Source organism: Blautia caecimuris (assembly GCF_024622975.1).
GTDB classification, from domain to species: domain Bacteria; phylum Bacillota; class Clostridia; order Lachnospirales; family Lachnospiraceae; genus Blautia_A; species Blautia_A caecimuris.
Window position 1 is genome coordinate 115,343 of record NZ_JANJZT010000005.1, and the last position, 57,671, is coordinate 173,013.

The following is a 57,671-nucleotide window of genomic DNA, read 5'->3' on the forward strand; positions in this document are numbered from 1 at the left end:
CACGAATTTTTTCCATGGTCATGTAATACTTTGTTCCACACCTGAAAAATTCGCAGATGTTTACCAGATTTCCATCGGAAGCTTCATTCAGCGTGCTGTATAAGGAGACAGATCTGTTTTCGTACTTCTCACAGATTTTTCTTTTGCGCGCTGTCATTTCAGGTCCAAAAAGACTTTCATCTACCGGATAGACCGGCGCCAGAAACTCCTTGATAAAATAATCGCATCCGTTCTTTTTGGCAAATGCCCATTTTGAAAAACCACTGTTGTCGGTCTTTAAATCGCCGTCTATGACATATCCGTTAATTACTTTCATTTTTAATTTTCCTGATAAGCTTCATATTCCAGCTTATATTCCTTCCATTCACTTAACAGTCTCTCTTTTCCACTGTCTTCACAGGAATATTTCTGCTCTAATTCCTGTAATCTTGCAGAAAAGTAATGTTTCATATGGACAAAACTGCCGAATCCTGCCGCATATATACACATGGTATAGTCATCTCCGGATATTCTTTTTAACAGCTGATCCATCTCTTTTTTCCATTGTTCCATGCTTTCTGATCTTTTCATGGTTTTCAAAAGAAAACGTTCAAATTCCATCGGAGAACGAAGATAACCAAAACATCCGTCGGTTGCCGAAATAATCAGTGCAGGCAGCTGTTCTATACCTGTTCTTCGATTTAAAACATAAGGATGGGAAGCAGAGATCACATTTTTCATGGGTGCATCCTCGGAAAGATTTTCCAGTGCATCCGTATTGGCAATATCATCCACAGTCACCTGATGCAGACCGCTGCTGTCCAGAATATATCCTCTGGAATCTCCTGCCCAGATAAATTCAGTCACTAAAGCATTTGATTTCCAGGGAGCAATCAAAACCAGTGACAGAGTAGATGGAAATTCCTTCATCAGATTACCTTTCAGCATACTTTTTCCACTTCCAAGCTCAGAACATGCCTTTAAATATCGATCTATCCAACGTTTCAGCTTTTTTACCTCTTTAGATCCGAAACACGCTTTCAGATCGTCCGGAAGGGCAGAAAACCATCTGCGGGACACTTCGGCAAGCACTCTGGAAGCCACATAGGCTCCACTGTGTCCTTCAAAAAATGGATATACCTTAGCACCGCTGCCTCCGCTTCCATCAAAAACACCGATGATTCCTTTTTCCCTGTCTATGTCAAAAAAGAAGCTGTCCTCCCCTTTTCCCGACACTTTTTCTCTGGTCAGGCAAAAGCAGTAATCTGTCACGGTTCTGAAATCCGATTTTCTGTTTCCGTCATTACAATCCTGCTTTTTTGTTTTATTGTTCATCTGAACTGTAATCCTCCTGACTATATCCGTCTGAAGATATGACTTCCTGTTCGCTTTCCGGTATTTTATCTTCATCTGTCATTCTTTCTGTTATTTCTTCACTTTCTGCCTCTCCGGCATCAAAAAAATCTTCTTCAGCTGTATTCATATCCAGATCTTCTCTTATTTCAGCTATCTGACCTTCCAGTTCATTCATCTGCTTTTCCTGCGCTTCAATCTGTTTTTTCTGAGCTTTCTGTTTTTCTGCAATGCCCTTATATTTTATTTGTTGTTCCTGAAGCTGAGCTTCCAGCTTTTCCATTCGTTCCAGTTTCTGTCCCAGATTATCGTTTCTCCTCTGCAATGCTCTGATATAAATACTACCGGACAAAATCAATACTGCAACACAGATTATAATTGATACTTTCACTATTCCGGATATACCGGATACTTTTTTCTGTTTTCCTCCGTTTTGCTTTAATTTTCTCTTTGTATCCTGAAAATCAAAGGGCGAACTCTCCAGATTTTCCGACCGGTAAAATATTTCGTCCTCCTCTTTTGACTTTGTATCGGACAAATTCCTGCCTGTTTTTAATGTTTTCTCCAAAGGCTCTTCCTTTTCTTCTTTATCTGAAATAAAATCAAGAGAAATCCCTTTCCATTGGGGCAAAGTCGTCTGCTCACTTCCGCAAAAAGGACATATTTTTTCGCCGTTTTTTATTCTTTCACCACATGTTCCACAATACATATCATCCTTCCTCATCTTTCCATGCCACATACCTGACATCTTTTTTCACTTTCATCATTCCTGCCGTCACAATAGCTGCATTTCCATCCACAGTCAGTCGGAATATATTGATATATCACTTTTACCTCCATTGTCTTTTGTGACAGAGAACCGGCTGACGCAGGAACCAATGCCGATTTCGTACCATATACAATTCCGGTCTTTATCGGAACTTCTGTTTTTTTAATCTTCTCTTTTTCGTCTTTTATTACCTCATAGCAAAATGCCTCAAGACTCTCTTCTGTTTTCTCGACTATATCCTCTGTTTTTTCACTGTAATACAATGCGCCGGAGTCTTTTTCCGATCCTCCGGACTCACCTTTTATACAAAATTTTACAATAAAAACCGATACCAGTACTGCCAAGCAAACTACAATTAAAATTTCCATACCGTTCCCCTCTCAACCTTCAACCTGTTTGTAAACCTTATTTTGGGATATCATTTATTCTCTTTCTTTCCTTTTCGTCTTATTAATTTTATTTTCTTCATAATCTTTTTTCAATCTGTGGCAACTGATAGGGGCAGATTATTAAAAAACATGATTTTTAAAATACCTTAGTTCCCATACTTTTAAATAAGAAATCCACCAGTCTCGGATCGATGACTGATGGATTTCTTATGATTGAATTCTATTTCATTATGCCGGCAGAAGTGGGACTTTTTATTTATTACTTTCCAGGAGAAAAGCTTTTCTTTAACAAAAAAACAGAACCCCTTTCAGGATCCTGTTTTTACGTTTTCATTAGTCTTCAACTTTAATGATTTCTTTCTTATTGTAGCTTCCGCATGCTTTACAAACTCTATGAGGCATCATCAGGGCGCCGCATTTGCTGCATTTTACCAGGTTCGGAGCACTCATCTTCCAGTTTGCACGTCTTTTATCGCGTCTTGCTTTAGATGTTTTGTTCTTTGGACATATGGACATAGGTTACACCTCCTTAAATTTACTAAATATATCACTGATAGCTGCCATGCGGGGATCCTTCGGCTCCTCTGCGCATCCGCAGGGACCGTCGTTGAGGTTTTTCCCACACTGGCTGCAGATGCCTTTGCAGTCGTCTCTGCAGAGGACCTTCAAAGGCCAGCTCATCAGTACCTCAAGATAGACCAACCGGTCCACATCCAGGTCCATTCCTGTGAGATAGTTGCTTTCATCCAGATCATTGACCCGTTCCTCATCCGTAAGCTTCATATCCAGCTTGCGCTCAATATGACATGGAATTTCAACCTTAACCTGTTCCAGACAACGGTCACAGGGAATGCTCACTGTCACACATGTATTGCCGGTCAGCTCAAGAACCTTATTTCCGGTATTTGTAATGACTAAATCTACCGGTTCTTTTTTTAATACAGGAAACTCACCCATCTGGAAAGAAACTGTTTCCATCTCCAGCTCTGTGCTTACCTGTATTGTTTTTCCTTCACAGGATGTAACATCTGATAAATGAATCTGCATAATTATCTCCTATTCACACTTAATCAATTATACATAGGAGGGCTTCCTTTGTCAAGGATTTTTACCTTCTGTTACGACAATTCTGTTATTTTTTGTCAAAAATGTCCGGAGGGCTCATAAGCTCCAGAGGATAATCGCCCAGATGCTCCACCTTGAATCCGTTTGCCTTGTATTTTTCGTAATCAAAAGCATTCAGCTCATCACAGGCCAGCTTATGAAACTCATAAAAATTCGGCCAGTATTCATATCCATCTCCCAGGTTATGAGTAAGATATGCATCTGCAATATCGCAGCCCATCTTTGGCGCCACATAAAATGCCCCCATAGCCAGGACATTCACACCATTTCCGGTAATTGCCCGAAGAGCTGCCGGAACACTTTCTACTACTCCGGAAAATACTCCAGGGCATTTACCTGCCGCAATGTGGATTCCCATTCCTGTTCCACAGAAAATAAGAGCACGTTCAAATTCTCCTTCTGATATCATAGAACCAACCCTTAGTCCGATTCTGTGAAACATAAGATCTGTATCCTCATCCTCAGGGGACTGCACTCCCACATCTGTCACTGTCCATCCATATTCTTTCAGGTGAGCAACTACTGCTTCTTTTAGAGGAAAACCTGCAAAATCTGCGCCTACAAGAATCTGCTTATCTTTAATCGTCTTCATATTTTTCCCCTCCTATTTTGTACTCTTAGGTTTCTGGCTGAAGTAGTCGATTACAAGGGCAAGTATCAGAACAGCGCCCCATATCAGTGTTACATAATAGGTAGAAACGCTTCTGAAACGATTGATACCTGATTCAATCATCTTCAGAAGAACAATTGCTGTGATCACACCGGAAATCTTTCCTTTTCCGCCATTTGGACTTACGCCGCCCAGAACCACCAGAAGAATCGCCTGCATCGTATAATTGCTTCCATAATCTGCTCTGGCTGAAGAATATGTTGCCAGCATCATCAGACCGCCTAAAGCTGCACAGACTGATGAAGTAATATAGGTACGGAATAAAAGCGCATGGGTATTGATCCCGGAAAATTTGGCAACATGGGCGTTGGTTCCATAAAGCCGGAGTTTTGTTCCATATGTACATTTTTCAAGCATAAACCAGATGAGCACTGCTACCACAATAAACACGATCAGTCTTCTTGGAATAAATCCCATAAAATTCCCTGAGAAAAAATCGCAGAACTGTTTTGGGAATGAGGATACTGCAGATCCGTTTGTAAATACAATGCATAGTCCTGTAAGAAGCTCATTCATACCCAGGGTAGCCAGTATAGGCGGCACTCCCAGGCATGAGATCAAAAAAGCATTGACACTTCCCACCACAACGCCAGTCAAAATAGCGATCAGAAAGATCACAGCTGAAAATGACAGAGGCATGGGACCCTCTTCTCCAAAAAAATGCATCATGGTGTATACACTGAGAATAGAAGCCATATTTGCTGTTCCTACTACAGAGAGATCGATTCCTCCGGTGATCATGCACAACATGCATCCCAGAGCCATAAGTCCGTATTCCGGAAACTGTCCTGCCATAGTCAGAAAATTAATTCCTGTAAAAAATTTTTCTGCCTGAGTAAACATCATAAATATCAGCCAGCAGGCCATGATCAAAAGCAGTCTGCTCATTTCAGGATTTTTTCTGTAAATACTTTTGACTTTGTTCATCACGCACCCTCCTTTGCTGTTTTCTTCCTGCTTCTGGAGGGCCTGGAGGCCTGCAGGGCAGTCAGAGATACGCCGATCACAATAACAAGACCTACAAATACATCACTCCATGTTGTGGGAATTCCAAGAAGAATCATGGAATTCTGTACCAGAATGATCAGGAAAGTACCAAGCATACACCCTGTAAGGGTACCTGCTCCTCCTGTAAGAGCAACGCCTCCCAAAACCACTCCGGCTATGATATTCATCTCCATACCAAGCATATTTGTCGGATGGCACTGCTGCATCATACATACACGACAGATTCCACCAATAGAAGCAATTACTCCGATCATAATATACATGATAAATTTTGTTCTTTTCACATTAAAGCCTGCGGTATGTGCGCTGAGAGCATTTCCGCCTATTGCATAAATTCCCCGCCCAAAAATGGTATAGCGAAGAACAAAATGCATCAGAGCACATACCAGCACAAGAATAATAAATGTATAGGGAAGAATGGAACTGAGTCCGTTTACCTTATTTGTTGCCGTAACAAAAGAAGCGGTTCCAAATTCCTTCATACCGGCCGGAATCACCGACAACTGATTTGCCCGTAATGTTCCCTGCATAAATCCCTGAAAAATACTGGCTGTGCCAAGTGTTACGATCATGGCATTCAGATTCAGGTATCCGATAAAAAATCCGTTGATCGCCCCCAGAAGAGCTCCGATCAGAATTGCGATCACAAATGCCAGAAGCACATTTCCCTCATATTCTCTGTCAAGGAGAAATTTTGTGGTGGCATATGCGGAAAGCGAAGCCAGTGCCGGAAAAGAAACATCAATACCGCCTGCGATCAGGGCCATAAACTCTGCTATGGCAAAAAGTCCCGGTACGATCATGGCGCTCAGAAGATCCACTATATTATTTCCTGTAAAAAACTGTCCGGAACGAACCTGAACTACTATTCCCAGAGCAATAATAATCAGGAATATATATGGTTCATTTGACTGAAATATTTTTCTGATTTTTTTGTTCATATGACTGCCTCCTACATCATATCATCAATGATCATCTGCTCACTGACCTTCTGCGTATCATATTCGGACTTGATTTTTCCGTTTCTGATCACAAGAACTCTGGAACAGTTTTGAATTACCTCTGGAAGATCATCTGAAATGATAATAACTCCAAGCCCCTGATTTGCCAGCTTCTGCAGTACCATATGTATGTCATGTTTTGATCCAATGTCTACTCCCACAGTTGGACCATTGAGAATCAGTACATCAAGATTGCATGCAAGCCATTTTGCCAGTACAATTCTCTGCTGGTTTCCTCCGGAAAGAGTTGTTGCCGGATTATCGGGATTCTTTGTTTTGATTTCCAGTTCTTTTACCCATTTTTCTACTTCCTCATTGCGTTTCTTCAGATCAAACATTCCATTTTTCTTTTTCAGCCTGTCAATCTCTGATATGATAATATTATCTGCAATGGACTGCGTAAGAAAAAGCCCTTCTGAAAGTCTGTCCTCCGGAACATAGCCGATTTTGTTATCAATAGCCTCCCGGGGGTTTGTGATTTTCACAGGTGTACCGTCTTTCAAAATCTGACCGGAGTCTGCAGGTTTCAGCCCAAACATAGAAAGCGCCAGCTCTGTACGTCCGGAATCAAGAAGTCCTGTGATTCCCAGGATCTCACCTTTTCGGAGAGAGAAACTGATATCGGAAAAAGCTCCCTCAAGAGTAAGATTTTTTAATTCCAGAACAGGTTTATCCGATACATTTTCAGGCGTAAAGATCTGATCACTGAATTCTCTTCCTGTCATATAATAGGTAAACTTCTTATCATCCAGCTCCTTTGTACTTCCTGTCGCAATCATTTCTCCATTCCGGAAAATCGTAAATCTGTCAGAAATCTCAAATACCTCATTTAATTTATGGCTGATAAACAGGATTGCAATTCCCTGTTCCTTTAATTTCAAAATAATTTTAAATAATGCAGTTACTTCTTTTTTTGTCAGAGCAGTTGTAGGCTCATCCATAATGATCAGCCGGGCATTGGACATAAGCGCTCTGGAAATCGCCACCATCTGCTTCTGTGCAACAGTCAGCTCCTGGACTTTCTGATCCAGATCTACTTCAAAATTAATTTTCGCCACTGCCTCCTGAGCAATTTTTCTCACTTCTTTCCATCGCACTGTTTTTTTGCCTGATGCAAGTTCTGTATTCAATGCCAGATTTTCTGCAACTGTCAGATTGGGAAACAATGCAAAATCCTGATAAATTACCTGGATTCCCATATTGATCGCATCAATAGGAGAAATTTTTTCCAGTTTTTTTCCTCCAAATTCTATAGTTCCGCCATCCCTTTGATACACGCCGGATATAATTTTGATAATCGTTGATTTTCCACAGCCATTTTCTCCCGCCAGACAGTGGATCTCGCCTGGAAGAATCTCCAGTGATACGTCCTTAAGCGCATGAACATTTCCAAAAGAAATTTTTACATGTTCCGCTTTTAACAAGCTCTGCGTCATAAGCTCCTCCTCTCCGCTCTCTCATATCCCATTCACGGATATTCTGAAAGGAATCCGCCGGCTGTTACACCGGCGGTTCCTGTTCGCTCATAAAATCAGAATCCAAGGCCATCTACATTTTCAGCATCAATTGTAATCCAGCCCTGTCCTTCCAGAACGGTTTCATTTCCTTCCCGGAAATTCATTTCTGTATAACCGTCCACATTCAGATTTAGTGGAGCAGCAATCTCTTCACCATTGAGCACCTTGCATGCCAGATTTACCATTGCCTCACCGGATTTTGCAGGATCCCACAAAGTCAGGGATTTCAGAACTCCGGATTTCAAAAGCTCTGCATTGTCCGCCGGCATACCTGTTCCGGAAGTAAAAAACTTATCTACAAGACCAAGCTCCTGAATTGCTCTTGCAACACCAGGTGCGTCAAAAGAAGATGTTCCCATGATGCCCTTCAGGTCAGGGTAGGTTTTAATCAGCTCTTTTGCCACATTATAAGCGGTATCACCATTATCATCAGATTCTACACGTGGATTTTCTTCCAGAAGAGTCATATTTGGATAATGCTCTTTCTGATACTCTACTGCTGCATCTGCCCATTCATTATGAGAACCATTTGTAAGAGAAGCTACCATGGTGGTATAAACTCCCTCTTCTCCCATTGCTTCTGCAAGATTCTGCATAATAAAAGCTCCATATCCCTCGTTTGAAAAAGCCTCAATGTCATAATCTACATTTTCCAGATCGGCTCCCTCATGGGTAATAACTACAATTCCTGCATCCTTCGCTTTTTTCAAAGTAGAATCCATGGATTCCATATCTACAGGAACTACACAAATAGCATCTACGCCCTGAGCGATCAGGTCTTCTACAAGCTGTGCCTGTCTTGTGGCATCAATGGTTCCTGTATCAATCTGATAACAGTTTACCCCTGTTTTTTCTGCAAATTCCTTTACACCGGTATCCATACGAACAAACCAGGGATTCGTAGAATCCTTAGGTACAACTGCAATCTCCCACTCTTCTTCTGCTGCCTTGATCACAGACTCATCTTTTGTGGGATCAGGTTCCTCTGATGCATATACAGATGTACAGGTTCCTACTGTACCTGCTGCCAGCATTGCACATAAAGTCACTGCTATTGTTTTTTTCATTTTGAATTCCTCCTTTGTTTTTCCGTGTCATTTTAATATTTGAAAAACGATCCATACACTGCAAAAGATTTTCGGATTATCAATTGTCCCCCTTCCTGCTTTTGTTAATTGTTTTTATTGTTTGAATCGTTTCAAAATATTTGTTAATTTTATGCGGCACTTTCTGTACCGCACATTGTTTTATCAACAGGATTCCCGGATAATAATTTTCTGAGGAAGCACAATCTGCTCCGTTTTTCCAGTCTGCTTCATTCTTTTTACTACCTCCCACAACGTCTTTCCAAAAAGCTCCTGATCCTGTTCCGCTGTAGTAAGTCTTGGATTGATATATCCTGAAAGATCCAGATTATCAAAACCAACTATTCCAAAATCACCAGGAATCGAGTATCCTTTTTCATTGATTGCCCTCATCATTCCAATCGCCAGGTAATCAGAAGTTGCAATCCAGGCTTTTGGGAGATTCTCTTTTTTGTTATGTTCCAGAAGCCATTTCATATACAGATAGCTGTTTCTGAGTTTGTCCAGAGATAAGGACTTATCTTCAAATACGCATTCTTCAGGATTTTTAAATCCATAATAATGCATTGCTTCTATAAAGCTGTCCCGTCTCTTTCTGATATTTTCCAACTCTGTAAGTTCCGCCATCAGTCCAATAGTCTGATATCCTTTTTCTTTCAGAAGCCTGACTAATTCAAAAACAACCTGATGATTTTCATAATTTACACTGGATGTGTTTTTTACAAAAGTCTGTCTGTCTGCCAGAATTACATGCATATCTTTTTTTACCAGACGACGTATCTCTGTTTCATCGTTATATCCGTTAAATATGATTACCGAAGAACCCTGCTTGCAGCTTCCCAGAAGACGCAGCTGCTTCCTTTCTCTCTCGTCAGAATACTCATAGCCGGAAATATTTACAGAATATCCTGCTTTATAAGCATATTCCATCAAAGCACTGATGATATTGGTATAAAAGGCATTCCTGAGATTAGGAGTAAGTACATAAATAGTTTTACTGTTTTTACTCCTAAGTGAACTTGCCAGTGCATCCGGAGTATAATCCAGGTCATTAATAGCCTGTTGCACCTTCTCTGCCTTTTCCGGTGAAACAGATACTGTTCCATTCAGATAATTGGAAACCGTCCCAACCGAAACACCTGCATATTTGGCTACCTGGGTAATGGTAACTTTTTTTTTCGTCATATTATTTAATCCTTCCATAAACAGGCGTTTTGAAACGTTTCATTGGATTCAGCATACAATCATTTTTCCTGAATGTCAATATGTTTTATTATTTTTGTCATTTTATAACATTTTAAAACGCCTACTTTTGTAATATATGCACAAACCATAAACAAGCATCTCTGTTCATTGTCTGTAGTCCTGAACAATAATAGATATAAAATTAAAATGTACTTTTATATCTATACATGAGAAAACTCACCCCTTTCGGGGTGAGCCTTCCTGAAAATCTTATATAATCACAACTGTCTTTTTATACAAGAGCAACTGTCTCTCTGCAGATTGCAAGCTCTTCGTTTGTAGGAATTACTGCAACCTTAACTTTGGAATCCGGTGTGGAGATTACAATCTCCTCGCCGCGTTTTTTGTTGATCTCTTTGTCGATGGAGATTCCCAGGTAGCCAAGGTAAGAGCATACGTCCTCACGTACAAGGTTGTCGTTCTCACCGATACCTGCTGTAAACACGATTGCGTCTACACCATTCATAGCTGCAACATATCCGCCTACATATTTTGCAATACCATAGCCAAGAGCCTCTCTTGCGTTCTTTGCATCTACATTGCCTTCTGCTGCTGCATCTTCCAGGTCACGCATATCGCTGGAAAGTCCGGACATTCCGTACAGACCGGATTTTTTGTTCAGGACATCCATAACGCCTGCAATATCCAGATTTTCTTTCTTTGCAATGAACTCCATGATAGCCGGATCAATGCTTCCGGAACGTGTTCCCATGATCAGACCCTCAAGCGGAGTCATACCCATGGAAGTATCAATGCATTTGCCGTTTACAACTGCGCTGACAGATGATCCGTTGCCCAGGTGGCATACAATAACTTTGGAGTTTTCTTTGTCCAGACCCAGGAATTCAACCGCACGTTTGGAAACAAAGCTGTGGGAAGTTCCGTGGAAACCATATCTTCTGATCTTGTAGTTTTTGTAATAATCAAGCGGCAGACCATAGAGATATGCTTTCGGCGGCATTGTCTGATGGAAAGCAGTATCAAATACGCCGACCTGCGGTACGCCAGGCATAAGCTCTGAGCACACGCGGATACCGATCAGGTTTGCCGGGTTATGAAGAGGAGCAAGGTCGTTGCACTCTTCCACTGCTTTGATCATCTCATCTGTGATAACTGCAGAAGAAGCAAATTTCTCTCCGCCGTGTACAACACGATGACCGATGGCATCTACTTCTTTCAGGCTCTTGATTGCGCCTGTTTTTTCATTTGTAAGAGCGTCAAGCACCATCTGGATTGCCTCTTTATGTGTGGGCATCGGAGCTTCTGTGATCTCTTTTTCACCGCCGGCTTTTTTGTAAACCAGTCTTCCGTCAATTCCGATTCTCTCGCAGAGACCTTTTGCAAGAACTGCCTCTGTATCAGAGTTGATAAGCTGATATTTTAAGGAAGAACTTCCACAGTTAATTACCAATACATTCATGATTTTTACTCTCCTATTCTTTGTATGTACTACGATCCATAATCAAAAACAGCCTCGACAGGACTGCATGCACCGGAAGAAGTTTTATTTGTCTTCTGCCTGGCACTGTACAGCAGTAATTGCTACAACACCAACGATATCGTCTGCTGAGCATCCTCTGGAAAGGTCATTTACCGGTTTTGCGATACCCTGGGTAACAGGTCCGTAAGCTTCAGCTTTAGCAAGACGCTGAGCAAGCTTGTATCCGATGTTTCCTGCATCCAGATCCGGGAAGATCAGAACGTTTGCTTTTCCTGCAACTTCGCTGCCTGGAGCCTTGGAAGCGCCTACGCTTGGAACGATAGCTGCGTCAAGCTGGAATTCTCCATCCAGTTTCAGTTCCGGATGCTCTTCTTTTGCGATTCTGGTAGCCTCTACCATTTTGTCTACATCTGCATGCTTTGCGCTGCCCTTTGTGGAGTGTGAAAGCATGGCAACGATCGGCTCTTCCTGTACCAGAAGCTGGAAAGATTCTGCAGAAGAAGCCGCGATTGCAGAAAGCTCTTCCGGTGTAGGATTCTGGTTCAGACCGGAGTCAGCAAATACAAATGCGCCGTTTGCGCCGTACTCACAGTTCGGAACTACCATCAGGAAGAAAGCAGATACCAGCTTGGTTCCCGGTTTTGTTTTCAGGATCTGCAGACACGGACGAAGTGTATCTGCTGTAGAATGGCATGCACCGGATACCATTCCGTCTGCGTCGCCCATCTTAACCATCATAACACCGTAGTATGGATACTGTGTGTGAAGAATCTCTTTTGCCTTCTCCGGTGTCATGCCTTTTTTTGCTCTCAGCTCAACAAATTTGTCAATGTAAGCCTGAGTTCTGTCAGAAGTTTCCGGATCAACAATAGTAGCTCCGGAGATGTCGAATCCGCCTTCTGCTGCTTTTGCCTTAATAGTCTCCTCATTACCGATCAGGACGATCTTGGCAACGCCCTCTTTCAGAATCTTGTCAGTTGCCTCAAGAGTTCTCATATCCTCTGTCTCTGGCAGTACAATTGTTTTAATGTTTTCTTTTGCTCTTTTTTTGAGCACTTCAACAAATCCCATGATTAAAATGGCTCCTTTCATTATTTGGCCTGACGGCCCGATGAGACGCTTCTGTAAGCATCTCACAGATAAGTTTATTATACCCCCTGGTATTGCTTATTTCAAGCATTTCCCACTGATAATTCATAATCAGAAGGTATTTTTTAAGGTGCAATTTTTCGTTTCTGAATGTTTTGTCCAAACAGAAGCTGTTTCGTTTGTTTCAATGGAAAATCTGTGCTAAAATAAAATCCTCAATATTTCAGAAAACCGGAGAAATCATATGAACGTTACGGGAATCATTGCAGAATATAATCCCTTTCATCTGGGTCATCTGCACCAGATCACTTATGTAAGGGAAAAACTGAACTCTGATTATATCATTGTTGCCATGAGCGGAGATTTTGTTCAGCGGGGAACCCCTGCCCTTCTCTCTAAATATACACGGGCCGAGGCCGCCCTTCTGTGCGGCGCGGATCTCGTACTGGAACTGCCTGTACAGGTTTCTTCTGCCAGTGCGGAATTTTTTGCAGGGGGAGCTGTTTCTCTTCTTAACGGATTAGGAGTCGTGGATCAGTTATGTTTCGGAAGCGAAGAGGGGACTGTGGAGGGAATGCAGCTGGCCGCCCGTATTTTAAACGAGGAGCCGCAAGGCTTCCGTGATCTTCTGAAAAACAGCCTGAAGCAGGGAATGTCCTTTCCCGCAGCCAGAAGCCAGGCTCTCGGCAGGTATCTTTGCACGTTACATTCTTTGGGCGAAAAAAATCTGTCCGCATTTTCGGACACCCTTCTCTCTTCTCCCAATAATATTCTGGGAATCGAATACTGCCGCGCCCTTCTCAGACTTCACAGCTCCATCAAGCCAGCGACACTGAAGCGGGAAGGCTCCGGGTATCATGACCTTGCATTAAAAAACAATCAGGCTCCTTCTGCCTCTGCAGTCCGTGCTTTTCTTTCAGAACAGAGCGGCCGGACTCCTTCATCCGACAGTGTTAAAGATTTTTCTGCTCTGGAAAACATGCTTCCCGCTGCCTCCCTTCAGCTTCTGAAAAATGCATTTTCCAGACAGGAATTTCTTACAGAAAACGACCTTGACCTGATTCTGCACTACTGTCTTACAGGACAAACATCAGAAGAACTCAGTAAATATGCAGACGTTTCTCCTGACCTTGCAGCGCGGATCATCAACTGCCTGAATGATTACAGAGGCTTTTGTCAGTTTACAGAACTTCTGAAAACAAAGGAACTGACACATACAAGAATCCAGAGGGCTCTTCTGCACATTCTTCTTCAGATCAGAGAAACCCCTAAAGAGCTTTCCTTCGGCAGGGTTCTGGGATTCAGAAAAAGCGCTTCCCCTCTTTTAAAAGAAATAAAAAAAAGAGGAACCATTCCCCTAGTGACCAAGCCCTCTTCGTCAGCGAAAACATTTACTGCGGATAAAAAAAAACTGCTGGATACCAATACCGCAGCCTCCAACATATATGAAAGCCTGATCTGTCATAAGACAGGACGGGCCTTTGTTCACGAATACCAGAAACAGATGATTCTGATTCCCTAAATTTCAAAGGGGAAAACGAAAAATGTCGTTTTCCCCTTCAGAAACCTGTAAGTCTTTCCTGAGTCCCGGTGCTTTTTCATATTCTCTGATTTATCTCAGTTTCCACACTCAATGCTGATCTCATTAAACTTCTCAAGAATGTCATCAATACTCATGGCAGCCTTTTCCTCACCTGCGCAATCGATCACACTTTTTCCCTGATGCATCATCAGAAGCCGGCTTCCATAATCTACCGCATACCGGAGATTATGAGTAACCATGATCGTTGTCAGATGTTTTTCTTTTACAATTTTGTCCGTAAGCTCCATAATAATCTCTGCTGTTTTTGGATCCAGAGCTGCTGTATGTTCATCAAGGATCAGAAATTCAATAGGCGTCATCGTTGACATGAGAAGAGCCATTGCCTGACGCTGTCCCCCGGAAAGAGAGCCCACTTTTACATGCATTTTATCTTCCAGTCCCAGATTCAGAGGTCTCAGAAGCTCCCGATAATATTCAACTCTGTGTTTATTCACGCCTCTTCCAAGTCCAAAGCGTTTTCCTTTATTGTCTGCCAGAGACATGTTTTCCAGAATGGTCATGGACGGACAGGTTCCAAGAGACGGATTCTGGTACACACGGCCGATCTTTTCGTTTCTTTTAAACTCTTTTGCATTTGTAATATCCCTGCCGTCCAGAAGGATATTCCCTGACTCTACCGGAATACTGCCGCAGATAATATTCAGCATGGAAGTTTTTCCCGAACCGTTGCTGCCCACCACAGAAAGAAACTCTCCATCCTTAACTGTAAGGTTAAAGCCTTTGAACAGGCACATTTCATTGACTGTTCCCGGATTGTAATATTTATAAATGTTTTTTAACTCAAGCATCGATCTTCACCTTTTTCTTTCTTTCCATGCTGATCAGAAGCACGATCAGAAACAGCGCTGCTGTAATAAGCTTCATATCCTGGGGTTCAAAATTTCTCATTGCAACAGCAGTACATGCCTTGTAAAGAACAGAACCAAGAATCACAGCCGCAGTTGCTCTGATAAAGGTCAGCTTCCGGAACAGGCTGGTTCCAATAATAACACTGGCAAGGCCTATGACCACCGCGCCGGTTCCCATGGAAATCTCAAACACTCTTTCCTCCTGACAGAAAATACATCCGGCCAGAGCGATCAGTCCGTTTGCAATAGCAAGACCCAGGATTTTTACATTTCCCTGATCCTTTGCAAGGGAAGTCACCAGCTTTTCATTGTCGCCTACTGCTCTTAAAAGAAAGCCCGATTTGCTTTTCATATAAAAGTCAAGTACCAGCTTTGTGATCAGCGCAAGAATCACGATCACGATCAGTGTGGCATAAGGCTTCACAGCCTCCGGAAAAAGATTTTCCAGAAAGCTGTTTTTAAAAATAGTTTCTTTGGAAAACAGAGGGACATTGGAGCTTCCTGCTATACGGAGGTTAATGGTCCACAGCGCGGTCATCATGATAATACCGGATAAAAGATCCCGGACCTTTCCCTTTACATGGATCAGTCCTGTACATGCTCCGGCCAGCGCCCCTGCTGCAAAAGCAGCCGGAAGGGTCACATAGGGATTTACGCCCTTTGCGATCAAAGCTGCGGTTACTGCAGCCCCCAGGGGAAAGCTTCCGTCTGTAGTCAGATCCGGAAAATCCAGTATTTTATATGTGATATAAACACCCAGAGCAAGAATACCGTAGATCAGTCCCTGCTCAATGATCGTGATAATAAAATCCATGGCCTTTCAACCTCCATAAAAATCTTTGTTACGCTTCTGTAATTTCTTCAAAAACCTCTGCTGCCGTCTCAGTCATTTCCTCCGGAATCTCGATCTCCAGCTTTTCTGCCGCCGCAGTATTCACATACAGAGATGCCTCTTCGATCGTTTCAAAAGGAAGCTCAGAGGCTTTTTTCTCACCCTTTAATACCTGAGCAGCCATTTTTCCGGTCTGTTTTCCAAGTTCAATATAATCAAGTCCCTCTGCTGCAAGGCAGCCCAGTTTTACCTGTTCGATCTCGCTTCCGAATACCGGGATTTTTTTCTCATTTGCCATTTCAAGGATTGTGGGAAGGGATGAAACAACAGTATTGTCTGTAAGGTTTGTCATACAGTCAACCTTTTCCAGAAGCGACTGCGCAGCCAGTGGAATATCCGCGGTTGTTGCAATTCCCGCTGTCTCGATCTTAAAATCATATTCTCCGGCAAGCTCCTCATATTCCTTTACTGCCGCTTCAGAATTCGCCTCGCTTGTGGTATACATGATTCCAATGGTCTCTGCTTCCGGAAGCATCTGGCGGATCATTTCAAGCTGCTGCTTTACCGGAAGCTTATCGCTTGTTCCTGTGATCTCACCTACAGGGTTTCCCTCGTCGTCGGCAAGCTCTGCTGCCAGAGGATCTGTAACTGCTGTATAAATAACCGGAATACCTGCGTCCATTGCTGCATTATAAAGACTCTGGGCGCTTGGAGTGGCAATTCCCACCATAAGATCCACTTTATCCGCTGCAAACCCGTCAGAAATCTGTCCGCAGGTTCCCATATCTGCTGCTGCATTCTTATATTCTACGGTAAGATTTTTGCCCTCTTCAATGCCTTCCTCTTTCAGTCCTTCCAGAAAGCCTTCTCTGCAGTTGTCCAGAGATCCATGCTCTGCAAACTGCTCGATCCCAATAGTATACTCTTCTTCCGCATAAACCGTTGCTGTTCCTGCCAGTGTCATTGTCAGTAATGCTGCTCCTAATACCTTTGCTGTTGTTTTTGTTTTCATGTTGTTTTCTCCTCTCTCTACGATTCTTTTTGCTTTACCGGAAGTATATGCCAGCCTCCGGCATCCTGTCTGCGAGAAAGAAAGCTGTGATACCTGTCCTTTGAAACAAAAAACCGCCCCAAGCTAATGCTTGAGACGGTAATAATTTCTTATTATCGCGGTACCACTCAAATTGACAAAATGTCCACTTTCTCATGTACAAACATACACTCCTGATTGGTAACGGGTTCGGTTCCCGTCAGTGCCTACTCTCTACACAGAGATTTCGGACTGCCCTCGGAAGGCCATTCAACAATCAGCCTCATACAGACTTCCACCAACGTCTGCTCTCTGGAATGATGCATAAATGTTTACTTCTCTTCCTCATCGGTTTTGATGTTATTACTTTACCACATCAAACTGCTGTTGTCAACCCTGTTTTTAATTTTTAAAGCTGTGGATCGGCGCCGGAATTCTTCCGCCGCGGTCAACAAATGCCTGACAGGAGAACTGGTTTACCGGCATGATCGGAGCGTATCCCAGAAGGCCTCCAAATTCAACAGTCTCTCCGACGCCTTTTCCGATTACCGGAATCACACGTACTGCTGTTGTTTTCTGGTTTACCATACCAATAGCGGCTTCATCTGCAATGATTCCGGAAATGGTAGATGCTTTTGTATCTCCGGGGATTGCGATCATATCAAGTCCTACAGAGCAGACACAGGTCATTGCCTCAAGTTTTTCCAGAGAAAGAGCGCCAAGGTTGACCGCGTCGATCATTCCCTGGTCTTCACTGACCGGAATAAAAGCGCCGCTTAAACCGCCCACTGCTGTAGATGCCATAACTCCGCCTTTTTTTACCTGGTCATTTAAAAGAGCAAGAGCCGCTGTGGTTCCTGGAGCGCCTACACGCTCAAGTCCGATCTCTTCCAGAATCTCTGCAACGCTGTCGCCAATAGCCGGTGTGGGCGCAAGAGAAAGATCCACGATTCCAAAAGGTACTCCCAGACGTCTGGATGCTTCCTGGGCTACCAGCTGTCCCACACGGGTAACCTTAAATGCAGTTCTCTTGATCATTTCACACAGAGTTTCAAAATCCTCTCCGCGAACCTTCTGAAGGGCTGTTTTTACAACACCCGGGCCGCTGACGCCAACATTGATGATACAGTCTGCTTCTGTTACTCCGTGGAAAGCACCTGCCATGAAAGGATTGTCATCCGGAGCATTGCAGAATACCACCAGTTTCGCGCAGCCAAGGGAATCCTGCTCCTTGCTTGCCTGCGCTGTTTCCAGCACGATCTCGCCCATAAGCTTTACTGCATTCATGTTGATTCCTGTTTTTGTGGAACCTACGTTTACAGAACTGCACACACGCTCTGTCTCTGCCAGAGCCTGAGGGATTGAGTGGATAAGAAGCTCTTCTGCCGGAGTCATTCCCTTGCTTACAAGCGCAGAATAGCCTCCGATAAAATTAACGCCTACAGTCTTGGCAGCTCTGTCCAGTGTTTTTGCAATGGTCACAAAGTCCTGGCTGGTATGGCAGGCAGCGCCGCCTACCAGCGCGATCGGAGTAACGGAAATACGCTTGTTGACAATGGGGATCCCATATTCTGTGGCGATTTTATTTCCTGTTTCTACAAGATCCTTTGCATATTCTGTGATTTTCTTATAAATATTTTCATTTACCTTATCAAGATCGCTGTCAATGCAATCCAGAAGGCTGATTCCCATAGTGATGGTACGAACGTCAAGGTTCTCCTGTTCGATCATCTTATTGGTCTCATTTACTTCAAACATATTAATCATAAGTAGGTGTCTCCTTAAATTCTGTGCATTTTGTTGAAAATATCCTCGTGCTGGCAGTGGATCACTACGCCAAGCTCATCTCCCAGAGCTGTAAGCTCTTCTGCAAGAGCCGCGGTATCTTTCTGACACGCGCTGGTATCTGTTACCATCATCATATTAAAATAACCCTGAACAATAGTCTGTGTGATATCAAGGATATTCACCTGATGCTCTGCCAGATATGTACATACTCTGGCAATGATGCCTACTCCGTCATTTCCTACTACTGTGATAATTGTTTTTTTCATGGCTTTGTCCTTTCTATATGGTAACTGCTTCGGAAACAAAATCCCGCTTCGCTACCTGAATTTTAAAATCCTTTGATTTATAAGGGTTGTCTCCCAGTGTTACCTCTGAACATACGGTTTCATAGGCAAGCTCTTCATAATTGTTTTCCCTGCTTAAATGTCCCAGAAAAACAGCTTTCATATTGTCATGAAGAAGCCTGCAGAGAAGCCTTCCTGCATTTTCATTGGACAGATGTCCTCTGTCTCCCAGAATCCTCTGTTTCAGATAATAGGGGTATTTTCCCACCTGAAGCATCCGGATATCATGGTTGGCCTCCAGAAGAATTGCATCCAGATTCTGAAGATTTTCAATAATATAGTCATTATATTTTCCAAGGTCCGTAGCAATGCCCACAGAGCTTTCCCCACATTCCAGGCGATAACCTACCGGCTGGGCCGCATCATGTGGAATGGTAAACGGATTGATCCGCAAATCCTTGATCTCAAATGCCTGATCCTCCCGGATTTCCCGGAAAATCCCCTCCGGTATTTTTCCAAGGGAGCCGCACCGAAGCATGGCGTCTACGGTTCCTCCTGTAGCATAAATAGGAATGCCGTATTTTCTGGCGATCACTCCCAGACCTTTGATGTGATCTGAATGCTCGTGAGTGATCAGAATACCGTCAATATCACGGCCTGTCAGATCCAGGCTGTTCAGACCCTGTTCCATTTTTTTGCCGCTGATTCCTATATCTACCAGAACATGGGCGCATTCCGAGCCCACATAAATACAGTTCCCGCTGCTTCCGCTGGCTATACTGCAAAATCTCATAGTTTCTTTATCCCTTCATCTATCTGTCTGTACGTCTCGTCCAAAAGGCCGTTATTTGTCACCACATAATCTGCATGTGAACGAAAATAAGCCTCTGACGCCTGACTTGCAATAATGCTCTCTGCCTTCTGGCGGCTGTAGCCTCTGCTTTCCATAAGGCGCTGTATCCGTATTTCCTGATCGGTATGGATATACCAGATTTTATGGCAGATCGTATCATAATGATCTTCAAGAAGAAGCGCGGCCTCCACCACAAAAAGACCGCGGCCATTTTTCTGCTCTTCCTCTATTCTCTCCAGAATAAAAGCCTTAACCGCCGGATGAATGATCTCATTCAGTCTGCAGCGCATTTGCTCATTACAGAATACTACATCCGATACCGCCTTACGGTCAATGGTATTATCATTTTTTACAATATTTTTTCCAAATAAACTGATCACCTGAGCATAGCAGCGTTCGCCGGGTTCCATAACCTGATGACCTACCTGGTCCGCCTGTATGACACAGGCAGACAAATGCTTTTCCAGGTAGTTCAAAACTGTGCTTTTGCCGGCTCCCACACCGCCGGTGATACCAATAATCTTCATCGTCTGATCTGTCATTTTGCCTCGTACCAGCTTTCGCCCTGATGCATGTCGATCTCAAGCTCCACAGCAAGCCGGGCAGCTCCTTTCATTTCCTCTTCCAGTATTCTGGACACTGCCTCCACCTCATCTTTTTTTGTCTCGATCAGCAGTTCATCATGAACCTGAAGCACCAGTCTGGACTGAAGTCCTTCCCGGAGCATTCTTTCATACACGCGGTTCATGGCAATTTTAATGATATCTGCCGCTGTTCCCTGAATCGGAGAATTCATAGCCACCCGTTCCCCGAAGGATCTCTGCATAAAGTTTCCTGATTTCAGCTCCGGAATGGGCCGCCTCCTGCCAAACATGGTAGAAACATATCCCTTTTCTTTTCCTTCATCAACCATCCGGTCGAGAAAAACTTTAATGCTGGGGTAGGTCTCAAAATATTTCTCTATATATTCTGCCGCTTCTTTTCTTGTAATACTTAAATCCTGGCTGAGCCCAAAGGAGCTGATCCCATATACAATTCCAAAGTTTACCGCCTTTGCATTTCTTCTCTGTAAATCGGTTACCTCATCATAGGGAACATGGAATACCTGAGAAGCGGTCAGCCTGTGAATATCCTCCGCCTCACGGTAAGCCTGGATCAGCTTTTCATCCCCGGACATATGAGCCAGCACACGAAGCTCGATCTGAGAATAGTCTGCGTCAAGGAACACACACCCGTCCTCAGGTACAAATACCTTTCGGATCAGTCTTCCCAGCTCCATGCGAACCGGAATATTCTGAAGGTTCGGTTCTGTGCTGCTGATGCGTCCTGTGGCAGTGATCGTCTGATTAAAAGTAGAATGGATCCTTCCGTCTTCTTCAATTACTGCGCCAAGGCCGTCTGCATAGGTGGATTTCAGCTTTGTAAGCTGCCGATATTCAAGAATATCATTTACAACAGGCTGCTCCGGAGCCAGTTTTTCCAGAATATCTGCCGCTGTGGAATATCCGGTTTTTGTCTTTCTTCCTCCCGAAATCCCCATTTTTTCAAAAAGTATTACTCCAAGCTGCTTCGGAGAGTTAATATTAAATTCCTCTCCCGCCTTTTCGTAGATCAGCTTTTCCAGCTCACGGATCCGGACGCTGAGTCTTTCGCCATATGCTTTCAGTTCCTCTCCTTTTACGCAGATTCCGCATTTTTCCATGGAATCCAGAGTAAATACAAGAGGAAGTTCAATGTCCGTATAAACCTGCCACATTCCTGTTTCCTTAAGCTCTGCCTCTGTTTTCTCCCTGGCAGCATAGGCAGTAAACGCCTGATAACAGGCACAGATTCCCAGATTTTCGGAAGATTTTTCCCAGGCTTTTTCATACGTATCTTTTCCAAGAAGCTCTTCCCTGGATGGAATACTGATTCCTCCGATATACTCTCTGGCAATGTCCTCGTAAGTATAAGAGGATTTCAGAGGATTCAGAAGATAAGCCCCGATTCCAAGATCAAATACCCGTTCCGGTTCCAGAGATTCCACGTGCTTTAAAAGCATTTTAATATCCATGGCGCTGATCACTGTGGCTTCTCCCAGTTTTCTCAGCTTTTCACAAAGATATTCTCCTGACAGAAGCCCTTCTGCAGGAATATAATATACTTCTTCTTTTTCCAGCGCAATTCCAAGGCCATATACATTGTTTTTGTCTGCAATCAGCGCAATTCCTGCCATAGAATTACGCGCAGCTTTTTCAAACAGAGCTTCCACGCCCGAAAGCTCACTGCACACAAAGAAATTCTGCTCTATGGTATTTTCCGGTACCGCCTCCGCGTCAAATCTGCCCAGAAGATTTTTAAACTCCAGTCTTCTGCATAGCTCATAGGCCTGCTGTGTATAAAGATTTCCAAGGCGCGCCTCTTCATAAGAGTATTCAAGAGGGCTTTCTGTATTGATGGTTGCCAGAGTTTTGCTTAAAACAGCCAGATCGTAGTGTTCTCTCATCGATTCTTTGGCCTTATTGGGTTTTATTTCTTCCAGGTGCTCATGGGCGTTTTCTATTGAGCCAAACTGGGCAATGATCTTTGTGGCAGTTTTTTCCCCCACACCCGGAATCCCCGGGATATTGTCTGAAGAATCCCCCATCAGCGCCTTCAGTTCAATGATCTGAGGCGGCGTTACCTGATATTTTTCCAGTACCTCTGCCGTGTGAAAATTCTCTATGGTGGTTTTGCCCTTTGAGGTTTTTGGAAGGCGGATCATCACTTTATCCGTAGCAAGCTGAAGAAGATCCCTGTCACCGGATAAAATTGTTACCTCCATGCCCTTCTGTTCACTTTTTCTGGCAAGGGTTCCCAAAAGGTCATCTGCCTCATAGCCTGGCATGGAAACAGTTTTTATCCCCATGGCAGTGAGCATTTCTCTCATCAGAGGAACCTGCTCTACCAGCTCCGGCGGCATTCCCTTCCTGGTACCCTTGTACGCATCATAAAGCTTATGTCTGAATGTAGGCTCATGCAGGTCAAATGCCACTGTCAGATAATCCGGCTTTTCTTCTTCCAGTATACGAAACATAATATTCAGAAACCCGTACACTGCTCCCGTATGTTTTCCCTCTGAATTTGTCAGATCGGGAAGTCCGTAAAAGGCACGGTTTAAAATGCTGTGCCCGTCGATCAGTAAAATTTTTTCACTCAAACTGCTGTCCTCCTGAGATTGTCTTTTTACCAGAAATGTTTTATTTCAAAAAATATGAAAATAAAGAATACAACCAGCACTACGGTCAGAATCACTGTAAGGATTCCTCCGGCAAACTGTATTCCCCTTCTCTTATGGATATTTCTTCTGGCCCTGCGGATATCCTGTTCCAGAAGCTTCTGAAAATCCAGTACAGAACCGTCCTCCTGTTCATCCAGCTGCTGGGTTACTTTGTTGACTATAAAATAAGTCTCCAGCTCGTCATAACAGGAAGGGCAGTGTTCAATATGATCCAGAAATTCTTCCATTTCATCTGTTTTCAGGGTATGGTTCATGTACCGCGCCACCATACTTTCTGCAGTACGGCAGTCCAGCTCAGATATCTGTCCTCTTCTGATCATCTAAAATCCCTCCTGTCCGCTTCTGATATCATACCATAAAAAAAGGTGATTCTCAACGCATTTCGCTGGAATCACCTTCTTCTCTTGGTATTATTATTCTGTTATTTCAGGTATTATGGTCTGTGTATTTTCCGGAGCAGCATTTGTTTCCACAGCAGGAACAGGGGTGTTCAGAATCTGCATAAATTCCTCTCCGGTAATGGTTTCATGCTCATACAGATACTGGGCCAGCTCGTGGAGCTTTCCAATATTGTCCTGAAGAATCTTCAGAGCCTTATCATGCTGAGTCTTTACAAGCTCTACCACTTTTTTATCGATTAGTGTCTGGGTCTCAAAGGAGCAGGCAAGGGTTGCGTCTCCGCCAAGATACTGGTTGCTTACATTCTGCATGGCAACCATATCAAAATCCTCGCTCATCCCAAACTGGGAGATCATGCCTCTTGCAATTTTTGTGGCCTGTTCAATATCATTGGAAGCGCCTGTGGTAATGGTATGGAAAATCAGCTCCTCTGCAGCACGTCCGCCGGTAAATGTGGCGATCTTATTTTCCAGCTCCTCCTTTGACATCAGAAAGTGTTCCTTTTCATCTACCTGCATGGTATATCCAAGGGCCCCTGAAGTACGTGGAATAATTGTAATCTTATGGACAGGCGCAGACTCTGTCTGTTTTGCCGCCACAAGAGCATGACCAATCTCATGATAAGAAACAATCAGCTTTTCCTTATTGGAAAGCACACGGTTTTTCTTCTGATATCCGGCAATGACAACCTCAATACTCTCCTCAAAATCTGCCTGAGTGGCAAACTTACGTCCGTCCCGGACAGCACGAAGAGCCGCCTCATTGACAATGTTTGCAAGCTCTGCGCCGGAAGCGCCGGCAGCAGCCTTTGCGATCTCGTCAAAACGGACCGTATCTGCAATTTTAATCTTTTTCGCATGAACCTTAAGAATCTCTTCTCTTCCCTGAAGATCAGGAAGCTCCACCGGGATTCTTCTGTCAAAACGCCCCGGACGGAGAAGAGCCGGGTCAAGAGAATCCGGTCTGTTGGTTGCAGCCAGAATCACCACACCTTTAGAACCGTCAAAGCCATCCATCTCTGTGAGAAGCTGGTTAAGAGTCTGCTCACGCTCATCATTTCCGCCCGAAAAACCTGCACCGTCACGTTTTTTACCAATGGTATCAATCTCATCGATAAATACAATACAGGGAGCCTTTTCATTGGCCTGCTTAAATAGATCGCGGACCTTGGCCGCACCCATACCTACAAACATTTCCACAAACTCAGAACCGGAAATAGAAAAGAACGGAACCTCCGCCTCTCCTGCAACTGCTTTTGCAAGAAGAGTCTTTCCTGTTCCAGGAGGGCCTACAAGAAGAGCGCCTTTGGGCATAGATGCGCCAATTTCCGTATATTTCTGAGGATTGTGCAGATAATCCACGATTTCTGTCAGCAGCTCCTTTGCCTCATCCTCTCCTGCAACATCAGAAAACTTGATTCCAGTAGAAGATTTTACATATACCTTGGCATTACTTTTTCCAAAGGACATAGCTCCTCCAGGACCGCCGTTTCCCATGGAAGACATCATTTTCCTGCTGAGCCAGCGTCCCAGGAAAATAAAAATCCCAATAGGAATCACATAGCTTAAGATCAGAGTAAAGAAAATGGACGGGCTTTCCGGAAGTACTTCATCCATTACAACGTCTGCATCCAACAGACGGTTTACAAGATCCGGATCATCCATCTGAACAGTCTTGCAGGTCAGTGTATTTCCTGTTTTCGGAGATTTTACCTCATAATAAATGTAGCCCTCTTCAATAGTCGCCCGGGTTACATTGCCCTTTTCCACACTTTTAATAAAAGTGGAATAATCTGTTTTTTCGATACTTCTTTCCTGAATCGCCGGTACAACCAGAATGTTCAGAAGAACGATAATAACACCTACAATAATATAATATACATAAAGAGGTCTCTTGGTAGGCGTTTTACCAGGTTTTTTGTCGCCTAAATTCATATATTGTCTATCCTCCATCCCCGTTACATCATATCGGAATCACTTATCAGTATCTCCCAATATGTGCAAAGTTATTTACCTGATGTAACATACCACCTTTTCCGTCTGATTTCAATGTACTTCCTGTGAAATATTATTAATTTTTCATAAAAAGAGTTTGGGATGTGCAGGATAGCCTCTGCAAACTGCTTTTCCGGTATTTAACTGCCAATCTGCCGTTTATGTTGCTGTCCACTCCGTTTATACCACCCCGGGTAACCGGTGTGTCATTTAAAGGACCTCATTTAAAGGACGGCATCTTTAAAATTTTTCTTGCAGAATTCTGTCTTTTGTGTTAATATAATTATCGGTTCATGTGCCGCTGTGGCGGAATTGGCAGACGCACTTGACTCAAAATCAAGCGGGTAACACCGTGCCGGTTCGAGTCCGGCCAGCGGCATTTGATAAAAAGAGAACGTATATTTCATTTTCGAAATGTACGTTCTCTTTTTCGTTGATTCTGTACTGAAACAGTTTCAATCCTCACCACAGCAGCAATCTTGTTATTACAGCAATGGCTTCCTCTGTTTTCAGAAGCTTATTTTTTCATGACTGTTTTTCTTCCAAACACAAAACTGGATTTTTCTTCCTGTCCCCATCTGTTTCCCTTCAGATTCCCAGGGCAATCTCCATCATCTGAGAAAAGGAAGTCTGTCTCTCCTGAGCAGAAAGCGCCTCCTTTTTAAAAATATGATCGGAAATCGTCAGAATAGCCAGAGCTTTCTTTCCTGCTCTTGCAGCATTCATATAAAGAGCCGCGCATTCCATTTCCGTACATAATACCCCCATGCTTCTCCATGCCGGAGCAGCAGCCGGATCTTCATTATAAAACAGATCTGAGGACAGCACGTTTCCCACATGGACAGGAATCTTTAATTCATGTGCTTTTTTTACTGCTTTATCCAGAAGCCCGTAGTCTGCCGTAGGCGCAAAAGTTCCCGGAAGACAGTACTGATGAGCATAGGAGGAATCTGTACAGGCGCCAATAGCCAGAACCACATCTCTTACATTCACATGATCCTGAAGGGCTCCTGCGGACCCAATGCGAATGATCTCATCTACATCATAAAAATGAAACAGCTCATAGCTGTAAATACCCATGGAAGGCATTCCCATTCCGGCTCCCATAACAGAAATCTCCTGTCCATGATAAGTTCCTGTATAGCCCAGCATGTTTCTCACTGTATTAAAGCAGACCGGATCTTCCAAATAAGTTTCTGCAATATATTTTGCCCGCAAAGGATCTCCCGGCATCAGAACTCTCCTGGCAATATCTCCTTTTTGCGCGGCATTATGCGGTGTTGGTATACTCATAGCTATCCCTCCTTTTTTATATAAATCATATGCTTATTTTCGGTGGTCTTCCCGGATCAGCTGCCGGATCGCCCGGATTCCGACTCTCACAGCCATATCCGTGTCATAAATCAGAGGATTATCCATTCCCCTCTTTGCCCTCTCCTGATTTCCCAGAGCCAGAAAAGCTGCTCCACAGCGAACCCTAAGATAATTTGCAACTATAAAAAGCGCAGCTGATTCCATTTCTGAGGCAAGGCATCCCAGCCGCAGCCATGCCTCCCATTTGTTCTGCAGCTCATAACTGACAGGCTTTATCTCCGGAGAATGTTGTCCGTAAAAAGAATCCTTACTCTGTACCACCCCTGTGTGAAACGTACAGCCAAGCTCTTCTGCAGCAGAGGCCAGCGCATTTGTCACATGAAAATCCGGTACTGCCGGAAATTCAATGGGCGCATATTCTTTGCTGGTTCCTTCCATACGTACAGCTCCGGTAGCGACTACAATATCGCCGCCTTTGACTGTCAACTCCATTCCGCCGCAGGTACCTACTCTGATAAAAGTATCTGCTCCGCACTCCACCAGTTCCTCCATTGCAATGGCAGCAGAAGGCCCTCCGATTCCGGTGGAAGTAACGCTGACTTTTTCTCCGTCCAGATATCCCGTATAAGTAACAAACTCTCTGTTATCTGCGATCAAAACCGGATCATCAAAATACTTCGCTATGGAAGCGCAACGTCCCGGATCTCCCGGCAGGATCACATACCTTCCGATTTCTCCTGCAGCCACCTGGATATGGTAGGCTTTTCCATCTGTTGAATATACCATAAAATCCCTCCTTACTTATATCCGGCAGTTTGCTCTTTTTATTCTGTCCAAAACTTCGTTTTTTCAAAACAAAAAAAGCTGCCAGAAAGCAAAAGAAGACCTGGCATCTGCCCGGTCTCCCTTTATTTTTATTTCAGTCTGTCTGCATCTTCGAGAAGCTTTTCATAAATCGGAAAGCAGTCGAAGGTGGCAAAATAATCCTTTGCAGTTTCTGCTCTTCGGATCATCTCAAAGCTTCCGTCCTCATGAAGAAGAATTTCTGCTGATTTCAGTTTTCCGTTATAATTATAGCCCATTGCAAAACCGTGAGCACCGGTATCGTGGATCACAAGAAGGTCTCCCTTGTCCACCTGCGGCAGATATCGGTCAATGGCAAATTTGTCATTATTCTCGCAGAGTGATCCTGTCACATCATAAAGATGGTCACAGGGCTGATCCTCCTTGCCCATAACCGTAATGTGATGATAGGCTCCGTACATGGCAGGACGCATCAGGTTTACCGCACAGGCATCCACTCCGATATACTCCTTATGAGTGTGTTTTTCGTGGATTGCTTTTGTAACAAGGCAGCCGTAAGGTCCCATCATAAAACGGCCCAGCTCCGTATAAATAGCAACATCTCCCATTCCTGCCGGAACAAGAACCTCTTCATAGACTTTACGCACACCCTCTCCGATCACGCGGATATCATTCGGCTTCTGATCCGGGCTGTATGGAATACCGATACCGCCGGAAAGATTAATAAAACTGATGTGCGCGCCGGTTTCCTTCTGAAGCTTCACTGCAAGCTCAAACATAACCTTTGCAAGCATTGGGTAATACTCATTTGTTACAGTATTGCTGGCAAGAAACGCATGAATACCAAAATTCTCCGCGCCTTTTTCTTTCAGAATACGGAATGCCTCAAAAATCTGATCTGTTGTCATTCCATACTTGGAATCCCCGGGATTATCCATAATATCATTGCTGATCTTGAACACACCGCCCGGATTGTAACGACAGCTGATGGTTTTTGGAATTCTTCCTGCAGCACGCTCCACAGCATCAATGTGAGTGATATCGTCCAAGTTGATAATTCCGCCAATCTCATCCGCATAACGAAACTCCTCTTCCGGTGTGTCATTGGAAGAAAACATGATATCTCCTTCCCTGCAGCCAAGAGCCTTTGCCATCATAAGCTCTGTCATGGAAGAACAGTCGCAGCCACAGCCATACTCCTGAAGGATCTGGATCAGATATGGATTAGGAGTTGCTTTTACCGCAAAAAACTCCTTAAATCCTTTGTTCCAGTCAAAGGCTTCCTTCAGCGCCTTTGCATTTTCGCGGATTCCTTTTTCATCATAAAGATGAAAAGGTGTGGGAAACTGCTCTTCAATTTCTTTTAATTTTTCCAGCGTAACAAATGGTCTTTTTTTCATAATAATTAACTCCTCGTTTGTCTCTTAAATATCTCCTCGTTTGTTTACTTCACATGCTGATGAGTAAACAGATGATCCTGGCAGTATTCATAGTTTCCATTGCATTTGGAACAGAACCGGAATTCAAGATTCGGATCATCTAATTCTGTACGTCCGCAGATCGCACATTTATGTTTTGCCGCGCTTCCTGTAGAAGGATTCACACGACTCTGGGCCATAGCCTTCTGAAATTCTCTCCGTCTCTTCACTTCCTTCGGATTATACCGGCTGCCGCTAAGAGCAGGAAAGAAAAACAGGATAAAGTTCAGGAAAGAAGCAATGATCGGCACAGTCATAACCCAGGCTCCCACTCTGACATAAGTGATAATGTTATACAGGATAATCGCTCCGTACACCCATCCCATCCACTTCATCTTAATGGGGATCACGAACCACAGAAGGATCTGCATGTTCGGATAGCAGGCAGCATAGGCAAGAAATACAGACATGCTGACATAATAAGTGGTAAATACACCGCCTACCAGATACATTCTCCCTGTAATAAAGTAGGTCAGAAATGAAGCTACAAGTACAAATAAAAGTCCTGAAAAAATATACAGGTTATAGCGGAACGTTCCCCAGGTACGCTCCAGAGAACTTCCTATGGGATAATAGAAAAAGAAAATGGAAATTGCAAACAACAGGAAGTTTCCTGTCTGCGGCGGGTAGATCACCCAGGTTACAAGTCTCCATATCTGTCCTTTCAGGATCATGGCCGGTTCCAGGCTGAGCATACTCAGCATACCGGGATTAATATACATCAAAAGATATCCCAGCACATAGCAAATCACCATGTACATAGTAAGGTTCGGAATTCCGTATCTTCCATACTTTCGTTCCAGTTTATCAATCCAATTCATAAACTCACTCAATCTCCTTTTTTATTCATTGACCGCGCTTTAAAAATATTTCTTTTTTGACAGCACAATTGCGGCGATCACACTGAGTGCTATGGATATCAGAATAACGATCAGGAATCCCCACTGAGTGCCGGAGAACGGCATTCCGGCAGCGTTAAGATTCATGCCGTAAGCACTGAAAATAATCGTAGGAATACTCATTACGATTGTGATCACAGATAATATCTTCATCACATCGTTCAGGTTGTTTGAAATAACAGAGGCAAATGCATCCATCATGCTTCTCAGAATGCCGCTGTAAATATTGGCCATTTCAATCGCCTGAGTATTTTCGATGATAACATCCTCCAGAAGCTCCGTATCCTCCGGATATTTTTTAATACTCTCCACCTTGATCAGCTTCTCCAGCACTGCTTCATTAGAACGCAGAGAAGTGGTAAAGTATACCAGTGATTTTTCCAGTTCCAGAAGTTCGATCAGTTCCTGATTTCTGGGAGAAAGATGAAGCTTTTCCTCCACCTGTTCACTTTTTTTATCTATAATACGAAGATAACGCAGGTACATACTGGCATTGCGGTACAGTATCTGCAGGATAAAACGTGTTTTCATATAGGTAAAAAAGTTTCTTACACGGCCTTCCATAAATCTTGTAAGAACCTGTGTATCCTCCAGACAAATGGTAAAAATCATTTTATCTGTTACTATAATACCGAGAGGGATGGTGCCGTACCAGTCCTTATCATTTCTCTCCTCGATCATAGGCACGTCAACCAGAATCAGCGTGTAATCATCTTCCACTTCAATACGGGAACGCTCTTCCTCATCCAGAGGGGCTCTGAGATCGTCTACTTCAATCTGAAACTGCTCCGAAATCTCAAAAATCTCCGTTGCTGTAGGATTCGTAAGAGCGATCCAGCAGCCATCCTGCGGTTCCTGTATTTCATGAATAGCACCTTCAGATGTCCGAAACATTCTAATCACGATTCTTTTCCCCTTTCCACTCTCTTTTTTCCATTCAGACCATCTGGTCTGAAAGTCCCTCATATATAAAAATACAGTATACATTATAAGTTGTGAACGGTTCTTTGTCAATTCATAAGACTTTTCATTAACAGGAAATTTACAATTTGAAAAAATCTGAATTTCGTACATAAGAAAGTACATTTTTGTGCTTATCGCAAACTTGTTCTTACATTATCTTTATGATATAATTAATTCCAGAAATCCGGCAGCGCAGCTGCCATCGTCATTCGGGTAAAAACAGTCAGGCGCCGTAAAATCGTATGTTTTTACTGGTATGATATAAAATCTCCGTATGACACCCCCCGGAAGGGCTGCCATACATAAAAACAGGAGGCAACAAAATGGAAAATAAAAAATATGTGGCGTATGTGGGAACCTATACTCACGGCTCCAGCAAGGGGCTTCAGGTTTATGATGTAGATGTGGAAAAAGGAACTCTCACAGAACGGAGCGAAGTAGAAGTAAGGAATTCTTCTCACACAGCCCTCTCCAAGAACGGTCTTTTTCTCTATTCTATTGAAGATGAAGGTGTTGCTGTATTCAGACGCGACAAAGACGGTGATCTGGAGAGAATCAACAGCGTAGATATCGATGGAATGAGAGGCTGTTTCCTTTCCACGGATGTAGACGGCAAATATCTTTATGTGGCAGGCTACCACGACGGAAAGGTAACTGTGGTACATACTCATCAGGACGGCCGCTTAGGCAGTCTTATGGACGGAGTTTTTCACAAAGGTCTGGGCAGCGTAGCTGAACGTAATTTCCGCCCTCATGTAAACTGTGTCCGTCCCACGCCGGACAACAAATATCTCTGCGCAGTAGACAACGGAATCGATCAGGTAAAAGTCTACCGCATCAACAAAAGACGCCATAAACTGGAGCTTGTGGACATTCTACGCTGTCCCAGGGAAAGCGGTCCCAGAATCATCCGCTTCAGTGAAGACGGACGATTCGCCTATATCCTTTTTGAGCTGAGCAATGAGGTTAAAGTGTACAGCTATGACGGCAGCGGTCTGACTCCGGAGTTTGAGCTTCTCCAGAGTGTTTCCACTTTAAGCAAAGAACACGATCAGGATTCTTTCCACAATGCCGCTTCCGGACTTGCGCTGGCCCCTGACGGAAAACATCTTTTCTGTACAACGGCAGGAGAAAACACGGTTTCCATGTATGAAATCGATCAGGAAACAGGCTTTCTGGAAAAGAAATTCACCCTTCCTATCAGTGGTGATTATCCCAAGGATCTGGTAATCTTCCCAGACAACCGTCATATTGCCATTGCCAATCACGCAAGCAATACCATCACAGTATTTACCGTTGATTATGAAAAAAATATTATTGTCATGAACGACAGACCTCATAAAATTGAAACCCCTAACAGTATCCATATCTGGGCAGTTCCGGAGGAACAGTAAAACATAGCTCATTCATCCCCGTTTGCTTTTGCAGACGGGGATATTTTATGCCCCGGATATATATGTTTAAGCTTTTTAATGTTGCCTGCAAGTGGAATCATCATCTCTGAAAAACCTTGATTTTTACAGGAAATAAAAAAAGACCCTGACCTGCAGAAATCACGCCCCAAAAGGCAAACCTCTGCAAGATCAAGGCCTTTATCTTATACTGTCTGATTTGACAGCCTTTTATTACTCTGCTTGGACACACAATGCACGATCAGCTCATGCATTGCCACAGGATTCTTCCCCGTGAAGCGTCTGCCGGAAGCCGACAGAATTCTTCAGAAAATCATCCCATGTATACACAGGATAAAGCCATTTCCCAGGATACGGGCTTTGCCCCAAAACAGGATATATGGCTTTGCCCTGTGACAAATTTATCTTACGCGTTCTTCTCAGCGATAGCTGCCTGAGCTGCTGCCAGACGAGCGATCGGTACACGGAACGGTGAGCAGGATACATAGTTCAGGCCGATCTTATGGCAGAACTCTACGGAAGACGGATCTCCGCCGTGCTCGCCGCAGATACCTACGTGAAGGTTCGGGTTAACCGGTTTTCCAAGTTTAATGGACATTTCCATAAGCTTGCCAACACCGATCTGGTCGAGTTTTGCGAATGGATCGTTCTCGAAGATCTTAGCGTCATAGTATGCATCCAGGAACTTACCAGCGTCATCACGGGAGAATCCGTATGTCATCTGTGTAAGGTCGTTTGTACCGAAGCAGAAGAAGTCAGCCTCTTTAGCGATCTCGTCTGCAGTAAGAGCTGCTCTCGGGATCTCAATCATTGTACCAACTTCGTATTTCAGATCAACGCCTGCTGCTGCGATCTCAGCGTCTGCTGTCTCAACAACAAATTTCTTAACATATTTAAGCTCTTTGATGTCGCCTACAAGCGGAATCATGATCTCTGGGCATACATTCCAGTCAGCGTGTGCTTTCTTAACATTGATAGCTGCACGGATAACTGCTTTTGTCTGCATCTTAGCGATTTCCGGATAAGTAACCGCAAGACGGCATCCACGATGACCCATCATTGGGTTGAACTCATGGAGAGAATCAATGATAGTCTTGATCTGCTCAACAGTTTTGCCCTGAGCGTCAGCAAGTTTCTTAATATCTTCCTCTGTAGTAGGAACGAACTCATGAAGCGGCGGATCCAGGAAACGGATAGTAACCGGGTTGCCTTCCAGAGCCTCATACAGCTTCTCGAAGTCTCCCTGCTGCTCCGGAAGGATCTTCTCAAGAGCTGCTTCTCTCTCTTCTACTGTCTCAGAGCAGATCATCTCACGGAAAGCGTCAATTCTGTCGCCCTCGAAGAACATATGCTCTGTACGGCAAAGACCGATACCTTCTGCGCCAAGCTCACGAGCTTTTTTAGCGTCAGCCGGAGTATCAGCGTTTGTACGAACCTTGAGTGTTCTGTATTTGTCAGCCCATCCCATGATTCTTCCGAACTCACCAGCGATTGTAGCGTCTACAGTCGGGATGATTCCGTCGTAGATGTTACCTGTGGAACCGTCAAGGGAGATGCTGTCTCCTTCGTGGAACTCTTTGCCGGCAAGTGTAAATTTCTTATTCTCTTCATCCATAGCGATCTCGCCGCATCCGGATACACAGCAAGTACCCATACCACGAGCAACAACTGCTGCGTGAGATGTCATACCGCCACGAACTGTCAGGATACCCTGAGCAGATTTCATACCGGTGATGTCTTCCGGAGAAGTCTCAAGACGAACAAGAACAACTTTCTCGCCTCTTGCAGCCCACTCTACAGCATCGTCTGCTGTGAAGACGATCTTACCGCAAGCAGCTCCCGGAGAAGCGCCAAGTGCTTTTGCCATTGGAGTAGCCTCTTTCAGAGCCTTAGCGTCGAACTGCGGATGAAGCAGTGTGTCGAGGTTACGAGGATCGATCATTGCTACAGCTTCTTCTTCTGTTCTCATTCCCTCGTCAACAAGGTCACAAGCGATCTTCAGAGCAGCCTGAGCAGTTCTCTTACCGTTACGTGTCTGAAGCATATACAGTTTACCATGCTCTACAGTAAACTCCATATCCTGCATATCTCTGTAGTGTTTCTCAAGAGTATTGCATACATTCTTGAACTCTACGAATGCTTCCGGGAATTTCTCTTCCATCTCGGAGATGTGCATTGGTGTACGAACACCGGCAACAACGTCCTCACCCTGAGCATTTGTAAGGAACTCACCGAACAGACCGTTCTCACCTGTAGCAGGGTCACGTGTGAAGGCAACACCTGTACCACAGTCATCGCCCATGTTACCGAATGCCATCATCTGTACGTTTACAGCAGTACCCCAGGAATATGGGATATCGTTGTCACGACGATATACGTTTGCTCTCGGGTTGTCCCAGGAACGGAATACAGCTTTGATAGCTCCCATTAACTGCTCCTTCGGATCAGACGGGAAATCAGCGCCGATTTTTTCTTTATATTCAGCCTTAAACTGATTAGCAAGAGTTTCAAGATCTTCAGCTGTAAGCTCAACGTCCTGAGTTACGCCCTTCTCTTCTTTCATTTTGTCAATCAGCTCTTCAAAATATTTCTTGCCAACTTCCATAACTACGTCAGAGTACATCTGGATGAATCTTCTGTAGCAGTCCCAAGCCCAACGTGGGTTGTTGGATTTTTCAGCTAAAGTATGAACAACTTCTTCATTTAAACCAAGGTTCAGGATAGTATCCATCATACCTGGCATAGATGCTCTTGCACCAGAACGAACGGAAACAAGCAGAGGATTTTCTTTGTCACCGAATTTCTTTCCGGTAACTCCTTCCATTTTGGTGATTGCTTCCATGATCTGAGCCATGATCTCATCGTTGATCTGTCTTCCGTCTTCATAGTACTGTGTGCAGGCTTCTGTTGTGATTGTGAAGCCCTGCGGTACAGGAAGACCCAGGCTTGTCATTTCAGCAAGGTTGGCACCTTTACCACCCAGAAGGTTTCTCATAGTAGCGTTACCTTCTGTAAACATGTAAACCCATTTTGCCATTTTACATTTTCCTCCTAAATTTTTGTTCTTTAAACATAAAAATATGTTTTTATACGCACATAGTTATTGTATAGATTTCTTCCCAAATAGTCAAGGACAAACTCAAAAAAAGGGGGAAAAACTATTATTTCCCCCCTTGCGCTCGTATCATGTCAGCGTTTTTTCTTCATATTCAGTACAAGATGTCTTGGAAGACCGTTCACCATGATCGGCTGATAATCTCCCTGGATCAGCGGTTTGATATAATCAATAAAGTCCTCTGTCACGTAAGAGCCGTCTCTTGTCATCCAGTTTCTTGGAACCAGTTTTTCCTCATTGGCAATGCGGTGCACATCATAAATACCTGTTTTTGCCATATACGGATCATCGGAAACACGGTCGATGACCACCATTTTTCCGGTATCTCCTTCGTCAGCAGCCTTTACTGCAGCGCCGCCCACCATAAACGCCTCGTCAATATCTGTCCGGGAAGCCATATGGGATGCGCTTCTCTGAAGTGTGGAGAACTCTACGGCTCTAGTTTTGCAGCCGCACTCTCCTGCCAGGAAGTTTGCCAGATACGCAGCAGTTCCCTGAAGCTGTTTATGTCCGAAGTTGTCCACGTAATCGCTGGAGCTTCCCAGCTCGCAGACATAACGCCCGTCAGCCAACTTGATTCCTTCAGACACCGCAATGACAACAGAATCCTTTTTCGTCAGCAGATCTTTGACCTTTGCCAGGAACTTCTCCACATCAAAAGGAATTTCCGGAAGATAAATAAGATCCGGGCCTTCGCAGTCCTCTGTTTTTGCAAGAGCAGCCGCCCCGGTAAGCCAGCCAGCGTTTCGACCCATGATCTCCATAATGGTGATCATCTTTTTCTTGTAGGTCAGACCTTCCGCATCGCGGATCACCTCTTTTGTGGAGGCTCCTATGTATTTTGCTGCGCTGCCAAATCCCGGAGTATGGTCTGTGAGAGCCAGATCATTGTCAATTGTTTTTGGCACACCGATAAATTTCTGCTTCTGTCCGGTAAGAATGGCATAATCCGACAGCTTTTTAATGGTATCCATGGAATCATTACCGCCAATATAAATAAACGTATCAATACTCAGCTTATTCAGAATTCCAAACAGTTTCTCATAAATATCTCTGTCTTCATGTATTTCCGGAAGCTTGTAACGGCAGGAACCAAGAAATGCAGACGGTGTTCTTTTCAGAAGCTCAATATCCAGTTCCGAATGAATCTGTGTAGACAGATCCACATACTGCTCATCCAGAAGTCCCTGTACTCCGTGAAGCATTCCGTATACCTTGTCAAAGCCTCGTTCAATGGCATTTTTATAAACGCCTGCCAGACTGGAATTAATTACAGAGGTGGGTCCCCCTGACTGTCCTACGATGATGTTTCTTTTTTTTGCCATATTCTGTTCCTCCTGTACAACAACCTATAATTGTTAATTTTAACAATATATATTCATTCCGTCAAGTTTATATTATATATTTTGCATATAATATTGTTTGATTTCAAATTATGCATAGTCAAAATATACATCTTCGCAGGAAACAAAAAGCAACCTAAAAGACAATATTGCACGTATTATTTCGACACGGATTCTTATTTCTCTGCTATTTCAACAGTTTCATTCAGAGAAAGAGTATTTCCCTTATTGCTGTTGGAATTCCGAAAGAAGCGACATACAAAATCTCTTTAAAAAAGACTTCCAAAATGCAGGAATAGGGCAGGTTTCCTAAGAATCCCACCCCAAAACTTGACATAGAGCCCAAAAAGCAGGGCAGTATCCCAAAGAATACCGCCCCGGTTATTGACATCATGTCCTGTTATTTTTTATTAAAATGTAAACTTGTCTGCAAAGTAAGCGTCCAGCTCGTCGATTTTCACGCGAACCTGCTCCATGGTATCACGGTCGCGGACAGTTACTGCGCCGTCTGTCTCGGAATCAAAGTCATAGGTTACACAGAACGGAGTTCCGATCTCATCCTGTCTTCTGTAACGCTTTCCGATATTTCCACGGTCGTCATACTCGCAGTTGTATTTTTTAGAAAGCTGCTGATAGATCTTCTCAGCGCCTTCATTCAGCTTCTTGGAAAGAGGAAGCACACCAATCTTTACCGGAGCAAGCACCGGATGGAAACGGAGCACAGTACGCACATCATTTTTCTCAGCGTCAAGAACCTCTTCATCATATGCGCTGCACAGGAATGCAAGCACCATACGGTCAGCTCCCAGTGACGGCTCAATCACATACGGAATATATTTCTGCTTCTTCTCGTCGTCAAAGTAAGTCAGATCCTGACCAGAAACATTCTGATGCTGTGTCAGGTCATAGTCTGTTCTGTCAGCAATACCCCACAGTTCCCCCCAGCCAAACGGGAACAGGAACTCCACGTCTGTGGTAGCTTTGCTGTAGAAGCTCAGCTCTTCCTGATCGTGGTCGCGATAACGTACCTCATCCTCTTTAAGACCCAGAGAACTGAGCCAGTCAAGGCAGAACTGCTTCCAGTATGCAAACCATTCAAGGTCTGTATCCGGCTCACAGAAAAATTCCAGCTCCATCTGCTCAAACTCACGGGTACGGAAGGTAAAGTTTCCAGGAGTGATCTCATTACGGAAAGATTTACCGATCTGTCCGATTCCAAATGGAATTTTCTTTCTGGAGGTTCTCTGTACATTCTTAAAGTTTACGAAAATACCCTGCGCGGTTTCCGGACGAAGGTATACGGTATTTTTTGCATCCTCAGTTACACCCTGGAAGGTCTTGAACATCAGGTTAAACTGACGGATGTCTGTAAAGTTATGTTTGCCGCAGCTTGGGCAGGGAACCTGATGCTCTTTGATAAATTCCATCATCTGTTCCTGAGACCAGGAATCTACGCTTCCTTCAATCTCGATCCCATGCTCTGCACAGTAGTCCTCGATCAGCTTATCTGCACGGAAACGCTCATGGCACTCCTTACAGTCCATCAGAGGATCAGAAAATCCGCCCAGGTGACCGGAAGCTACCCATGTCTGAGGATTCATAAGAATCGCACAGTCTACGCCTACATTGTAGGGAGACTCCTGAATAAATTTCTGCCACCACGCTCTTTTTACGTTGTTTTTCAGCTCCACACCCAAGTTTCCATAGTCCCAGGTATTTGCCAGACCACCGTAAATCTCAGAGCCCGGATAGACGAATCCTCTGGCTTTTGCCAGAGCAACAATTTTTTCCATTGTTTTTTCCATAATTATTCTCCTAAATTTTTCAATGTTCTTAACTGCCTGGTCTCCCCTGCAGTTATCAATGCTCTCATTATACTAGCATCCTTCTGCTTTTTCAACAGATTTCCACCCATTTTTCTTCCGGATAATCCACTACAACGCAGTCATTGTGATAAGTCCGTTCCGGAAGAACGATCATCACATGAGCCAGCTCTTTATTTACAGGAATCGCGCTTAAATGCCATACTCCTGTATGAAGAAGCACCATAGTTCCCTTTGGCACAAGAAAAGCTTCTGTCAGTTCCGGTACAGGCTCCTTTCCGGCAGGCGCCACATGGACGATCACATCATCATCCAGACAGAGTACGCCTTCCTGGGTGTAGTTGTGATATTCTGCTGCTGAGACGATCATTTTTTCCGGTTTATGTATCAGAAGCGGCGAAAAAGTCATCTGCATGCTTCCTGAACTGTGCATTCTCAGTCTGTCCTGATAAAAATCTCCCAGGCTGTAGCCTTCAGGGTTCATAAAATCTGTAAAACTTCCAAATTCTTTAAAACTTTCTGCTGTAAGTGTTTTTACCTTGATCTGCTTCATAAAAATCCCTCCCGCTGATTTTTCTTTATAGTTTTTGCTTTTATTTCATGATTTCCAGAATTTCCAGACTCTTAAATTTCCGGTCTGTGTTTCTGTCAACATATCTGTGAATGATCCGCTCCAGCTCTGCCAAGACCTCTTCACTGACTGTAAAGGTGTAAAGCTTTCCCATTGGCGCGCTGACAATGTAGCGCATGGCATAAAGAGCCGCCCCGGAGATCCTTACTGCACCCCTCTGACCTTTTGCGCAGGAACCGCACAGAATACCGTGATGCTCCTGAGAAAAAAAACAGTCGTTTTCCGGAACCTCATCTCTGGCACAGCAGGCGCAGGAAGCAAGCTCAGGACAGTACCCTTCCTCAGCCATGGCCCGCAGTTCAAACACACAGCGGATCAGGGAATCCTTTACATGAGGATTCAGAAGGGCTTTTACTGTCACATAGAGAAGATTCATCATTTCTCTTTCGTCTGTTCCTTCCTGCCCGAAATAATCTGCCAGCTCCAGAAAATAATACCCATAATAAATTCCCGGCTGCATGGCCGCCAGTTCCATAAAATGATGAGTTACATTTACCTGATTCAGGTTATAGCTGCTTCTTCCCTCATAAAGAGTAAAGCTTCCGAACACAAAAGGCTCTGCTGCTGCCATAAAAGGGCTGTTCAGCCTTCTGGCTCCTCTGACAAAGGCAGAAATCTTGCCTCTTTCTCTTGTAAGGAGCACGATCCTTTTGTCGTACTCCCCGATGGGCATGGCAGATATCACAACACCCTGCACAGTAATCAGGTCACTCATGATCAGATTTCCTTTTTATCATATCCAAAGTTTTTGATCAGAAAATCACTGTCCCGCCAGTCTTTTTTCACCTTGACCCAAAGCTTCAGGTTCACCTTTGCATCCAGCATCCGCTCCAGCTCAAATCTTGCGTTGCTTCCGATTTTTTTCAGCATGCTTCCCTGCTTTCCGATAATAATTCCCTTGTGGGAATCCCTCTCGCAGATGATCGTTGCGTCAATATCCACCAGACGGCCTTTTCCCGGACGTTCCTTCATACGGTCAATAGCCACTGCAATTCCATGAGGGATCTCCGCATCCAGGGCGTGAAGTGCTTTTTCACGGATGATCTCCGCAGCGATCTGTCTCTGAGGCTGGTCTGTCACCGTATCCTCGTCGTAGAACATGGGGCCGTAAGGCAGATACTTGAGAATACTTGGGATGATATCCTCTGTATTCACTCCGCGCAGCGCAGAAACAGGAATGATCTCATCAAAATGATAAAGCTTCCGGTAGGTATCAATAGCCTTTGCGATCTCCTCCCGGTCAACGGTATCCACCTTGTTGATGATCAAAAGCACCGGAAGATGAAGGCTTCCCAGCTGCTCCGCAATATGACGCTCTCCTGCTCCGATAAAGGTGGTTGGCTCTACCAGCCAGAGGATCACATCCACATCCTTCAGAGTACGCTCTGCCACCTGGACCATGTACTCTCCCAGCTTGTTTTTTGCCTTGTGGATTCCCGGAGTATCCAGAAATACAATCTGTCCGTCCTCACAGGTATAAACAGTCTGGATCCTGTTTCTGGTGGTCTGAGGTTTTTTGGATGTTATAGCGATCTTCTGGCCGATCAGATGATTCATCAGAGTGGATTTCCCCACATTGGGACGGCCGATAATAGCTGCAAAGCCTGATTTAAAATTTTCTTTCATATAAAAATTGTCCCTGCTTTCTTCTGTACTTGTCAGCAGGAAATCAGAGATTTTACCTCTTTAAAGATTTCCCGTTCTTTTTCAATGGCTGTTTCACTTCCGACAACACATACCGCATCATCGGAAAGGATCGCTTCGATCAGTGGAGCAAGTCCGCGGATATCCTCTACGTCTGCGCCAAGGATCTGATTTCTCTCTTTCTGCATCATTTCCTCTGTAACGCCGCAGAACCAGGCAGTTTTGGAAATACTTCCCTGCATCTGAGGTGTTCTGGGAACATCCTTTCCGCTTATGGTACCGATAATATATTTTGTCATTTCCCGCTCATCTGCCTGGAAATCACGGACATAAGCCGGAATTCCCTCATAAACATCCAGGGTACGTTTCAGATGGGGATCTCTGTAGGAAACAAAATAGCTTTCCCCGCTTCTCTTAAAGCCGCTCATACATCCATAAGCTCCGCCTTTTACACGAAGGTTCATCCAGAGATAATCATAGCTTAAAATCACTTTCAGAATATCCAGAGCTCCTGTGTATTCATAGCCTTTTTTGCGGAAGTTTCCGGTACGGGCTACATACTGAACCTGTCCGGATGTGGTAAATCCCTCGTTTTTCTTTTCACAGCTTATGGATTTTTCTGCGATGTCAACAAATTCTGTATGAAACGTATGCTTCAGAGCCTTCACCTGCTTCATGATCTCATCCAGAGACTCCCTTTCTCCTGTATAACTGATCTTCAGATATTCCGGCCGGAGAATTTCCGTCATAAGAGAATTCAGCTCTTTTACAAGCTCCTCTTTTCTGGTGTCAAAATTCTTTTCCAGCTCCTCGATAAACTGATAATAGGCAATACCGGACATTCCCTCCTGGAAAGCCGCCATAGGCGAGCTGTAGGAAGCGCCCCGAAGAACCGCTGTGCAGTGTCCTGCGCTTACCAGATTTGCCTGGGCTCTGGATTTTACTCTTGCAATGATCTCATAGAGACGCTTGGTATCCTCCAGGCTGGAAGTATTCAGGATCTCTCTGATCATACGGAACAGAACGTCAATTTTCGGATACATCACCTTTCCTCTTACAGAGAACATGGCGTCATAGTCCTCTGTAGAGTCCACATGATCAAACACCTCTATTCCAATGTTGATACCGCCGGTCTCGGCATTGATCTCATTGGACAGCTCTCCGTAAGTATAATGAGCAGTGTCTACATATCCAAGAACAGACTTCAGAAGACCCAGATATGGGACTTTTTCCGGCGCAAGGTCTTTCAGATCAAACATCAGATCAAGATATGCAATTCCGTTGGTGGGCACCTCATGATAAAGGAACAGGCTTCCGTCCACATCCAGAGGCTCATTGGAAAATCCTGCTGCTTCTTTGCGGATGTCCTCTCTTTTCAGCATGGGAATACATTTTTCTGCTCCCGGCTCCTCAGGTGCCTCCTGATAGGCCTCCAGAGCTTTTGTTTTCTGTACAAGCGCCTCTTTTTCCTCCTGAGAAAGACTTTCCAGATGAGCCTGAAGCTTCTCTTCCAGAGCTTTTTCCTTACGGGCAGCAAGACCTTTGGAGGGTACAAGAGTGATCACAGAACCATGGGTATTGTCCAGCAGATATTTTCGGATCAGCTCCTCAAAATATCCCTGTCCTGCCAGCTCCTTCAGCTTTTCAAACACAGGGAGAGCCTGAACCTGGGCAAAAGCTTTTTCATCACTGTACAGCCAGTTTCCAAACACTGCCAGACTGTACATCAGTCCCTTGGGCCAGGAAGAAAAATCAGCCTCTCTGTATCGGAATTCCATACAGTTGATACCTGCATCCAGAGCTTTTCTGTCAATTCCATTGGCTGCGATATCTTCAAGAGTGGTACGGATGATCTCTACAAACTTTTCTTTTTTGTCCGGGTCTGTTCCCTTTGCCACAATATCAAAATAAGGCTGCATGATTCCGTCATCATAGGAGCCATAAACGTCCATACCGATCTGAGCGTCCAGAAGAGCCTGTTTCAATGGGGCGCCCGGCGCGCTTAAAAGCGCATAATCCAGAACTTCAAAGGCAGTTCCTGTAAGAACATCAGAAGCGTCTCCCACTACGGTGCTGTAGGCAAGATAGGAATTTCCCTCTTCGCTCTCGCTTTCTGAAACCGGATATTCCATAACCAAATCCTTTCTTTTTTCAAAAGGCTCCTGTCTCCTGATCTCAGAATCCACATCCAGCCGCTCAAAAGCAGAAAGATAATGTTCGTCAATAAACGCCAGCTTTTCTGCCATATCCATATTTCCGTACAGATAAATGTAGCTGTTGGAAGGATGATAATAGGTCTTATGAAACTCCAGAAATTCCTCATAGGAAAGCTCCGGAATATGATCCGGATCACCGCCGGATTCACAGCCATAGGGGGTATCCGGAAACAGAGAATTCATGATTTCTCTTTCCAGAACTTCATCCGGAGAGGAAAAAGCTCCTTTCATTTCATTGTAGACAACTCCGTTATATTTCAGGGGGCCCTCCACGTTTTCAAGCTGATAGCTCCAGCCCTCCTGGCGGAAAATCTCTTCTTTTTTGTAAATATTCGGATAGAAAACAGCGTCCAGATACACATGCATCAGATTCTGGAAGTCCTGATCGTTGCAGCTTGCAACAGGATAGCAGGTCTTGTCCGGATAGGTCATTGCATTGAGAAATGTGTTAAGAGAGCCCTTTACCAGCTCCACAAAAGGATCTTTTAACGGAAATTCCCTGGAACCGCACAGTACGCTGTGCTCCAGAATGTGGGCAACGCCGGTGCTGTTTTTTGGCGGTGTACGAAATGCAATATTAAATACCTTGTTCTCATCATCATTCTCTATGAGCATAACTCTTGCGCCTGTTTTTTTATGGCGTAAAAGATATCCTGTGGAACGGATATCCTTCAGATTTTCTTCTTTGATAATGTCATAAGCAAAAATTCTGTCCTTATTCATAGTTGCCTCCGGTTTTTATTATTCATTATTGCTCTTTTAAGGCTGATTATTCCGGCAATCCTCCTTCTCCCGGAAACTGCAGTTCATACATTTCACGGGCGGCTTTTGTAAGAAGCTCAAGCTCCTTCTCCATACTGATATCCTTCGGAAGGCATACTGCTGTTTTGTAGATATCCTTCTGAAGCTTTGCCTTTGCATCATCCTCCTTGATGGTAATGATCCCGCACAGCATGGAATTATAAGAGCGGTCTGTTTTACAAAGATCCATATAAAGCTTTATCAGGTGACAGCATTCTCTGTAAAGAAGTTCCTTATGAAGCTCACTTTTATTGAGAAACTCTGTATATTTTACAGAATCCAGTTCCTTTCTGATCTCCTTCTGGGCGCTTTTTACTCCAAACCATCTGCTGCCTGCATTTTTATTAAATTCCATAGACATCCAGAATTTCAGATAGCCGTCTGCCACATTTGTTCCGTCATCCTTATAGCGGGCTTCCCAGATTTCCCGGCGGATCCCATTTGCCTCCATATCCTCACCGGATGCAAGAGCCTGCTCCAGAAGCGCCTTTCTCTTCCGGGGATCTGCCTCTCTGTAGTATTCTGCGATTGTGGGTGTATCCATAGTAATTTTCTCCTTTGATCCTGTGGTTTTATTCATTTTCATTACAGTATACAAGCTCTGTCTCTGCCAGACTCAGCGCTTCTTCGATCACTCTGTCCATATCCATGTAGCGGTACATGCCAAGCCTTCCGCCAAAAATCACATTTTTTTCTTCCAGAGCCCTGCGCTCATATTTGGCATACAGCTCATTGTTTGCAGGATCGTTGACCGGATAATAAGGTTCTGCGCCTTTTGTCCATTCCGCAGAATACTCCCGGGTGATCACTGTTTTTGGCTGCGTACCGAACTCAAAATGTTTGTGCTCAATGATCCTTGTATAAGGAACCTCATAATCGGTATAATTTACCACTGCATTTCCCTGATAATTAGCCATATCCAGCACTTCTGTCTCAAACCTGAGAGAACGATAATCCAGAGGGCCGTAGCAGTAATCATAAAACTCATCCAGCATACCTGTAAACACCACTTTTTCTGCCTGAGCGCAAAGCTCCTCTTTATTTGCAAAAAAGTCTGTTTTCAGGATAACCTGGGTTCCTTCAAGAAGCTTCCGGATAATTTCTGTATATCCGCCTTTTGGGATTCCCTGATAAGGATCCTTAAAGTAATTGTTGTCATAGGTATAGCGAAGAGGAAGACGCTTGATAATAAATGCAGGAAGTTCCCTGCACTCTCTTCCCCACTGTTTTCTGGTGTAGCCTTCGATCAGCTTTTCGTATACATCCTGTCCCACCAGAGCAAGCGCCTGTTCCTCCAGATTCCTGGGGTTTGTAATATGCATTCTGGAAATCTGTTCCCGGATTTTCGCCTCAGCTTCCGCCGGAGTGCGCACTCCCCACAGCTGATGGAAAGTATTCATATTAAAGGGAAGATTGTAAAGCTCGTCCTTATAGACAGCAATGGGAGAATTCACAAAATGGTTAAATTCTGCAAACTGATTCACATAATCCCACACGGTTTTATTGGATGTGTGAAAAATATGGGCGCCATATTTGTGAACCTGGATCCCCTCAATCTCTTCTGTATAAATATTTCCGCCAATGTGATCCCGCTTATCTATCACAAGGCAGGTTTTGCCGCATTTCACAGCCTCATGGGCAAACACAGAGCCGAAAAGCCCTGCTCCTACGATCAGGTAATCATATTTTTTCATGAAAAAACCCTCTTTCTTCTGAGTCATTATACCCTATAGTATAACAAATCAGGAAGAAAAAGGGTAGTCCTGTTTTATGACAGTCTTGTTTTGAAATCCTGGTATCCGAATCTTCTGATCAGCCGGAAATCCCCGGGATTTTCTTCCAGAACAATATCCGGAAGCGCCATTCCGTTAAAGGTATTATTTTTTACCATGGAATAAATGGCCATATCACCGAATTCCAGAATATCGCCGCATTTTAATTTCCAGTCAAAGGAATAATCTCCGATCACGTCTCCCGCCAGACAGGTAGGGCCTCCCAGACGGAAGGTAAAGGCTTTTTCTCCCGGCAGACCGGAGTCCTTGAGAGGGGGACGGTAAGGCATTTCCAGAACGTCCGGCATATGGCAGGCTGCAGAGGTATCCAAAATGGCAATGGACAGCTCGTTTTCCATAACCTCCAGTACTTCTGTCAAAAGGATTCCCGCATTCAGGGCAACGGCCTCCCCGGGCTCCAGATAAACCTGAACCCCATAGGTGTCCTGCACATGGCGGATACATTTTTTCAGAAGCTCTCTGTCATAATCCTCTCTGGTAATGTGATGGCCTCCGCCGAAATTAATCCATTTCATCCGGTGCATGTAAGGGCCGAACTGCTCTTCCACCGCTTTCAGGGTGTCAGAAAGGGCATCGGAATTCTGTTCGCACAGGGTATGAAAATGAAGCCCCTCAATTCCATCCAGTAATTCTTCTGTAATCTGATCGATGGCAGTTCCAAGCCTGGATCCCGGCGCACAGGGATCGTATATCTCATGTCCCTCCTGGGTGGAAAAGCGGGGATTGATCCGAAGCCCCGGGCTTTTGCCTCCTGCAAGGATCTGATCCTTATATTTTTTTACCTGAGCCGGTGAATTCAGGATAATGTGATCGCAGAGACGGATGATCTCCGGCATTTCCTCTTCTCTGTACGCAGGCGAAAAAATATGGTTTTCTTTTCCCAGCTCCTCTGCCGCCAGTCTTGCTTCAAAAAGCCCGCTGGCAGCAGCGCCGTTGAGATATTTTCCGATCAGAGGGTATACGGCAAACATGGAAAAGGCTTTCTGGGCAAGAAGAATCCGGCACCCGGTCTCCTGACAGATTTCCCTTAAAATCTCAAGATTTTTAATCAGCTTTTCTTTTTGGATCACATAACAGGGCGTTCTCAGTTCCTCTCTTTTCATTTTGCCAAAACAACCTCTCTGTCATTAATCTACCAGATCCGGGTTTTCTTTGATCTTCCACGGAAGTCCCCATTTATTCAGGGCATCCATAAACGGATCCGGATCAAACTCTTCAATGTTAAATACGCCAGGTCCCTGCCAGGTTCCTGTCATCAGCATCATGGTTCCGATCATTGCCGGAACACCGGTGGTATAAGCAACTGCCTGAGAGCCCACTTCCTTATAGCACTCCTGATGATCGCAGGTATTGTAAATGTAAATTGTCTTTTCTACGCCGTCTTTTTTACCTGTAAAAATACAGCCGATGTTTGTTTTGCCCTTTGTTCTCGGACCAAGAGAAGAAGGATCCGGAAGCACTGCCTTTAAGAACTGAAGCGGTATGATTTCTTTTCCCTCATACATGATCGGCTCAATAGAAGTCATTCCCACGTTTTCCAGGCAGCGGAGATGTGTGAGATAGCTTTCTCCGAAGGTCATAAAGAAGCGGATTCTTTTGATTCCCGGAATGTTAAGAGCCAGAGACTCAATTTCCTCGTGATGAAGAAGGTACATGTCTTTTTCGCCGATCTCCGGGAAATCGTAAACTCTCTTGATCTCCATTGGCTCTGTTTCTACCCAGTGGGCGTTCTCCCAGTAGGAGCCCTTTGCAGAAACCTCACGGATGTTGATCTCCGGGTTAAAGTTTGTGGCAAAAGGATATCCATGGTCGCCTGCATTGCAGTCCAGAATGTCAATGTAATTGATCTCATCAAAATAATGTTTCAGAGCATAGGCAGAAAATACACTTGTTACGCCAGGATCAAAGCCGCTTCCCAGAAGAGCTGTGATTCCTGCTTTTTCATAACGCTCCTTGTAAGCCCACTGCCATTTGTATTCAAATTTGGCTGTATCCTCCGGCTCATAGTTTGCAGTGTCCACATAGTGAACTCCTGTTTCCAGGCAGGCATCCATAATATGAAGATCCTGATACGGAAGCGCAAGATTTAAAACCACATCCGGCTGTACCTTGCGGATCAGAGCCACCAGCTCTTCCACATTGTCAGCATCCACCTGAGCAGTTGTGATCTTTGTTTTTGTAGTTCCCTGAAGCTTTTCTTTCAGCGCGTCGCATTTGGATACTGTACGGCTTGCAATGCAGATTTCCTCAAAGACTTCGCTGTTCTGGCAGCATTTGTGAATTGCTACGGAAGCAACGCCTCCGCATCCGATAATTAACGCTTTTCCCATGAATGGTTCCTCCTTAAATATGTAAATATTAGTTTTTTATTTTTTCAGCGCAAGAAGCATCTCCCGGATGATCTTGCACGCAACTGCTGTTGACATTCCGCTGTGGTCGCAGGGAGGACAGAGTTCATTGACGTCGCAGCCTATGATGTTCAGGCTGTTGCATACCTCTGTGACATTTTTCATCAGGGTGAGAAAATCAACGCCTCCCGGCTCCGGCGTTCCGGTTCCCGGAAATACGGAAGGGTCCAGAACATCCAGATCAACAGTAAAATAAACAGGCTTTCCTTTCAGCTCCGGCAAAATCCCCGGAAGATCATCAAGAGTAAAAGGATGAAAATCCGTATGACCGGATCTTGCCCAGTCAAACTCGCTCTTTTCTCCGGAGCGTATTCCAAACTGGTGGATCCGTCCGTCACCCAGAATATCCCAGCACAGTCTGATAACAGCCGCGTGGGACAGCTTTACCCCAAGATAATCCTCTCTCAGATCTGTGTGAGCGTCCAGATGGATGATATGAAGCTCCGGATACTGCCTGGCCGCCGCACGCACGGCTCCCAGTGTCACCAGATGCTCTCCGCCGATCATAAAAGGCAGTTTTTTATCCTTCAGGATGGTCTCTGCTGTTTTTTCAATCTCAGAAAGAACAAGCTCAGAATCTCCTATGGCAAGCTCCAGATCTCCCAGATCAAAGATCCGGCAGTCCTCAAGGTCTCTGTCCTGATAAGGACTGTAGGTTTCCAGCCCGTAAGAATCATTCCTTACCGCCTGTCCTGCAAATCGCGTTCCCGGACGGAAGGAAGTGGTGGAATCAAAAGGCGCCCCGTAAAGCACAATGTCCGCTTCCTCATATCCGGCATCACAGCCAATAAAGTTCATTACTGATTTATTCAACATCTTCCAAAAGCTCCTCCACATATACCGGAAGGGCAAACACTCCGGCATGTAATCTTGGTTCGTAATATCTTGTATGGATTCCTTTCAGCTTCCAGGCCACTCCGTTCAGATCCGTAAGAGGATGGTATTTCTTTGAGGCAAACCCAAACAGCCAGTGCCCGGAGGGATAAGAGGGCAGATGAGCCTGATATACCCTGCAGATCGGGAAGGTTTCCAGAATACGCTTGTGCATTCTCTGACACTGAAAGGCTTCCTCTGTATAAAAAGGACTTTCATTCTGATTGATCATGATTCCGTCCTCCCGGAGAGCACCGAAACAGTTCCCGTAGAATTCCTTTGTAAAAAGTCCCTCTCCCAGGCCAAAAGGATTGGGAGAGTCAATGATAATCAGATCATAGCAGTCTGTTTTTGACCGCACAAACCTGAGGCCGTCCTCGTGGAAAATCTGTACTCTGGGATCATTCAGGCTGCAGGCGATCTGAGGCAGGTACTTCCGGCACACCTCCACAAGAAGAGGATCGATCTCCACCATGTCGATATGCTCGATCTCCTCATACTTTACAAGCTCCCGGACAACGCCGCCGTCTCCTCCTCCGATTACCAGAACGTCCTTTACAAGAGGATGGACTGCCATTGGAACATGGGTGATCATTTCATGATAAATAAATTCATCCTTTTCTGTCAGAGTCAGATCTCCGTCCACAACAAGGATTTTGCCGAACTCCTTCGAGTCCAGCACATCAATCTGCTGAAATTCACTTTGAGCGCTGAAAAGCTGTTCTCTCACCCGGATAGAAAGCTTCACATCCTCTGTGTGTTCGTCAGAAAACCACATTTCCATGGCACTACTCTCCCTTCACTACATTGAGATTCTCAATTTTTTCATCCTCAGGTCCTGTCATGGAGCAGCCCTTATCCTTGGCATAAAGGATATACTCTATAATCTGGCCTGTGATCTTTTCTCCCGGAGCAAGAATGGGAATTCCCGGAGGATAGCACATGACAAATTCCCCGCAGATCCTTCCCTCTGTCTTTTCCACAGGGAGTGATTCTTTTTCTGAATAAAAAGATTCCTGAGGCGTCATCACAACCTGAGGGGAGAGATATTCCTGAGTAAGCATACCTGTCTTGTCCTTCTGGTATCTTCTCTTAATATCTGCAAGGGCGCTGACAAGACGCTCCACCTCCTGCTTTCTGTCCCCGATAGACAGATACGCCAGCATATTTCCAATATCTCCGAACTCAATCTGGATATCGTAATCGTCTCTTAAAATATCATAAACCTCGATTCCTGCCAGTCCGATCTCCAGTGTATGCACGGACAGCTTGGTGGGGTCAAAATCGTAAATGCTGTCCTGGTTGATCAGCTCGTTCCCAAAGGCATAATATCCTCCGATCCGGTTGATCTCTGTTCTGGCATATTCAGCCAGCTCCGCCACCCTCTGAAAGGACTCCTTTCCCCGAAGGGCAAGATTCCTTCTGGAAATATCAAGGCTTGAAAGAAGCAGGTAAGAAGCACTTGTTGTCTGGGTAAGGTTGATGATCTGACGCACATAGCCGGGATGCATATTTTTTCCGATCAGAAGGAAAGAGCTCTGGGTAAGGCTTCCCCCTGATTTATGCATACTGACAGAGGCCATATCCGCTCCTGCATCCATGGCATTAACCGGAAAGCCTTCTCCGAAATAAAAATGTGTGCCGTGGGCCTCGTCTACCAGAACCTTCATATTCCTGTCATGGGCAAGCTTTACGATCTCCCGGAGATTGGAACAGATTCCATAATAAGTAGGATTGTTTACAAACACAGCCACTGCATCAGGATTTTCCTGAATGGCTTTCTCTACCTGTTCCAGCTTCATTCCCAGCGAAATACCAAGCCGGTTGTCCACATCCGGATTTACATAGATCGGTGTGGCTCCGCACAGTACAAGAGCGTTGATCACGCTTCTGTGTACGTTTCTGGGCAAAATAATCTTGTCGCCCTTCTTACAGCAGGTAAGAATCATGGTCTGAACCGAGGATGTTGTTCCCCCAACCATAAGAAATGCGCCTGCCGCGCCAAATGCTTCTGCTGCAAGCTGTTCTGCCTCCTTGATCACAGAAACCGGATGGCAGAGATTATCAAGGGGTTTCATAGAGTTTACGTCTATACTGACGCACTGACTTCCAAGTAAATTTACCAGTTCCGGATTTCCCCTTCCGTGTTTATGTCCCGGAACATCAAAGGGAACGATCCTCATTCTCCGGAATTGTTCCAGTGCCTCGTAAATTGGAGCCTTTTCCTGCGACATGTTTCAGCCTCCCTCCCGAAATTCATAGGAAATCCATTATTAAAACAAGTACTGTATTTTCCTATGGAACAAAAAAACGCAGGCAGGCGCATAACTTTGCATCTGCTTGCGTTTATTATCTTTATTCTTATAATTTCTTCTATATAATGTAAATTTTAATTATAAAAAACAGATAATGGATTAGAGTCTATATAGCAAATATTTTTACTTTTACTACTCTTATTGACCGTTTCACAAGTTATGCATGCGATACGCATACCGGTTATAAAGTAACCAACTTATAAAATTCGAGCTTCTAACTCAATCAATAATGCAGTTCCCTGGACTGCGTAAAATATTTGCATGGAAGACTTTCCTGACTGTTTTCCATACGTGTATATTTATACCATAAAACGACTTTATTTTCAAGAACTTTCTAAAAAAATCATTCTGGGTGATGGAATTTTACCAGTCTGTTTTATTCCGGAATAACTTATAATGCATTTATTCCAATTTAAGTCCCCTGTTTCCTGTATTTGCCCTGAATTTAAAGGATTTTCCGGCTTTTCCCGTTATTCCGGATCTATGAACATGGCGTCCCCAAAGCTGAAGAAACGGTACCGCTCTTTTACTGCCTCCTCATAGGCAGCCATGATCCGGTCTTTTCCTGCAAGAGCAGAAACCAGCATCATCAGCGTGGACTCCGGCAGGTGGAAATTGGTGATCAGACCATCGATCATTTTAAACTGATAACCCGGATAAATAAAGATTTCTGTCCAGCCGCTTCCCGGGTGGAGAACACCGTCTTCATCTGTAGCGGATTCCAGGGTACGGCAGCTTGTGGTTCCTACGGAGATCACACGGCCTCCCTGTTTCTTTGTGTCATTGATCAGCTTTGCCTGATCCTCTTCCACCACATAAAATTCCGAGTGCATGTGGTGATTTTCCACATCGTCTACTTTTACCGGACGGAAGGTTCCAAGCCCCACATGAAGGGTCACATGAGCAATTTTTACCCCCTTTTCCTGCACCTTCTGAAGAAGCTCCTGAGTAAAATGGAGACCGGCTGTAGGAGCTGCCGCAGAACCGTCATTTTTTGCATAAACGGTCTGATAACGGTTCTTATCCTCTAATTTATGAGTAATGTACGGAGGCAGGGGCATTTCTCCCAGCTGATCCAGAATTTCCTCAAAAATCCCTTCGTACTGAAACTGGATCAGACGGTTTCCCTCTTCCACCACATCAATGATCTCACCTTTCAGAATCCCGTCTCCAAAAACGAGCTTTGCGCCAGGACGGGCTTTTTTGCCCGGTTTTACCAGACATTCCCAGATATCATTTTCCTTCCGTTTCAGAAGAAGAATCTCTATAAGCGCTCCGGTTTCTTCCTTGTGTCCATAAAGCCGGGCCGGAATTACCCGGGTGTCATTGACAACCAGGCAGTCTCCCTCTTTCAGATAATCCAGAATATCCGTAAAATGACGGTGCTCCACGCTTCCGTCCTTCATGGAAAGATGAAGAAGTCTGGAAGAGCTTCTGTCCTCCAGAGGATCCTGCGCGATCAGCTCCTGTGGAAGATCATAATAAAAATCTGATGTTTTCATAATACTACTCCTTATCTTCTGCCTTCTGGCTTTCTTCCTTCCATTGCTTTCTCCACTGGCGGATCTGATTCCATTCCTTATTTGAAAGATCTGCCTTTTTCAGAAGATCCGGACGCCATCTGGCAGTACGGTAAATGGACTGCTCTCTTCTCCAGGCCTCTACATTGGCATGATGTCCGGAAAGAAGAACAGGAGGCACTTTTTTCTCATGCCAGATTTCCGGTCTGCTGTACTGAGGATATTCCAGAAGACTGCCGGAAAAGGATTCCGTTTCACCGGATTCCTGATTGGTAAGAACCCCCGGAACCATACGGGAAATAGAATCCATCATCACCATGGCCGGAAGCTCACCTCCGGTAAGCACATAATCTCCGATAGAAACATAATCCGTGACAATCTCCTCAAGAACCCTCTCGTCAATTCCCTCGTAATGACCGCAGAGAAAAACAAGATCCTTTTCTTCTGCAAAATCCTTTGCCATTTCCTGGTTAAAAACCTTTCCCTGAGGGGTCAGATAAATAACCCTTGGCTGATACCCGATCTTTTTTTCAACAGATTCATAGGCAAGATACACAGGCTCTGCCTGCATCAGCATTCCGGCGCCGCCTCCATAAGGATAATCGTCAACCTTCTGATGCTTATTAAATGCATAGTCCCGGATATTAACTGCTTCGATATCCAGAAAGCCGCCTGCCATGGCCCGGCCGATAATACTGGTATTCATCCCGTCCCGGATCATGTCCGGAAAAAGCGTCAGCACATGAAAATTCATTATATCAGCCCTTTCATCAAATGTATGGTCATAACATTCTTCTCCAGATCCACGTCCAGAATACATTCCCTGATAGCCGGCAGAAGAACCTCGCCATGTTCCGCAGAATCAATAATATAAACATCATTGGCGCCTGTTTCCATTACATCTTTTAATGTGCCGAATTCCTGTCCGTCCTCCAGGACAACTGACATTCCCAGAAGATCCGCAATATAATATTCATCCTCTTCCAGCTCCTGTCCCTCTTCCCGTGGGATCCAGAGATCACGGCCTTTATATTTTTCAATGTCGTTAATGTTATCGACACCCTTAAATTTCAGAATTACAAGATTTTTAAAAAACTTTACATTTTTAATCTCAAGCTTTCGAAGCTCTCTTCCGGTATCCAGAAGCACATAATCAAGCTCCAGAAAACGTTCCGGCTCATCTGTTGTGGGGTATACCTTTACCTCGCCCCTGACGCCGTGAGTAGTGGTGATCACACCAACCTTCAGTAAATCTTCCATAAATAAAACTCCCTGTAGTTAAAGAAGGAGCTATGTTTCCACAGCTCCTGTTTCTTACTTATGATATTGCGAAAGCCCTGTTTACTGCAGGATATCCACAATCACTTTTTTGCTGCTCTTTGAAGAAGCGGCCTTCACTACGGTACGGATCGCTTTGGCAATACGTCCCTGTCTTCCGATGACCTTGCCCATGTCAGCCGGTCCCACCTTCAGTTCAATAATAACTGCATCTTCCTTTTCGTTTTCGGTGACAACCACCTCGTCCGGATGATCTACAAGAGATTTTGCAATTACTTCTACCAGTTTTTTCATTACATACCTCCCTGCACTGCATTCTGCAGGACTTCTACAGTAATAGGAAAAAATACCCTCTCCGGTATTTCTTATTTCTCAATTCCGGCTGCTTTCAGGATCTTAGCAACAACTTCTGTAGGCTGAGCACCTGCTGCAAGCCATTTCTTAGCAGCTTCCTCATCTACTTTGTATGCGCTTGGCTCAAGGTTCGGATCATAAGTACCGATCTCTGCGATGCATTTTCCATCACGTTTGCAACGGGAATCTGCAACTACGATTCTATAAAAAGGTGCCTTCTTCTGTCCCATTCTTCTTAATCTGATTTTTACTGCCATTTTTGTTTTCCTCCATTTATCTCTTTTCTTTTTTTGTTAATTTATATTAAAAGGGAAGCTTAAAGCCGCCTCTTTTACCCATTTTACCGCCCATCATTCCGGGCATCTGTTTCATCATTTTCTTGCTCTGCTCAAACTGCTTTACAAGACGGTTGACCTCCGCTATATCCACCCCCGCGCCTCTGGCAATACGGTTTTTGCGGGATACATTCAGGATTGCCGGATTTGTCCGCTCCTGAGGCGTCATGGAAAGAATGATCGACTTGGTGCGCTCCAGCGCGCTTTCATCTACCATCCCTTCAATATCCTTCATCTTGCTGCCCACTCCCGGAAGCATATTCAGGATACTGCCGATTCCTCCCATTTTTTTCATCTGTTCCATACTGGTGAGATAGTCGTTAAAGTCAAAATCCATTTTTTTGAGCTTTTTCTGCATCTCAGCAGCCTGTTCCTGATCAATGGCAGCCTCGGCCTTTTCGATGAGACTCATAACATCGCCCATTCCAAGGATTCTGGAAGCCATTCTCTCCGGATAAAACTGTTCCAGATCAGAAAGCTTTTCGCCCATACCCACATAGAGGATCGGCTTTCCTGTTACTGCCTTAATGGAAAGCGCCGCACCGCCTCTGGTGTCACCGTCCATCTTGGTAAGGATCACTCCGTCAATTCCTACTTTATCTGTAAAGGTCTTTGCCACATTTACAGCATCCTGACCGGTCATTGCATCTACGATCAGAAGAGTGGCATCCACCTGTACATTCGCCTTGATATCAGCAAGCTCCTGCATCATATCCTCATCTACATGAAGACGTCCTGCAGTATCCAGAAGCACAACATTCTGCTGATTTGCTTTTGCATGCTCCACTGCTGCCTTTGCAATATTTACAGGGTTCTGTTTATCTCCCATGGAAAATACTTCCACGCCCTGTTTTTCACCATTGACCTGAAGCTGAGTAATCGCAGCCGGTCTGTAAACATCACAGGCAACCAGAAGCGGACGCTTGCCCTTTGATTTCAGCTTGCCAGCAAGCTTGGCAACTGTTGTTGTCTTACCTGCACCCTGAAGACCTGCCATCATAAGAACCGTAATGTCATTGCCCGGTTTGATCGGCAGCTCTGTTGTCTCGCTTCCCATCAGATTCACAAGCTCTTCATTTACGATCTTGATAACCATCTGTCCTGGATTCAGTCCGTTCATTACGTCCTGTCCCACTGCGCGCTCCTGAACAGCTTTGGTGAACTGCTTTACAACCCGAAAGTTTACATCAGCCTCCAGAAGAGCCATTTTGACCTCTTTCAGAGCGATCTTAACATCTTCCTCTGTAAGACGTCCTTTTCCTCTAAGCTTTTTAAATACATTTTGTAATTTTTCTGTCAAGCTCTCAAACGCCATGCTTTATAACTCCTCTAATATCTCTTTGGAAATTTCTGTAATCTCCCGGTCATGATACTTCTCTGCAATCTGGCTGATTCTCTGAACCTGCTTCTTAATACAGAGAAATTTTTCTACCAGATGCAGTTTCTTTTCATACTCTTCCAGAGTATGATTGCAGCGCCGGATCATGTCGTGAACGCCCTGACGGCTGATCCCAAGCTCCTCCGCTACTTCACTGAGGGAAAAATCTTCCAGTACCACGCTTTCATATACCTGCTGCTGGCGCTCTGTAAGAAGCTCCCCGTAAAAATCATATAATAATGTCTGCTCTACAAACTTCTCCATCTGATAATCACCTTGTGTATCATACCCTATATGGCTGCCGGTGTCAAGTATTTTTTCTTTACAAACTTATGTTTGTGTTATTTCGTCTTTGCTTATCTGCTGTAAAATCAAAGAATTTCTATTTTTCCTGTTTTCGGCTTACACTGTCTTATTTCTTCTTAAATTTTTAATTTGTCACAGACTACTAGGATGTTTTGCTTTTCGGGGATGCAATTCCCATTGTAAATACATAACCCGCTTTTCTATATCTGGTCGAAGGTGTAAAAATGTCTGATACCAAAAGTAAATAAATATAGAGGTTTTACTCCAGCATTTGTATATGCAATTTTCCGGAAGATCAGCACAAATCTAAAGGAATGAAGAACCGTCTTTGTTTTGTCAGGGCGGTTTTCTTCGTTTTCTGCTTGTATCCTGCTTCCAGATGTGCTATATTGATAATAGAAAAAGGGAAAGCCAGAACACACGGCCTACCCTTAAACAATCAGCAACTTACCTTTTTACAAGGTCAGCCGTTCACTATTTGCGGTAGTGGGCGGCTATTTTCTTCCCTTGAAGATCTCGTAAATGAGACTGGCAAGGGCAACCAACAAGATATCTATCTGGATTAAATCCGAATATGTAACATACATTGGCATCGCCCTCCTTTCCTCTTTGGTCTGGAGGGTTAGCCCCTCCGAAATGGAGGGCAGGCCGCCTTTTATGTGCTCTGACTTTCCATAATGCCAGTATAGCACACTTTTCCTTTAGCAGGCAATCAATTATTTCCAGTTATTTTCGATTTGGACAGAAGGAATTATTTTCTCAGCAATCGCACAAAATTCTGCTCCCAAAACCCTTTTCTTTGTCCCTATCGAAATCTGTACAAAATCCTATTTTTAATTCCCAGACACCGTATAAACACGGCATTTTTCAAAAAAACATGTCAAAATTTTTTCTTTACAAACTTTTGTTCCCTACACCCAGTCTCCGGGATGTTCTGCGTCAAAGTCAAACACAAATCTCTCATAGGCATTGATCACATGAGTGTCCTGGTACTTATCGTAGCGCTTATGCTTTCTTCCATACGACATATGCACATGCCCGTGAAGGAAATATTTCGGACGGTACTTTTCCATCAGCTTCAAAAACGCCTTAAATCCCTGATGCGGC

At 44.3% G+C, this 57,671-nt stretch carries 53 protein-coding genes, 1 tRNA gene and 1 other annotated feature (2 of these 55 running past the window's edge); of the genes, 3 read left to right on the forward strand and 51 right to left on the reverse strand.

Annotation, left to right across the window (positions count from 1 at the left end):
- The 14 genes from NSA57_RS05145 to pta form a co-directional block, all read right to left on the reverse strand.
- Positions 1 to 316 carry the 5' end (the start) of a serine/threonine protein kinase gene (locus NSA57_RS05145; protein ID WP_147598924.1) on the reverse strand. The gene continues 662 nt to the left of window position 1, outside the view, so 316 of the gene's 978 nt are visible here — the first part of the coding sequence; it begins with the start codon at positions 314 to 316; its stop codon lies beyond the left edge, outside the window.
- A gap of 2 nt (positions 317 to 318) precedes the next feature.
- The gene (locus tag NSA57_RS05150) at positions 319 to 1,314 is read right to left on the reverse strand and encodes a protein phosphatase 2C domain-containing protein (RefSeq protein WP_257464207.1); all 996 of its coding nucleotides are present in this window, start codon (positions 1,312 to 1,314) and stop codon (positions 319 to 321) included.
- Entirely contained in the window at positions 1,304 to 2,041 is a 738-nt protein-coding gene (locus NSA57_RS05155) for a hypothetical protein (RefSeq protein ID WP_257464208.1), read from the reverse strand. Before NSA57_RS05155 ends, NSA57_RS05150 begins: the two co-directional genes overlap by 11 nt.
- An 11-nt stretch (positions 2,042 to 2,052) precedes the next feature.
- Complete coding sequence (locus tag NSA57_RS05160) at positions 2,053 to 2,469, reverse strand: hypothetical protein (RefSeq protein WP_257464209.1); 417 nt, start codon at positions 2,467 to 2,469, stop codon at positions 2,053 to 2,055.
- 354 nt (positions 2,470 to 2,823) lie between these two features.
- Positions 2,824 to 3,006 (reverse strand): 50S ribosomal protein L32, encoded by a 183-nt coding sequence (gene rpmF / locus NSA57_RS05165; RefSeq protein WP_022067649.1) that lies wholly within the window; start codon positions 3,004 to 3,006, stop codon positions 2,824 to 2,826.
- A gap of 3 nt (positions 3,007 to 3,009) precedes the next feature.
- On the reverse strand, positions 3,010 to 3,537 hold the full coding sequence (locus NSA57_RS05170) for a YceD family protein (RefSeq protein WP_257464210.1): 528 nt from the start codon (positions 3,535 to 3,537) through the stop codon (positions 3,010 to 3,012).
- Positions 3,538 to 3,622: 85 nt separating this feature from the next.
- Positions 3,623 to 4,207 (reverse strand): RpiB/LacA/LacB family sugar-phosphate isomerase, encoded by a 585-nt coding sequence (locus NSA57_RS05175; protein WP_257464211.1) that lies wholly within the window; start codon positions 4,205 to 4,207, stop codon positions 3,623 to 3,625.
- Between the two features lie 12 nt (positions 4,208 to 4,219).
- Positions 4,220 to 5,212, reverse strand: coding sequence for an ABC transporter permease (locus NSA57_RS05180; protein WP_257464212.1), 993 nt, complete (start codon positions 5,210 to 5,212; stop codon positions 4,220 to 4,222).
- Positions 5,212 to 6,234, reverse strand: a complete 1,023-nt coding sequence (locus NSA57_RS05185) for an ABC transporter permease (protein ID WP_257464213.1) — start codon at positions 6,232 to 6,234, stop codon at positions 5,212 to 5,214. The genes NSA57_RS05180 and NSA57_RS05185 overlap by 1 nt, the downstream gene beginning before the upstream one ends.
- 11 nt (positions 6,235 to 6,245) lie before the next feature.
- Entirely contained in the window at positions 6,246 to 7,730 is a 1,485-nt protein-coding gene (locus tag NSA57_RS05190; RefSeq protein ID WP_257464214.1) for a sugar ABC transporter ATP-binding protein, read from the reverse strand.
- 95 nt (positions 7,731 to 7,825) lie between these two features.
- Complete coding sequence (locus NSA57_RS05195; RefSeq protein WP_257464215.1) at positions 7,826 to 8,878, reverse strand: autoinducer 2 ABC transporter substrate-binding protein; 1,053 nt, start codon at positions 8,876 to 8,878, stop codon at positions 7,826 to 7,828.
- 183 nt (positions 8,879 to 9,061) lie between these two features.
- Positions 9,062 to 10,081: a LacI family DNA-binding transcriptional regulator gene (locus NSA57_RS05200; RefSeq protein ID WP_257464216.1), complete on the reverse strand. Its 1,020-nt coding sequence runs from the start codon at positions 10,079 to 10,081 to the stop codon at positions 9,062 to 9,064.
- Between the two features lie 292 nt (positions 10,082 to 10,373).
- On the reverse strand, positions 10,374 to 11,561 hold the full coding sequence (locus NSA57_RS05205) for an acetate/propionate family kinase (protein WP_138270851.1): 1,188 nt from the start codon (positions 11,559 to 11,561) through the stop codon (positions 10,374 to 10,376).
- An 84-nt stretch (positions 11,562 to 11,645) separates the two neighbouring features.
- On the reverse strand, positions 11,646 to 12,653 hold the full coding sequence (gene pta / locus NSA57_RS05210; RefSeq protein ID WP_022067645.1) for a phosphate acetyltransferase: 1,008 nt from the start codon (positions 12,651 to 12,653) through the stop codon (positions 11,646 to 11,648).
- A 262-nt stretch (positions 12,654 to 12,915) separates the two neighbouring features.
- Here pta and NSA57_RS05215 point away from each other — a divergent pair, with 262 nt between their 5' ends.
- On the forward strand, positions 12,916 to 14,193 hold the full coding sequence (locus NSA57_RS05215) for a nucleotidyltransferase (RefSeq protein WP_147600193.1): 1,278 nt from the start codon (positions 12,916 to 12,918) through the stop codon (positions 14,191 to 14,193).
- 95 nt (positions 14,194 to 14,288) lie between these two features.
- On the opposite strand, the gene NSA57_RS05220 is transcribed toward NSA57_RS05215, so the two are convergent.
- From NSA57_RS05220 to ftsH, 10 genes are all read right to left on the reverse strand, one after another.
- Positions 14,289 to 15,062 (reverse strand): ABC transporter ATP-binding protein, encoded by a 774-nt coding sequence (locus NSA57_RS05220; protein ID WP_257464217.1) that lies wholly within the window; start codon positions 15,060 to 15,062, stop codon positions 14,289 to 14,291.
- Positions 15,055 to 15,936, reverse strand: a complete 882-nt coding sequence (locus tag NSA57_RS05225; protein ID WP_147600191.1) for an ABC transporter permease — start codon at positions 15,934 to 15,936, stop codon at positions 15,055 to 15,057. Before NSA57_RS05225 ends, NSA57_RS05220 begins: the two co-directional genes overlap by 8 nt.
- 28 nt (positions 15,937 to 15,964) lie before the next feature.
- Positions 15,965 to 16,966, reverse strand: coding sequence for an ABC transporter substrate-binding protein (locus NSA57_RS05230; protein WP_257464218.1), 1,002 nt, complete (start codon positions 16,964 to 16,966; stop codon positions 15,965 to 15,967).
- 128 nt (positions 16,967 to 17,094) lie between these two features.
- Positions 17,095 to 17,342, reverse strand: a binding site (T-box leader).
- Positions 17,343 to 17,386: 44 nt separating this feature from the next.
- A complete protein-coding gene (locus NSA57_RS05235; RefSeq protein ID WP_257464219.1) occupies positions 17,387 to 18,751 on the reverse strand; it encodes a PFL family protein in 1,365 nt (454 codons plus the stop codon).
- A gap of 14 nt (positions 18,752 to 18,765) precedes the next feature.
- A complete protein-coding gene (locus tag NSA57_RS05240) occupies positions 18,766 to 19,038 on the reverse strand; it encodes an ACT domain-containing protein (RefSeq protein WP_257464220.1) in 273 nt (90 codons plus the stop codon).
- Between the two features lie 13 nt (positions 19,039 to 19,051).
- The gene (locus NSA57_RS05245; RefSeq protein WP_147600188.1) at positions 19,052 to 19,849 is read right to left on the reverse strand and encodes an MBL fold metallo-hydrolase; all 798 of its coding nucleotides are present in this window, start codon (positions 19,847 to 19,849) and stop codon (positions 19,052 to 19,054) included.
- Positions 19,846 to 20,451, reverse strand: coding sequence for a dephospho-CoA kinase (gene coaE, locus NSA57_RS05250; protein ID WP_306814040.1), 606 nt, complete (start codon positions 20,449 to 20,451; stop codon positions 19,846 to 19,848). Before coaE ends, NSA57_RS05245 begins: the two co-directional genes overlap by 4 nt.
- Positions 20,448 to 23,087: a DNA polymerase I gene (gene polA, locus NSA57_RS05255; protein WP_257464221.1), complete on the reverse strand. Its 2,640-nt coding sequence runs from the start codon at positions 23,085 to 23,087 to the stop codon at positions 20,448 to 20,450. Before polA ends, coaE begins: the two co-directional genes overlap by 4 nt.
- A gap of 26 nt (positions 23,088 to 23,113) precedes the next feature.
- On the reverse strand, positions 23,114 to 23,488 hold the full coding sequence (locus tag NSA57_RS05260) for a zf-HC2 domain-containing protein (RefSeq protein WP_147600186.1): 375 nt from the start codon (positions 23,486 to 23,488) through the stop codon (positions 23,114 to 23,116).
- A 93-nt stretch (positions 23,489 to 23,581) separates the two neighbouring features.
- Positions 23,582 to 25,501 (reverse strand): ATP-dependent zinc metalloprotease FtsH, encoded by a 1,920-nt coding sequence (ftsH, locus tag NSA57_RS05265; RefSeq protein WP_257464222.1) that lies wholly within the window; start codon positions 25,499 to 25,501, stop codon positions 23,582 to 23,584.
- A gap of 357 nt (positions 25,502 to 25,858) precedes the next feature.
- Here ftsH and NSA57_RS05270 point away from each other — a divergent pair.
- Positions 25,859 to 25,940 (forward strand) — tRNA-Leu (locus tag NSA57_RS05270).
- A gap of 209 nt (positions 25,941 to 26,149) precedes the next feature.
- Here the strand turns inward: NSA57_RS05270 and deoD are convergent.
- From deoD to NSA57_RS05295, 5 genes are all read right to left on the reverse strand, one after another.
- A complete protein-coding gene (gene deoD, locus NSA57_RS05275; RefSeq protein ID WP_257464223.1) occupies positions 26,150 to 26,854 on the reverse strand; it encodes a purine-nucleoside phosphorylase in 705 nt (234 codons plus the stop codon).
- A gap of 33 nt (positions 26,855 to 26,887) precedes the next feature.
- A complete protein-coding gene (gene udp / locus NSA57_RS05280) occupies positions 26,888 to 27,661 on the reverse strand; it encodes a uridine phosphorylase (protein ID WP_257464224.1) in 774 nt (257 codons plus the stop codon).
- A gap of 128 nt (positions 27,662 to 27,789) precedes the next feature.
- Positions 27,790 to 29,079, reverse strand: coding sequence for a diaminopimelate decarboxylase (locus NSA57_RS05285; protein WP_257464225.1), 1,290 nt, complete (start codon positions 29,077 to 29,079; stop codon positions 27,790 to 27,792).
- 44 nt (positions 29,080 to 29,123) lie between these two features.
- Entirely contained in the window at positions 29,124 to 29,978 is an 855-nt protein-coding gene (locus NSA57_RS05290) for a DUF1751 domain-containing protein (RefSeq protein ID WP_257464226.1), read from the reverse strand.
- Positions 29,979 to 30,017: 39 nt separating this feature from the next.
- Positions 30,018 to 30,959 (reverse strand): magnesium transporter CorA family protein, encoded by a 942-nt coding sequence (locus tag NSA57_RS05295; RefSeq protein WP_171026638.1) that lies wholly within the window; start codon positions 30,957 to 30,959, stop codon positions 30,018 to 30,020.
- A gap of 383 nt (positions 30,960 to 31,342) precedes the next feature.
- On the opposite strand from NSA57_RS05295, the gene NSA57_RS05300 reads away from it, so the two are divergent.
- Complete coding sequence (locus tag NSA57_RS05300) at positions 31,343 to 32,413, forward strand: lactonase family protein (protein WP_173752172.1); 1,071 nt, start codon at positions 31,343 to 31,345, stop codon at positions 32,411 to 32,413.
- Between the two features lie 424 nt (positions 32,414 to 32,837).
- On the opposite strand, the gene ppdK is transcribed toward NSA57_RS05300, so the two are convergent.
- The 22 genes from ppdK to NSA57_RS05410 all read right to left on the reverse strand — a co-directional run.
- Positions 32,838 to 35,468 carry a pyruvate, phosphate dikinase gene (gene ppdK / locus NSA57_RS05305; protein WP_147600180.1) on the reverse strand — a complete coding sequence of 877 codons (2,631 nt, stop codon included), beginning with the start codon at positions 35,466 to 35,468 and terminating at the stop codon, positions 32,838 to 32,840.
- Positions 35,469 to 35,620: 152 nt separating this feature from the next.
- Positions 35,621 to 36,871 carry a 6-phosphofructokinase gene (locus NSA57_RS05310; protein WP_022067625.1) on the reverse strand — a complete coding sequence of 417 codons (1,251 nt, stop codon included), beginning with the start codon at positions 36,869 to 36,871 and terminating at the stop codon, positions 35,621 to 35,623.
- A 428-nt stretch (positions 36,872 to 37,299) separates the two neighbouring features.
- Positions 37,300 to 38,694, reverse strand: a complete 1,395-nt coding sequence (locus NSA57_RS05315) for a glycine--tRNA ligase (RefSeq protein ID WP_022067624.1) — start codon at positions 38,692 to 38,694, stop codon at positions 37,300 to 37,302.
- A 91-nt stretch (positions 38,695 to 38,785) separates the two neighbouring features.
- On the reverse strand, positions 38,786 to 39,265 hold the full coding sequence (locus NSA57_RS05320) for an ureidoglycolate lyase (protein WP_022067623.1): 480 nt from the start codon (positions 39,263 to 39,265) through the stop codon (positions 38,786 to 38,788).
- A 40-nt stretch (positions 39,266 to 39,305) separates the two neighbouring features.
- Positions 39,306 to 40,058, reverse strand: a complete 753-nt coding sequence (gene recO / locus NSA57_RS05325; protein WP_138270860.1) for a DNA repair protein RecO — start codon at positions 40,056 to 40,058, stop codon at positions 39,306 to 39,308.
- 2 nt (positions 40,059 to 40,060) lie between these two features.
- Entirely contained in the window at positions 40,061 to 40,969 is a 909-nt protein-coding gene (gene era, locus NSA57_RS05330) for a GTPase Era (RefSeq protein ID WP_147600177.1), read from the reverse strand.
- A 32-nt stretch (positions 40,970 to 41,001) separates the two neighbouring features.
- A complete protein-coding gene (locus NSA57_RS05335; protein WP_257464227.1) occupies positions 41,002 to 43,926 on the reverse strand; it encodes an insulinase family protein in 2,925 nt (974 codons plus the stop codon).
- Between the two features lie 46 nt (positions 43,927 to 43,972).
- Positions 43,973 to 44,548 (reverse strand): DUF6553 family protein, encoded by a 576-nt coding sequence (locus tag NSA57_RS05340; protein ID WP_022068395.1) that lies wholly within the window; start codon positions 44,546 to 44,548, stop codon positions 43,973 to 43,975.
- A 28-nt stretch (positions 44,549 to 44,576) separates the two neighbouring features.
- Entirely contained in the window at positions 44,577 to 45,698 is a 1,122-nt protein-coding gene (gene glf / locus NSA57_RS05345; protein ID WP_257464228.1) for a UDP-galactopyranose mutase, read from the reverse strand.
- A 74-nt stretch (positions 45,699 to 45,772) separates the two neighbouring features.
- Positions 45,773 to 46,900, reverse strand: coding sequence for a carboxynorspermidine decarboxylase (gene nspC, locus NSA57_RS05350; protein ID WP_257464231.1), 1,128 nt, complete (start codon positions 46,898 to 46,900; stop codon positions 45,773 to 45,775).
- Between the two features lie 24 nt (positions 46,901 to 46,924).
- Positions 46,925 to 48,127, reverse strand: coding sequence for a saccharopine dehydrogenase family protein (locus NSA57_RS05355; RefSeq protein ID WP_257464232.1), 1,203 nt, complete (start codon positions 48,125 to 48,127; stop codon positions 46,925 to 46,927).
- 36 nt (positions 48,128 to 48,163) lie between these two features.
- On the reverse strand, positions 48,164 to 49,021 hold the full coding sequence (gene speB, locus NSA57_RS05360) for an agmatinase (protein ID WP_257464233.1): 858 nt from the start codon (positions 49,019 to 49,021) through the stop codon (positions 48,164 to 48,166).
- The gene (gene speE, locus NSA57_RS05365) at positions 49,011 to 49,862 is read right to left on the reverse strand and encodes a polyamine aminopropyltransferase (protein WP_022068400.1); all 852 of its coding nucleotides are present in this window, start codon (positions 49,860 to 49,862) and stop codon (positions 49,011 to 49,013) included. The genes speB and speE overlap by 11 nt, the downstream gene beginning before the upstream one ends.
- A gap of 4 nt (positions 49,863 to 49,866) precedes the next feature.
- Positions 49,867 to 51,312 (reverse strand): aminotransferase class I/II-fold pyridoxal phosphate-dependent enzyme, encoded by a 1,446-nt coding sequence (locus NSA57_RS05370; protein WP_147600171.1) that lies wholly within the window; start codon positions 51,310 to 51,312, stop codon positions 49,867 to 49,869.
- A gap of 551 nt (positions 51,313 to 51,863) precedes the next feature.
- Positions 51,864 to 52,895 (reverse strand): tRNA preQ1(34) S-adenosylmethionine ribosyltransferase-isomerase QueA, encoded by a 1,032-nt coding sequence (gene queA, locus NSA57_RS05375; protein ID WP_147600170.1) that lies wholly within the window; start codon positions 52,893 to 52,895, stop codon positions 51,864 to 51,866.
- 4 nt (positions 52,896 to 52,899) lie between these two features.
- A complete protein-coding gene (gene trmD, locus NSA57_RS05380; protein ID WP_257464234.1) occupies positions 52,900 to 53,667 on the reverse strand; it encodes a tRNA (guanosine(37)-N1)-methyltransferase TrmD in 768 nt (255 codons plus the stop codon).
- Positions 53,667 to 54,173, reverse strand: a complete 507-nt coding sequence (rimM, locus tag NSA57_RS05385; protein WP_257464235.1) for a ribosome maturation factor RimM — start codon at positions 54,171 to 54,173, stop codon at positions 53,667 to 53,669. Before rimM ends, trmD begins: the two co-directional genes overlap by 1 nt.
- An 81-nt stretch (positions 54,174 to 54,254) precedes the next feature.
- The gene (locus tag NSA57_RS05390) at positions 54,255 to 54,485 is read right to left on the reverse strand and encodes a KH domain-containing protein (RefSeq protein ID WP_022068405.1); all 231 of its coding nucleotides are present in this window, start codon (positions 54,483 to 54,485) and stop codon (positions 54,255 to 54,257) included.
- Between the two features lie 71 nt (positions 54,486 to 54,556).
- Positions 54,557 to 54,802: a 30S ribosomal protein S16 gene (gene rpsP / locus NSA57_RS05395; protein ID WP_022068406.1), complete on the reverse strand. Its 246-nt coding sequence runs from the start codon at positions 54,800 to 54,802 to the stop codon at positions 54,557 to 54,559.
- A 46-nt stretch (positions 54,803 to 54,848) separates the two neighbouring features.
- Positions 54,849 to 56,195 carry a signal recognition particle protein gene (ffh, locus tag NSA57_RS05400; protein ID WP_022068407.1) on the reverse strand — a complete coding sequence of 449 codons (1,347 nt, stop codon included), beginning with the start codon at positions 56,193 to 56,195 and terminating at the stop codon, positions 54,849 to 54,851.
- A 3-nt stretch (positions 56,196 to 56,198) separates the two neighbouring features.
- Positions 56,199 to 56,522, reverse strand: coding sequence for a YlxM family DNA-binding protein (gene ylxM / locus NSA57_RS05405; protein ID WP_257464236.1), 324 nt, complete (start codon positions 56,520 to 56,522; stop codon positions 56,199 to 56,201).
- A 953-nt stretch (positions 56,523 to 57,475) separates the two neighbouring features.
- Positions 57,476 to 57,671, reverse strand: partial view of a metallophosphoesterase family protein gene (locus tag NSA57_RS05410; protein ID WP_022068409.1) — the final stretch only. Its footprint extends 422 nt past the window's final position; the window shows 196 of its 618 coding nt (coding positions 423–618); its start codon lies off the right edge, out of view — the gene reads right to left on this strand; its stop codon occupies positions 57,476 to 57,478.

Bases quoted from the DNA above. Each gene is read 5' to 3' on its own strand.
- NSA57_RS05150 (WP_257464207.1), bottom strand. From the start codon at position 1,314: ATGAACAATAAAACAAAAAAGCAGGATTGTAATGACGGAAACAGAAAA.
- NSA57_RS05155 (WP_257464208.1), bottom strand. From the start codon at position 2,041: ATGTATTGTGGAACATGTGGTGAAAGAATAAAAAACGGCGAAAAAATA.
- NSA57_RS05160 (WP_257464209.1), bottom strand. From the start codon at position 2,469: ATGGAAATTTTAATTGTAGTTTGCTTGGCAGTACTGGTATCGGTTTTT.
- rpmF (WP_022067649.1), bottom strand. From the start codon at position 3,006: ATGTCCATATGTCCAAAGAACAAAACATCTAAAGCAAGACGCGATAAA.
- NSA57_RS05170 (WP_257464210.1), bottom strand. From the start codon at position 3,537: ATGCAGATTCATTTATCAGATGTTACATCCTGTGAAGGAAAAACAATA.
- NSA57_RS05175 (WP_257464211.1), bottom strand. From the start codon at position 4,207: ATGAAGACGATTAAAGATAAGCAGATTCTTGTAGGCGCAGATTTTGCA.
- NSA57_RS05180 (WP_257464212.1), bottom strand. From the start codon at position 5,212: ATGAACAAAGTCAAAAGTATTTACAGAAAAAATCCTGAAATGAGCAGA.
- NSA57_RS05185 (WP_257464213.1), bottom strand. From the start codon at position 6,234: ATGAACAAAAAAATCAGAAAAATATTTCAGTCAAATGAACCATATATA.
- NSA57_RS05190 (WP_257464214.1), bottom strand. From the start codon at position 7,730: ATGACGCAGAGCTTGTTAAAAGCGGAACATGTAAAAATTTCTTTTGGA.
- NSA57_RS05195 (WP_257464215.1), bottom strand. From the start codon at position 8,878: ATGAAAAAAACAATAGCAGTGACTTTATGTGCAATGCTGGCAGCAGGT.
- NSA57_RS05200 (WP_257464216.1), bottom strand. From the start codon at position 10,081: ATGACGAAAAAAAAAGTTACCATTACCCAGGTAGCCAAATATGCAGGT.
- NSA57_RS05205 (WP_138270851.1), bottom strand. From the start codon at position 11,561: ATGAATGTATTGGTAATTAACTGTGGAAGTTCTTCCTTAAAATATCAG.
- pta (WP_022067645.1), bottom strand. From the start codon at position 12,653: ATGGGATTTGTTGAAGTGCTCAAAAAAAGAGCAAAAGAAAACATTAAA.
- NSA57_RS05215 (WP_147600193.1), top strand. From the start codon at position 12,916: ATGAACGTTACGGGAATCATTGCAGAATATAATCCCTTTCATCTGGGT.
- NSA57_RS05220 (WP_257464217.1), bottom strand. From the start codon at position 15,062: ATGCTTGAGTTAAAAAACATTTATAAATATTACAATCCGGGAACAGTC.
- NSA57_RS05225 (WP_147600191.1), bottom strand. From the start codon at position 15,936: ATGGATTTTATTATCACGATCATTGAGCAGGGACTGATCTACGGTATT.
- NSA57_RS05230 (WP_257464218.1), bottom strand. From the start codon at position 16,966: ATGAAAACAAAAACAACAGCAAAGGTATTAGGAGCAGCATTACTGACA.
- NSA57_RS05235 (WP_257464219.1), bottom strand. From the start codon at position 18,751: ATGATTAATATGTTTGAAGTAAATGAGACCAATAAGATGATCGAACAG.
- NSA57_RS05240 (WP_257464220.1), bottom strand. From the start codon at position 19,038: ATGAAAAAAACAATTATCACAGTAGTAGGAAATGACGGAGTAGGCATC.
- NSA57_RS05245 (WP_147600188.1), bottom strand. From the start codon at position 19,849: ATGAGATTTTGCAGTATAGCCAGCGGAAGCAGCGGGAACTGTATTTAT.
- coaE (WP_306814040.1), bottom strand. From the start codon at position 20,451: ATGACAGATCAGACGATGAAGATTATTGGTATCACCGGCGGTGTGGGA.
- NSA57_RS05260 (WP_147600186.1), bottom strand. From the start codon at position 23,488: ATGATCAGAAGAGGACAGATATCTGAGCTGGACTGCCGTACTGCAGAA.
- ftsH (WP_257464222.1), bottom strand. From the start codon at position 25,501: ATGAATTTAGGCGACAAAAAACCTGGTAAAACGCCTACCAAGAGACCT.
- deoD (WP_257464223.1), bottom strand. From the start codon at position 26,854: ATGAGTATACCAACACCGCATAATGCCGCGCAAAAAGGAGATATTGCC.
- udp (WP_257464224.1), bottom strand. From the start codon at position 27,661: ATGGTATATTCAACAGATGGAAAAGCCTACCATATCCAGGTGGCTGCA.
- NSA57_RS05285 (WP_257464225.1), bottom strand. From the start codon at position 29,079: ATGAAAAAAAGACCATTTGTTACGCTGGAAAAATTAAAAGAAATTGAA.
- NSA57_RS05290 (WP_257464226.1), bottom strand. From the start codon at position 29,978: ATGAATTGGATTGATAAACTGGAACGAAAGTATGGAAGATACGGAATT.
- NSA57_RS05300 (WP_173752172.1), top strand. From the start codon at position 31,343: ATGGAAAATAAAAAATATGTGGCGTATGTGGGAACCTATACTCACGGC.
- ppdK (WP_147600180.1), bottom strand. From the start codon at position 35,468: ATGGCAAAATGGGTTTACATGTTTACAGAAGGTAACGCTACTATGAGA.
- NSA57_RS05310 (WP_022067625.1), bottom strand. From the start codon at position 36,871: ATGGCAAAAAAAAGAAACATCATCGTAGGACAGTCAGGGGGACCCACC.
- NSA57_RS05315 (WP_022067624.1), bottom strand. From the start codon at position 38,694: ATGGAAAAAACAATGGAAAAAATTGTTGCTCTGGCAAAAGCCAGAGGA.
- NSA57_RS05320 (WP_022067623.1), bottom strand. From the start codon at position 39,265: ATGAAGCAGATCAAGGTAAAAACACTTACAGCAGAAAGTTTTAAAGAA.
- recO (WP_138270860.1), bottom strand. From the start codon at position 40,058: ATGAGTGACCTGATTACTGTGCAGGGTGTTGTGATATCTGCCATGCCC.
- era (WP_147600177.1), bottom strand. From the start codon at position 40,969: ATGAAAGAAAATTTTAAATCAGGCTTTGCAGCTATTATCGGCCGTCCC.
- NSA57_RS05335 (WP_257464227.1), bottom strand. From the start codon at position 43,926: ATGAATAAGGACAGAATTTTTGCTTATGACATTATCAAAGAAGAAAAT.
- NSA57_RS05340 (WP_022068395.1), bottom strand. From the start codon at position 44,548: ATGGATACACCCACAATCGCAGAATACTACAGAGAGGCAGATCCCCGG.
- glf (WP_257464228.1), bottom strand. From the start codon at position 45,698: ATGAAAAAATATGATTACCTGATCGTAGGAGCAGGGCTTTTCGGCTCT.
- nspC (WP_257464231.1), bottom strand. From the start codon at position 46,900: ATGAAAAGAGAGGAACTGAGAACGCCCTGTTATGTGATCCAAAAAGAA.
- NSA57_RS05355 (WP_257464232.1), bottom strand. From the start codon at position 48,127: ATGGGAAAAGCGTTAATTATCGGATGCGGAGGCGTTGCTTCCGTAGCA.
- speB (WP_257464233.1), bottom strand. From the start codon at position 49,021: ATGTTGAATAAATCAGTAATGAACTTTATTGGCTGTGATGCCGGATAT.
- speE (WP_022068400.1), bottom strand. From the start codon at position 49,862: ATGGAAATGTGGTTTTCTGACGAACACACAGAGGATGTGAAGCTTTCT.
- NSA57_RS05370 (WP_147600171.1), bottom strand. From the start codon at position 51,312: ATGTCGCAGGAAAAGGCTCCAATTTACGAGGCACTGGAACAATTCCGG.
- queA (WP_147600170.1), bottom strand. From the start codon at position 52,895: ATGAAAACATCAGATTTTTATTATGATCTTCCACAGGAGCTGATCGCG.
- trmD (WP_257464234.1), bottom strand. From the start codon at position 53,667: ATGAATTTTCATGTGCTGACGCTTTTTCCGGACATGATCCGGGACGGG.
- rimM (WP_257464235.1), bottom strand. From the start codon at position 54,173: ATGGAAGATTTACTGAAGGTTGGTGTGATCACCACTACTCACGGCGTC.
- NSA57_RS05390 (WP_022068405.1), bottom strand. From the start codon at position 54,485: ATGAAAAAACTGGTAGAAGTAATTGCAAAATCTCTTGTAGATCATCCG.
- rpsP (WP_022068406.1), bottom strand. From the start codon at position 54,802: ATGGCAGTAAAAATCAGATTAAGAAGAATGGGACAGAAGAAGGCACCT.
- ffh (WP_022068407.1), bottom strand. From the start codon at position 56,195: ATGGCGTTTGAGAGCTTGACAGAAAAATTACAAAATGTATTTAAAAAG.
- ylxM (WP_257464236.1), bottom strand. From the start codon at position 56,522: ATGGAGAAGTTTGTAGAGCAGACATTATTATATGATTTTTACGGGGAG.